We start from the raw sequence: 57,671 nt of genomic DNA on the forward strand, positions 1-57,671 counted from the left end.
TATATCATAGTATATTATTTTCGTCAACAAGTTTTTCAAGATAATTTGTATCTCTCATTTGCTGACTCTGCCTATTATATAGACTTTGCTATCACTATGCAAGTATTATTATAAAAAAATAAGAGGGGGGGAAAATCCACCCTCTTATTCTTCAGAAGAAACCTCTTCATTAGATTCTTCTTCTTCATCTTTCTGTGCTTTTGCTACTGTCGCTACCTCTTGCTCATCCTCTAAACGAATTAGACGAACACCTTGTGTATTACGTCCCATTTGAGAGATTTGATCAACCGGCATACGAATAATAACGCCTGCGGCTGTAATTAGCATGATGTCTTCTTCACCTGTTACAGACTTAACCGCTACTAACTTACCGTTTTTATCTGTAATGTTACAAGTTTTAAGACCTTTACCACCACGGCTTTGTAGTCGATACTCTTCAACTGGAGTACGCTTACCATACCCGTTTTTCGTTACAATTAAGACATTCGTATCTTCTTCAACAATTTCCATACCTACTACTTGGTCCTCTTCGCCTAATGTAATAGCTTTTACACCAGCTGCATTACGGCCCATAGAACGTACATCTTGTTCATTGAAGCGAATTAACATACCGTTGCTTGTCCCTACGATAATATCTTTATCGCCAGATGTTAAACGTACAGAAATCACTTCATCTTCTTCACGAAGCGAAATTGCAATTAAACCGTTCGTACGTATATTTGCAAATGATGAAAGTGGCGTTCTCTTAGAAATACCTTGTTTCGTTGTAAAGAATAAGAACTGGTCGTCACCAAATTCACGAATTGGAATAATGGCATTGATCCACTCACCCTTATCTACCCCTAATAGGTTAATAATTGGTAGCCCTTTTGCAGTACGACTATACTCTGGGATTTCATATCCTTTCGTACGGTATACTTTACCCTTGTTTGTAAAGAATAAAATATGATCATGAGTAGACGTTGTTAATAAGTGTTCAACAAAGTCATCATCATTCGTACCCATTCCTTGTACACCACGTCCCCCACGGTTCTGTGTTTTGTACGTAGAAGCTGGTAACCTCTTAATATAACCGTTATGAGTTAACGTAATTGCAATATTTTGCTCAGGAATTAAATCTTCATCTTCAATAAATTCCATACCGCCAATTGTAATTTCTGTTCGTCTCTTATCATTGAAACGCTCTTTTACTTCTGTTAATTCTTCACGAATAATCTCAAGAACTTTCTCTTCATCTGCTAAAATCGCTTTTAATTCAGCAATTAAATTCATTAAATCTTGATATTCTTGCTCGATTTTTTCACGTTCTAATCCAGTTAAACGTTGCAGACGCATATCTAAAATCGCTTGCGCTTGTTTCTCACTTAAACCGAAACGTTCCATTAAGCCTTGCTTTGCAATATCAGCCGTTTTTGAACTACGAATTAACGTAATAACTTCATCAAGATGATCTAAAGCAATTCGTAATCCTTCTAAAATATGAGCACGTGCCTCTGCTTTTTCTAATTCATACGCAGTACGTCTACGGATTACTACCTTCTGGTGCTCCAAATAATGATATAAGTTTTGTTTTAAATTTAGTACTTGAGGCTCTCCATTTACAAGAGACAACATATTAATACCGAAACTTGTTTGAAGTGCTGTATGTTTATATAGATTGTTTAATAGTACGTTTGCATTGGCGTCACGACGTACTTCCATGACAATACGCATACCATTTCGGTCTGATTCATCACGTAAATCTGTAATACCTTCAATTTTCTTATCGCGAACTAATTCTGCGATTTTTTCAATTAATCGTGCCTTATTAACTTGATAAGGTAGTTCCGTTACGATAATAGATTGTTTACCATTTGATTTCTCTTCAATTTCAACTTTGGCACGAAGCATAATAGAACCGCGCCCTGTTTCATAAGCTCTACGGATGCCACTTCGACCTAAGATTAAACCTGATGTCGGGAAGTCTGGTCCAGGAATATATTCCATTAACTCCGCTATAGTAATATCCGGGTTATGACTTAATGCCAACACACCATCAATTACTTCGCCAAGTTGATGCGGCGGAATATTTGTTGCCATACCAACTGCAATACCTGTCGTACCGTTTACTAATAAATTAGGAAAACGCGCTGGTAATACAATCGGCTCTCTTTCCGAACCATCGTAGTTATCTTGATAATCAATTGTATTTTTTGAAATATCACGTATTAATTCCATAGAAATCTTAGACATTCTTGCCTCTGTATAACGCATTGCCGCTGCTGAATCTCCATCTACAGAACCGAAGTTACCATGCCCATCTACAAGCATATAACGTTGACTGAAATCTTGCGCCATACGTACCATTGTTTCATAAACGGCTGAATCACCATGAGGGTGATACTTCCCGATTACTTCACCGACAATACGTGCTGATTTCTTATACGCTTTATCAGCTGTAATTCCTAAATCATTCATCGCATATAAAACCCTACGATGCACAGGTTTTAATCCATCACGAACATCTGGTAATGCACGAGATACGATAACACTCATTGCGTAATCTAAAAATGAGGTACGCATTTCATGACTAATATTAATTTCTCGAATTCGTGCTTGTTGTTGATTGTCTGACATCAACGAGCACCTCCTCTTACGTTTCCGTTATACATACATTGATTTATATGTAGAAGACAGGAATACTTAGATTCCTGTCATTACTCATTTAAATATCAAGGTTTTTCACGTATTTTGCATTCTCTTGGATAAAGTTACGACGTGGTTCCACTTTATCACCCATTAAAATTTCAAATGTTTCATCTGCTTCTATTGCGTCTTGAAGAGAAACTTGAAGTAACGAACGTACTTCTGGATCCATTGTCGTCTCCCATAGCTGAGTTGGATTCATCTCTCCAAGACCTTTATAACGTTGAATTCCTGGTTTCGGCTGGGCTGGTAACTCAGCTAATATTTTTTCAAGTTCTTTATCATTATAAGCATATTGAATTTTTTTACCTTGTTGCACCTTAAACAACGGTGGCTGTGCGATATATATATATCCACACTCAATTATTTGACGCATATAACGATAGAAGAACGTTAATAATAGGGTACGAATATGCGCACCATCAACATCGGCATCGGTCATAATAATAACTTTATGATAGCGTGCTTTTTCGATATCGAAGTCCCCACCAATATTTGTACCAATCGCCGTAATAATTGTACGAACTTCATCATTTGATAAAATCTTATCTAAGCGTGCCTTTTCAACATTAATAATTTTACCCTTCAGCGGTAAAATTGCTTGAAAATGACGATCGCGTCCTTGTTTTGCAGATCCACCCGCAGAGTCACCCTCTACGATATAAATTTCACTAATTGCTGGATCTTTAGAAGAACAATCTGCCAATTTCCCTGGTAAACTTGAAACTTCTAAAGCACTCTTTCGGCGAGTTAGCTCACGAGCTTTTTTAGCTGCTACACGCGCACGTGCTGCCATCGTTCCTTTATCTACAATCTTACGTGCAACATTGGGATTTTCCAGTAAGAATTTTTCAAAAGCCTCAGAGAATACTGACTCCGTAATCGTCCTCGCTTCACTATTTCCAAGTTTCGTCTTCGTTTGCCCTTCAAATTGTGGATTTGGATGTTTAATCGACACAATTGCTGTTAAACCTTCACGAACATCTTCACCAGTCAAATTACTATCCGCATCTTTTAAAATGTTATTTTTACGACCATAATCGTTAATCACACGTGTTAAGGCAGTTTTAAATCCTACCTCATGTGTACCACCTTCATACGTATGAATATTATTTGTAAATGAGTAAATATGATTTGTATATCCTTCGTTATATTGAAGCGCAACTTCAACTTGAATACCATCTTTTGAACCTTCTACATATACAGGCTCTTCATGAATTGGTTGTTTTGAACGATTTAAATGTTCAACATATGATTTAATTCCACCTTCATAGTGGAACTCTTTCTTTTGCTTATGTTCACGTTTATCTTCAATTGTTAATTTAATATTACGATTTAAAAACGCCAACTCACGCATACGAGTCGCTAGCGTATCGAATTCATATTCTGTCGTCTCTTTAAAAATTTCTGGATCCGGTTTAAAGCGAGTTATTGTTCCAGTCTTATCTGTATCACCGATGACTTTTAAATCTGCAACCGGAATACCTCTTTCGTATTTTTGGTAATGGATTTTACCATCACGATGTACAAATACTTCTAATTCTGTTGATAAGGCATTTACAACAGATGCACCAACACCGTGCAAACCACCAGAAACTTTGTAACCGCCACCGCCAAATTTACCACCAGCGTGGAGGACAGTCATAATAACCTCTACTGCAGGACGCCCCATTTTTTCTTGTATACCAACTGGAATACCACGTCCATTATCCGTTACAAGAATACTATTATCTTCTTCGATACTAACGTTAATTTCATCACAATATCCTGCTAACGCTTCATCGATACTATTATCGACAATCTCCCATACAAGGTGGTGAAGTCCCTTTCCACTCGTAGATCCAATATACATACCCGGACGTTTCCGAACTGCCTCTAGTCCTTCAAGTACCTGTATCTGACTTTCATCATATGCATTTTCTTGCATTTGTTTTTGTTCCATTGACACAAAGATCACCTACTTTTCCATTTAAACAGGGGTTTATGCCCTATCTATTTCACAATCTACCGTGCCGTTCGTTACATGAATTGTTTTCGCATCTTTTAATGTTTCGTGTTCAATTCCGTCGACACTCGTCGTTGTAACAAATGTTTGCACCTTTCCTTGAATTGTATTTAACAGATGTGATTGACGATAATCGTCTAATTCTGATAAAACATCATCCAGCAAAAGGATTGGATATTCTTTAACCTCTGAATAAATTAATTCAATTTCAGCTAATTTTAGGGATAGTGCGGTCGTTCGTTGTTGCCCTTGCGAACCAAAGACTTGAACATTTTTACTATTAACGAAGAATTGTAAATCATCACGATGAGGACCAATTAAAGTCGTACCACGGAAAATTTCACGTTGTTTCACAGATTGAAAACTTTCATAGTATACTTCTTTTATTTTCGACAAATCCATTGATTCTGATACATCTACACTTGGTTTATAGACAATTTCTAACTCTTCTAATCCACGGCTTATACCGCGATGAATTGGAGCTGCCCATTCCTGTAGCAAATGCAAAAATTCAAAACGTTTTTGCAGTATTTTCGCACCATGCTCAATTAGTTGAAGTGTAAATACATCCAACATCGTTTCCTCATTCTTACTATTCCCTTGCATTTTTTTCAACAAGTGATTTCGTTGCGTGAGCACCTTTTGATATTGACTTAATTCATACAAATATATAGGAGCTATTTGTCCTAATTCCATATCTAAAAAGCGTCTTCTTACTTGAGGGCTTCCTTTTACAAGATTTAAATCTTCTGGGGCAAACATGACAACGTTCATCACGCCAATATATTGACTTAACTTTTGTTGTTCAAGTTGATTTAATTTTGCCTTTTTACCTTTTTTCGAAATATTTAATTCCAAAGACAAAGAACTGTTTCTTTTTTGTAATTTCCCTTTTATTTGACCAAACTCTTCATCCCAGCGGATAAGTTCGCGATCATTAGAGGTTCTATGAGATTTCGCCATCGCTAAAACATAAATAGCTTCCATCAAGTTTGTTTTCCCTTGTGCATTTTCGCCGATAATTACATTTACCTTATCTTCAAAGGAAAGCTCTAATTTTTCATAATTGCGATAGTTTTTTAATTGTATTTCTGAAATAAACAAAGGGCTCCCCCTTTATGCCTGAACTTGGAAAGTTCCGCTTCCTGGAATTTCAATAACATCATTCGCATATAGTTTGCGACCTCTTCTATTTTCAAGTTCGTTGTTCACGTACACTTCATATTCTTGTAAAAACCATTTTACAGCGCCACCTGTATCAATTACATCAGCTAACTTTAAAAATTGTCCTAGTGTAATATACTCTGTTGAAATTTTAATATGTTTCATAAAATCGCTCACTTTCTGAAAGTGTTCATTCTTTCATTGTACTAAATAAACTAACATTAGGAAAGTAATACCCAAAAATCAAATAAGGGCCACTAGCATCTTTAAACTAGCAACCCTTATTCCTTACCTAGTAAGTACGAACCGGTAAAATTAATTGAATAATTGAATCATCATTTACTGTACGAATTAAGAACGGTCTCATCGCCCCAGTAAAGCTAACTTTAATCTCTGTACTATCTAGAGCTTTCAATGCATCCATCATATATTTTGCACTAAAAGATATTTTTAACTCTTCTCCATCTACTTTTTCACATTGTACTTCTTCGACAACTTTTCCAATTTCTGGTGAATTCGAGGAAATCTCTAGCATTTCTTGCTCTAAAGTTGATAATTTGACAACGTTATTGCGGCCATCTCTCGCTAATAGTGAAGCACGATCAATTGCTTGTAGGAATTCTTTTGTATTTACAAAAATATCCGTTTTACTCTCTGCTGGAATTAAACGTGTCGTATCTGGATAATTTCCTTCTAACAATCTTGAGAAGAATAATAAATGCTTTGTACGGAATAATACTTGATACTCAGTTATTACAATATCTACCATCTCTTCAGACTCATCCAGAATTTTACTTAATTCGTTTAAGCTCTTACCTGGAATAACAACATTAGCTTGAAATTCATCTGCAATATTATGTCCTTCGATTTTCGCTTTTCGAAGTGCCAGTCTATGACTATCTGTTGCAATACAAGTTAACTCGCTGTTATATACCTTCCAGTTTACACCTGTCAAGATTGGTCTTGTTTCAGAAGTAGAAACTGCAAATACAGTTTGTCTGATCATATGTTTAAGTAAATCTGTTGGTATCTTAAATACATGATGTTCTTCAATCTGTGGTAATAACGGATATTCTGCAGAATCTAAACCATTTAAGTTAAACTCTGATTTTCCAGATTTTATTTTTGTCATAAAATGATTTTCCACAGAAATTTCGACAGTATCCTTAGGTAGTTTTTTTACAATCTCACTAAAATATTTTGCTTGTAAAACAATGCTTCCTGATTGAGCTATTTCTACGATTTCTTTTCCATCTTCTTCGACTGGAATAAACGATTCAATAGAAATATCAGCATCGCTTCCTGTTAATGTAACCCCTTCTTCAGTAGCTACAACTTTAATTCCCGTAAGGATGGGGATTGTTGTACGAGAAGAAACTGCCTTCATTACATCTTGTACACCTCTTACAAGATAGTCTTTTTGTATTGTAAAACGCATAAAGAAAAACCTCCGGTAAGTATAAGATTTTATTTAATTAATAAAGATAAAAAATAGTAGTAATAGTAATAGGGCTTGTGGATATGTGGATAACCCCTTTGAAGGATGTAAAAACAGTCTATCTACATGTGGATAGACTGTGCGTAAAACAAGGTAAGTTATTCACACTATTCAGCTACTACTTTAAAATACCATTAATTTCTTCAACTTGCTTTTGTAATTGCGTATCGGTTTTTAGTAGTTTAGAAATTTTTTCATGGGCATGGATAACTGTTGTATGATCACGTCCACCAAATTCTTCACCTATTTTTGGTAAAGAGGAATCCGTAAGTTCGCGTGATAAATACATTGCAATTTGGCGAGGAAACGCAACTGATTTTGTACGTTTTTTCGCTTTAAAATCTTCTAATTTTACTTGATAAACGTCTCCGACAGCTTTTTGAATATCATAAATAGAGATAATTTTCGGCTTAGAATTTGGAATAATATCTTTAAGTGCTTCAGCTGCTAAATCAGCATTAATATCTTTATTAATTAAAGATGAATAAGCTACAACTCGGATAAGTGCACCTTCTAATTCGCGAATATTTGAATCAATTTGATTTGCGATATAAAGCATAACTTCATTTGGTATATCAAGCCCTTCAGCTTTTGCTTTTTTGCGTAAAATTGCAATTCGTGTCTCTAAATCTGGCGGCGTAATATCTGTAATAAGTCCCCATTCAAAGCGAGAACGAAGACGATCTTCTAAAGTTGGAATTTCTTTTGGTGGTCGATCACTAGAAATTACAATTTGTTTACTTTCTTCGTGTAATGCATTAAATGTATGGAAAAACTCTTCTTGAGTTTGTTCTTTTCCAGCAAGAAATTGAATATCATCTATCAATAAAACATCTACATTGCGATATTTATTACGAAAATCAACAGCTTTATTATCACGAATAGAGTTAATAAATTCATTCGTGAATTTTTCTGATGATAAATATACAACTTTTGCATTTGGATTATGTTCAATTACATAATGGCCAATCGCGTGCATTAAATGCGTCTTTCCAAGCCCAACTCCCCCGTAAATAAAGAGTGGATTATACGCTTTAGCTGGCGCCTCGGCTACAGCTAATGAAGCTGCATGGGCAAAACGGTTACCAGAGCCGATAACAAATGTATCAAATGTATATTTTGGATTTAACATGCTCTGTGGTAAATGAGCTGAATCATCTTGTGCTGGATTCCGCTTAACTGGAGGAAGATCAATGTCCTCTTCCGCTTGACTTTGGGGAATAATAAAGCGAATTGCTAATTTTGCCCCTGTTAAATCGTATAGTGTTTCTGAAATTAGTTCTGAGTAATGAGATTCTAGCCAGTCACGAGCAAATTCATTTGGAGCTGTAATCGTTAATACGTCTTTCTTCAAGTTATGAGCCGTTGTTGATTTTAACCATGTCTCATAACTAGGCTTGCTTACCTTTTTTTCTAATTCTTTTAAGGCACTATTCCATAAATCAGAGATATTTTCCAAAGGTGTCCCTCCTTTACTAAGATGGTAAAAGAATAAGGCTGCGCAACAAATGTACAACCTAATAAATATAAAATGTATATTTATACGAAACGTATTTTAAAACCTAAAAACGTCGTTTGTATATGAGATAGGGTTTTCGACAAAAAAACCAAATGTGGACAACTGTTTACCCACATGTGATTAAAACTGTCCACATGTTATACACAAATTGTGGATAAGATAAAGATGTGGAAAACTTATTCAAAGTGAAAACACAACTATAATATCAAAAAAAAGTGGCTATAGCAATGAATTTAAGAAAGTTATCCACAAAATCAATACCTTGTGGAATAAACTTGTCCACAACACGATATACTGTGTAAAAGTGGGAAAAAAGTTTGTGGATATAAAAAACGTGAAAAAACATTTATCCACAAGGAAATATAGATGCTGTGAAAAAGTATGTGAATAGGTTCAAAATGAATATTTGATGAAAATTTCTAGAACCATTGACATTTTCCTAGTTGATTAACTATAATTTATAGGACTGTCTTTAACAGATATTCCTCAGGGAGGTGTCATATAATGAAAAGAACTTACCAACCAAATAAACGTAAGCGCAGCAAAGTACATGGTTTCCGCAGCCGTATGAGCACAGCGAACGGACGTAAAGTGCTAGCAGCTCGTCGTCGTAAAGGAAGAAAAGTATTATCTGCGTAGACCACTGATCGTTCAGTGGTCTTTTTTTCTAATAATAGTGAATTTCCGCTGATGAAATACAGGAGTGTCAATTGATATGAAGAAAAAACATCGTATAAAGAAGAATGATGAATTCCAGGCGGTTTTTCAAAAAGGAAAATCAAATGCGAATCGTCAGTTTGTTGTATACCAATTAGATAAAGAAGAACAGCCAAACTTTCGCATCGGCCTTTCTGTTAGCAAGAAAATAGGAAATGCAGTAGTTCGTAATCGAATTAAGCGCATGGTCCGTCAAGCTATTACAGAGTTAAAAGATGAGATAGATTCTGGAAAAGATTTTGTTATAATAGCAAGGAAGCCTTGTGCAGAGATGACATATGAAGAAGTAAAGAAAAGCTTAATTCATGTCTTTAAACGCTCTGGTATGAAAAGAATAAAAAAGTAGCGTAAGGAAATGAATTACACTATATACATACCGATACAAGGAGGAGTAGGCTTTGAAAAAGAAATTAGGTTTACTAGCCATGGTCGTTGCATTAATGGCGATTGCCACCGGTTGTAGTGAAACGGGTCAGCCGATTACATCGAAAAGTACTGGGATTTGGAATGAATATTTCGTATATCCGCTTTCTCAGTTAATCACGTATTTTGCCGACTTATTTAACAGTAATTACGGTTTAGCAATTGTTATTACAACTCTTATCATTCGTTTTGCATTATTACCATTAATGATTAAACAAACAAAGAGTACAAAAGCAATGCAAGCGTTACAACCAGAAATGGTGAAGTTAAAAGAGAAATATAGTTCTAAAGATCAAGCAACACAGCAAAAACTACAACAAGAAATGATGCAGTTATATCAAAAGAATGGTGTAAATCCATTGGCAGGATGTTTACCGATATTTGTTCAGATGCCTATTTTATTCGCGTTTTATCATGCGATTATGAGAACAACAGCAATTAGTGAACATACATTTTTATGGTTTGATTTAGGACAGGCAGATCCGTTCTATATCTTACCGGTTGTTGCAGCAATTACGACATTTATTCAGCAAAAGCTTGCAATGGCAGGAACAGCTGGTCAAAATCCGCAAATGGCAATGATGCTTTGGCTTATGCCGATTATGATTTTAATCTTTGCAATTAACTTCCCAGCTGCATTATCACTTTACTGGGTTGTTGGTAATATCTTTGGTATTGCTCAAATGTACTTTATCAAAGGGCCAGAGATTAAGGCTAGCAAAGCTGGAGGCTCAAGCAAGTGAGTATAATTACTGCTAAAGGACAAACAGTCGAGCTGGCAGTAGAGGATGCTTTAAGGCAATTAAATACATCAAAAGATCGAGTAGATATAAATATTGTCGATGAGGGTAAAAGAGGATTCTTAGGTTTATTTGGGAATCGTCCTGCAGTAGTAGAAGTTGTATTGAAGAAAGATCCAATTCAGGAATGTGAAGAATATTTAAGAAATGTTATTCACAATATGGGTGTGGAAGTTGAAATTAGTAAAGTTGTAAAAGGACGCGAGATCGAATTTACAATTTCTGGTGATGATGTAGGAGTTTTAATTGGAAAAAGAGGTAATACACTAAACTCTTTACAGTATTTAACAAAACTTGTTGCGAATCGTAACACGAAGCAGTATATAGGTATTACACTAGATGCTGAAAATTATCGTAGTAAAAGAAAAAGTACGCTAGAATCACTTTCTTATCGATTAGCGAAACAAGTATCTAATACGAAAAAAAGAGTTATTTTAGAACCGATGCCATCTTTTGAACGAAAAATTATTCATCAGGCATTATCAAATCATCAAGGTATCAAAACAACTTCTGAAGGAAATGAACCACATCGGCATGTTGTAATATCTCCTAAATGACCGGTTGCTCAAATGAGTGCCGGTTTTTTTGAGCGAAAAATAGATGTGGATAACTAAAAAACACTAAACTTATCCACTGTGAATAAGTTTAGTGTTTTTTACATGGGGATATAATAAAATGAGTTATTCTTCTTTTGTAGATAGGTTCGTTATGGTATCCTAATAATTTAGTGAAAGAAATAATCATGTTGAAATAGAGATAAATAAGCAAGTGAGGTGAAAGGACATGGAATTTGATACAATTGCTGCGATTTCCACAGCGCTTGGAGAGGGTGCAATTGCCATTGTTCGAGTAAGTGGGGATGATGCGGTTGAGAAAGTTGACCGTATTTTTAAAGGGAAGGATTTAACAGAGGTTCCTTCTCACACTATTCATTATGGTCATATCGTTGATTTAGATACAAATCAAGTTATTGAAGAAGTTATGGTGTCTATTATGCGCGCACCAAGGACTTTTACACGTGAAAATATAGTGGAAATTAACTGTCATGGCGGACTTGTTTCAGTAAATAAAGTATTGCAACTTATTCTAGCGCAAGGAGTACGATTGGCAGAACCGGGCGAATTTACAAAACGTGCTTTTTTAAATGGACGTATCGATTTATCACAAGCAGAAGCTGTTATGGATTTGATTCGAGCAAAAACAGATCGTGCGATGAATGTAGCAATTAATCAAATGGAAGGGCGATTATCTAAATTAATTGGTCGCCTACGTCAAGAAATATTAGAAACATTAGCTCATGTTGAGGTAAATATAGATTATCCAGAATACGATGATGTAGAAGAGATGACACATAATATTTTAATTGAGAAAGCGACGCATGTTCGTTCGGAAATCGAAAAAATATTAGAAACATCAAAACAAGGGAAAATTTTACGTGAAGGTATTGCTACAGCAATTATCGGTAGACCTAATGTTGGGAAATCATCGTTATTAAATAGTCTTGTTCAGGAGAAAAAAGCAATTGTAACTGATATTGCAGGAACAACTCGTGATGTTATTGAAGAGTACGTTAATGTGCGTGGTGTACCTCTTAAACTTATAGATACAGCCGGTATTCGTGAGACAGAAGATGTTGTTGAACGAATTGGTGTGGAGCGATCAAAAGAAATGATGAGCCAAGCAGATTTAGTATTAGTTGTTGTCAACTATAGCGAGGCTTTAACAAATGAGGATGAAGATCTATTCCATGCGGTACAAGGAAAAGACTTTATTGTTATTGTGAATAAGACTGATTTACCGCAAGCGATTGATATGGAACGTGTTACAGAGTTAGCTGCGGGAAATCGTGTTATTACAACATCCTTAATTGAGGAACAAGGAATAGATGAACTCGAAAAGGCAATAGCTGATTTATTCTTTGAAGGAACAATCGATTCTGCAGATATGACATATGTTTCTAATGCGAGACATATTGGATTATTAACACAAGCGGGACAAACAATCGGTGATGCAATTGAGGCAATAGAAAATGGTGTACCAATTGATATGGTGCAAATTGATTTAACAAGAACGTGGGAAATACTTGGTGAAATTACTGGTGACACAGTCCATGAAAGCCTAATTGACCAGTTGTTCTCTCAATTTTGTTTAGGAAAATAATATAGTGATGTTTTAGAAAGATAGAGATTATTAGGAGGAATAAACAATGGGATACAATGCCGGTTCATATGATGTCATAGTAATCGGTGCAGGTCATGCAGGATGTGAAGCTGGTCTTGCGGCAGCACGAATGGGCTCAAAAACATTAATGTTAACAATTAACTTAGATATGGTAGCTTTCATGCCATGTAACCCTTCTGTTGGTGGACCAGCAAAAGGGATTGTTGTTCGTGAAATTGATGCATTAGGCGGAGAAATGGGACGTAATATTGATAAAACTCATATTCAAATGCGTATGCTAAATACAGGTAAGGGGCCAGCTGTACGTGCACTTCGAGCGCAAGCTGATAAATTCTCTTACCAACATGAATTGAAGAAAACAATTGAAGAAACACCAAACTTAACGTTATTCCAAGGAATGGTAGAGCGTTTAATCGTTGAAGATGGTATGTGTAAAGGGGTAGTTACACAAGCTGGTGCAGAATATACAGCAAAAACCGTTGTAATTACGACTGGAACATTTTTACGTGGCGAGATTATCATGGGCGACTTAAAATATTCAAGCGGTCCAAATAATCAGCAACCGTCTATTACATTATCTGAGCATTTAGAGGAACTTGGGTTTGATCTTGTTAGATTTAAAACAGGGACACCTCCGCGTGTAAACAGTAATACAATTGACTACAGTAAAACAGAAATTCAACCGGGTGATGATAAGCCACGTTCGTTCTCTTTTGAAACAACGAAATTTATTATGGATCAAATTCCATGTTGGTTGACATATACAAGTACAGAAACACACCGCTTAATAGATGAAAATTTACATCGTTCAGCTATGTATTCTGGTATGATTAAAGGAACAGGCCCTAGATACTGTCCTTCTATTGAAGACAAAGTAGTAAGATTTAATGATAAACCACGTCATCAAATTTTCTTAGAGCCAGAAGGGCGTAATACACAAGAAGTATATGTGCAAGGTTTATCCACAAGCCTACCAGAAGATGTACAACGTGACATGCTTAGAACAATTCCAGGCCTAGAAAATGTTGAAATGATGCGCACAGGTTATGCAATTGAATATGATGCAATTGTGCCAACACAACTATGGCCAACACTTGAAACGAAAAAGATTAAAAATTTATATACAGCAGGACAAATTAATGGAACTTCTGGTTACGAAGAGGCGGCAGGACAAGGGCTTATGGCTGGGATTAATGCAGCATGCCGTTCTTTAGGTAAAAAAGAAGTTGTTTTAGGTCGTGAGGATGCTTATATTGGTGTCTTAATTGATGATCTTGTTACGAAAGGTACAAATGAACCATATCGTTTATTAACATCTCGTGCAGAATACCGTCTATTATTACGCCATGATAATGCTGATCTTCGTTTAACTGAAGTTGGTCGTGAAATTGGATTAATTAAAGAAGAGCGCTATGAGCGATTTACAAATAAAAAACTACAAATTGAACAGGAAAAGGAACGTTTAAGCAGCATTATTATTAAACCACGTCCTGAGGTTCAAGAATTAATTCGCAATATTGGCGGAAGTGAATTGAAAGATGGAATACGTGCAAGTGACTTATTACGTCGTCCAGAGATGACATATGAGCATATTCATCTTTTAGTACCAAGTGAAGTAGAATTAAGTGATGAAGTTACAGAACAAGTTGAAATTCAGATTAAGTACGAAGGATACATTGAAAAATCTTTACAGCAAGTAGAGCGTATGAAGAAAATGGAGAGTAAAAAAATACCTGTAGATATTGATTATGATGCGATTTCTAGCCTTGCCTCAGAAGCTAGACAGAAATTGAAAGATGTTCGTCCACTTTCAATGGGGCAGGCTTCACGTATTTCTGGCGTAAATCCAGCGGATATTTCCATTTTACTTGTTTATATAGAACAAGGAAAAATTGCGCGCGTATCGAACCAATAAATAGTAAGGAGATATTGCTAGATGAACATAGAACAATTTCAATCTATGCTAGAAGAGAAGGGGATCACCCTCTCTTCTAGACAGTTAGAGCAGTTCAAAATCTACTTTGAAACATTAGTAGAGTGGAATGAGAAAATGAACTTAACGGCTATTACAGAAAAAGAAGAAGTATACTTAAAACACTTTTTTGATTCTATTACAGCTGCTTTTTATTATGATTTTTCAAAACCGTTCTCAATTTGTGATGTTGGTGCAGGGGCTGGATTCCCAAGTATTCCTTTAAAAATCTGTTTCCCGCACTTAAAAGTAACAATTGTAGATTCATTGCAAAAACGTATTAATTTCTTAAATCACTTAGCACAAAAGTTAGAATTAAGTGATGTTGCATTTTGTCATGATCGTGCTGAAACATTTGGGAAAAAAGAAGGTGTACGTGAATCATACGATATTGTAATGGCACGTGCAGTTGCACGTCTTTCTGTATTAAGTGAGCTATGTTTACCACTTGTAAAAGTTGGAGGAACATTCATTGCAATGAAAGGTGCAGCAGCAAATGAAGAAATCGAAAATGGTAAGTATGCTTTAGAGGTGCTAGGCGGAGAGTTAAAAGAGATGTCTACGTTCCAATTACCGTTTGAAGAGAGTGAACGTAATATTTTATTAATCGAGAAAAAGCGCAAGACACCAAAGAAATATCCACGCAAACCGGGAACGCCCAATAAATTACCTATTGAAAAATAAATCTTATTAGACGTAAGATTAAATTATATAAATGAAAACGTAAATGTTTCATAGGAAACATTTTATGGAGAATAGTCAATAGGCCTAAAAGGTGGTGGAATATGTATGAAAAATACGTTTTCTCGTTTATTTGGCTTTGGAGATAAAGAGAGCGAATTCGAATTACAAGACGAAAGCCATGAAGAAATAGATAAAAAGGTATATGAAGAAATACAAGAAATTCCGATAGTAAATATTACCCCTAACCGTTATCAACCAAGAACAGTTTTTGATGATGCACGTATTGATGAGCTAGCATTAACGATTCGTACACATGGACTTATTCAACCGATTGTTGTAAGGCAATATGAGGATGATAAGTACGAGATTATCGCTGGAGAAAGACGCTTTCGTGCGGCAACAAAGTTAGGTTGGGAAAAGGTTCCTGCAATTATAAAGAACTTAAATGATACAGAGACAGCTTCTGTAGCTTTAATTGAAAACTTGCAACGTGAGGAACTAACGGCAATCGAGGAAGCTGTGGCATATCAAAAGCTGATTGAGTTACATAATTTAACACAAGAAGCATTGGCACAACGACTTGGAAAAGGACAATCTACAATCGCAAATAAGTTGCGATTGTTAAAGTTGCCTGAAGAAATAAAAAGTGCATTATTAGAAAAAAGCATTACAGAACGTCACGCCCGCGCTCTCATTCCTTTAAAAAATGAGGAATTACAACTGAAGGTTTTACAGGAAATTGTGGAGAAACAACTGAATGTAAAGCAAACAGAAGAACGAATTGCGAAGTTACTAGGGGAAGCAAAACCGAAGCGTAAGGCAAAGCAAAAAGCAGTAAGTCGAGATACGAGGATTGCTATGAATACAATTAGACAATCTTTACAAATGGTTACTGAAAGTGGTTTGAATGTTAATTCTGAGGAAGAAGAATTTGATGAGTACTATCAAATTACAATTAAAATTCCAAAGAAAAAATAATAACGACGTGTTAGAGACCTTATCCTATTGGAGAGGTCTCTTTTACTATATTTTCTTGTTAAATGAAGAAGGAGTTTAGAAATAAATTTTGAAGTTTAATAAAGGACGTAAAAGAAAAAGTTTTATTTCATGTTACAATAAACGTAATTGTTATTAGAATAAGATAGAAAGGTTGAAAGTAGGTGACATCATGGGAAAAATCATTGCTATTGCTAATCAAAAAGGCGGTGTTGGAAAAACCACAACATCTGTTAATTTAGGGGCTGGATTGGCGCAAGTAGGTAAAAAAGTCCTTCTTGTAGATATTGATGCTCAAGGAAATGCAACGACTGGTGTGGGAATTGAAAAATCTGAATTAGATCAATGTATTTACAACGTTCTTGTGGAAGATGCAGATGTTCAAGGGGTTATACAGAAAACCGCAACGGAAAACTTAGATGTTCTACCCGCTACAATTCAATTGGCTGGTGCTGAAATTGAATTGGTACCGACTATTTCCCGGGAAGTACGTTTACAAAGAGCATTACAGCCAGTTCGTGATGAATATGATTATATTATTATCGACTGTCCCCCATCTTTAGGGTTATTAACAATTAATGCATTAACAGCAGCAGATTCTGTTATTATTCCTGTACAGTGTGAATATTACGCACTAGAAGGGTTAAGTCAGCTATTAAATACAGTTCGACTTGTACAAAAACATTTAAATAAAAATTTAGCAATTCAAGGTGTATTGTTAACGATGTTGGATGCCCGTACAAATTTAGGGATCCAAGTTATAGATGAAGTGAAAAAGTATTTTAGGGATAAAGTATATCGCTCGATTATTCCGCGTAATGTACGCTTGAGTGAGGCTCCAAGTCATGGGAAACCTATTATGCAGTATGACGCTAAATCAAGAGGAGCAGAAGTATATATAGATTTAGCAGAGGAAGTGATTGCAGGTGGCTAAGGGATTAGGAAGAGGAATTAATGTGTTTTTTCCTGATTTAGATGTGAAAGAAGAGGAAACAATTCAGGAGATTCTTGTAACTGAATTAAGGCCAAATCCATATCAACCGCGTAAACACTTTAATAAAGAGGCTATTCAGGAATTAGCAATTTCGATTAAGGAACACGGTATTCTACAACCATTAATTGCTAGGAAGAGTATTAAAGGATATGAAATCGTTGCAGGTGAAAGACGATTTCGTGCTGCAAAAGAGGCTGGTTTAGAAAAGGTACCTGCGGTTGTAAGACAATTAACTGAACAGCAAATGATGGAATTTGCTTTGTTAGAAAACTTACAACGAGAAGATTTAAATCCTATGGAAGAGGCAATGGCATACCAGATGTTAATGAATGAGCTAAATGTAACGCAAGAACAATTAGCGAAACGTCTTGGCAAAAGCAGACCTTACATTGCAAATTATACTCGGTTATTAAGCCTCCCTTCGTTCGTCCAAGATATGATTGCAAATGGTCAACTTTCAATGGCTCATGGGAGAACTTTACTTACGATAAAAGATGAAGAACAATTGAAGTCCTTATTGAAACGCATTGAAAAAGAAGGATTAAATGTTCGTCAATTAGAGAAAATCGTCCAAGAGATTAATCAACACGTTTCACGTGAAACAAAAAAAGTGAAAAAAGAGCGAAATATATTTTTCGTAGAACGTGAAACGTTCTTAAGAGAAAAGTTTGGCACAGATGTGAAAATTAAAGAGACGAAAAAAGAAAAAGGTAAAATCGAAATTGAATTTTTTAATAAAGAAGATTTGAATCGTATTTTAGAACTATTATCACAAAAAAAATAAAGAGCAAACCATCTTATTATTTATAGATGGTTTGCTTTTTTTAGTGCGGATAATTTTTGATCCGTCTCTTTTATACTTTGTGCGATTACATCGGCCATTTTCATAACTAAACTTAATCTTGTATTTTGAAGAACGAAAAACTCCATAAACCCATTTAGATTGACGATACCGTGTATATGCAGATCACCAACTGCAGGTAATTTCTTATTCATAGCAGCTCCAGGCTTACTAGGGCCCTTTCCAGTAGTGATTGACCCGATATTTTGAGACTTTCCTAAACATGCATCAACAGCAATTATAAATGCAGCAGGATATTCTTTCTGTATATTTTGAATTTTTTCTTCTAAATTTAGCGCATGTACTGGCTCATCTAGTGTACCGAATACTTGGAGGTTTTTGATGTCTATTTGTTCAAGTTTTGTACCAACTAACGGGCCGAGTGCGTCACCTGTAGAACGATCTGTTCCGATACAAACGAGAATGAGTGGTATATTAGTTTTAATAGGAATGTGGGTAAGTAAGAAATTACTGATTATCTCAGAGGCTTCTAGATCCTGGTGCATAACGTTTTGAGTTTCTTTCTCAAAAAATGGTAAGCGAAAACTTCCAATATTCATGAAGCACCCATCCTTTTAATAAATTTTCAATATATGTTATATGGTGAGAAAAATGGAAATCTATAAGTGCGTAATTTTTGCAAAATGTGAATGAAAACGGAAATAATAGTACTAGTATATATATATTCGTTCCATTTTATACCTGAATGGCGGGGGTAAAATAGGATTAAAATCATAAAATTTTTTCAGCAATTAGAGGACTTCTGATACAATAATAAGGATAACTAAAAAGAAATTTTAGCTAGAGAGGTAGAGGTACATGGATTTATTAACGAAGTGGTTTAATTCTACGAAACAGTATTTATTAGATGCTGATCGTTGGGCTCATATTGGAGTTGCGACATTAAAAATATGTATTATTTTAATAATCGGTGCAGTTGTTGTGCGAATTGCAAGAGCGGTTGTACGAAATGCGTTTCGTATGGGGAGTCGTTCTCCAATTCAAATTTCAGAACGTCGTACAGTTACAGTAGCGAAATTACTTGAAAATATTGTAGCGTACGTTGTTATGTTTATTATGCTGATTGCGATTTTAGGTGTGTTTGATATTAATGCATCAGGTTTATTAGCGGGTGCCGGGGTAATTGGTTTAGCAGTCGGATTTGGTGCTCAAAGTTTAGTGAAGGACGTTATTACAGGTTTATTTATTTTGCTAGAAGATCAGTTTTCAGTTGGCGATTATGTTAAAATCGGTCAATTTGAAGGAGTCGTTTTAGAAATTGGACTTCGTACAACGAAAGTAAAGAGTTGGACAGGTGAAATTCATACTTTACCAAACGGAAGTATTATTCAAGTTACTAACTACTCAGTTAGTAATAGTGTAGCATTTGTTGATGTATCTATTTCATATGAGGCTGATATTGCGAAAGCAGAGCAGGTTATTGAAGATTTATTAGTAGAGTTACCTTCAAAGTACGAAAAAATGGTAACAACACCTCAATTATTAGGTGTGCAAACGTTAGCTGCATCAGAAGTTATATTACGCGTTATTGCTGAAGTAGAGCCGATGCAACATGCAGTTATTGCAAGGGCACTTCGTAAAGAGATTAAAAATCGTCTTGATTTACATGGAATTGAAATTCCATATCCACGTATGGTTTTATATAATCGTGAAGAATTGGTTAGTGGAAAAGCAATTTAGTATGGAGAGGAGGAGTTTGAAGAGTGGAGCAAAAGGAATATAACTTGTACGATGTTGTGGAAATGAAGAAAGCACATCCATGTGGCGAGAATCGTTGGAAAATTATTCGTATGGGAATGGATATCCGCATTAAGTGCGAGGGATGTGACCATTCAGTAATGATTACTCGAAGAGAGTTTGATCGTAAGGTGAAAAAAATACTTGTGAAGCACGAAGAATAGAGAGAGAGTAACAGTTACAGTAGGTAACTGTTACTTTTTTTCGTTTGGCGGAAACTTGTCATTTTTTTCGTTACTATCTATAATGATGAAAGATTGAGACATAGGAGTGAAAAATATGGGATTAACGGCTGGGATTGTTGGATTACCTAACGTAGGGAAGTCCACTTTATTTAATGCAATTACACAAGCAGGAGCAGAATCTGCGAACTATCCATTCTGTACAATTGATCCAAACGTAGGGATTGTAGAAGTACCAGATGAGCGTTTAAATAAATTAACGGAATTAGTAGAACCGAAAAAGACTGTTCCGACTGTATTTGAGTTTACTGATATTGCAGGTATCGTAAAAGGTGCTAGTAAAGGTGAAGGTTTAGGAAATAAATTCTTATCTCACATTCGTCAAGTAGATGCAATTTGCCAAGTTGTTCGTTGTTTTGAAGACGAAAATATTACGCACGTTTCAGGGAAAGTAGATCCAATTGATGATATCGAAACAATCAACTTAGAGCTAATTTTAGCGGACTTAGAGTCTGTTGATAAGCGTATCGAGCGTGTTGCGAAATTAGCAAGACAAAAAGATAAAGAAGCTGTATATGAGCATGAAATTTTAGTTCGTTTAAAAGAGGCTTTTGAAGAGGGGAAACCGGCTCGTACTGTTGAATTTACAGAAGAGCAGATGAAGATTGTTAAAGGCCTTCATTTACTTACAACAAAAGAAATGTTATACGTAGCGAACGTAAGTGAAGACGATATTATCGATCCTTCGGAAAATAAATACGTACAAATGGTAAAAGAATTTGCAGAAAATGAAAATTCTCAAGTAATCGTTGTATGTGCAAAAATCGAATCAGAAATCGCTGAATTAGACGAGGAAGAGAAAAAAGTATTCCTTGAAGAACTAGGTATTGAAGAGTCTGGTTTAGATCAATTAATTCGTGCAGCATATGACCTATTAGGACTTGCTACTTACTTTACAGCTGGCGTTCAAGAAGTACGTGCTTGGACATTTAAACAAGGTATGAAGGCACCACAATGTGCTGGTGTTATTCATACAGACTTTGAGCGTGGATTTATTCGTGCAGAAACAGTTTCTTACGATGACTTAATGACAAACGGTTCTATGACAGCTGCAAAAGAAGCTGGAAAAGTACGTTTAGAAGGAAAAGAGTATATCGTAAAAGATGGAGATGTTATGCACTTCCGTTTTAACGTTTAATTTAATATTTCCTAGGAAAAATAAAGATATGAGCTTGGCAAATATATTATATGTTTGCCAAGTTTTTTATGTATTGGTGAGTTGATTCATATAACTTACTATGATATAATCTAAACTCGTGAGTAATTACTATAAATTAATTGCTCCTTGCCCATTATGGGCCGTTTAGACCAAAAGGAGGTGAAAGTGTAATGAGAAAGTACGAAATTATGTACATCATTCGTCCTGGCGTTGAAGAAGAAGCTCAAAAAGCTTTAGTTGAACGTTTTGCAGGTGTTTTAACAAACAATGGTGCAGAAATCATTAACACGAAAGAGTGGGGTAAGCGTCGTTTAGCTTACGAAATCAACGACTTACGTGAAGGTTTCTACATGATCTTAAACGTGAACTCTAACGCAGAAGCGATTAACGAATTCGACCGTTTAGCTAAGATCAACGAAGATATCCTTCGTCATATCGTTGTTAAAGAAGAAGAAAAATAATTGATATATAAGGGAGAGTGGTTCGATTGATGAATCGTGTTATCCTCGTTGGTCGTTTAACTAAGGACCCTGACTTACGTTACACGCCCAATGGTGTTGCAGTAGCTACTTTTACGTTAGCTGTGAATCGCGCATTTGCGAATCAACAAGGTGAGCGTGAAGCTGACTTTATTAATTGTGTAATATGGCGTAAACAAGCAGAAAACGTAGCAAATTATTTGAAAAAAGGAAGCTTAGCAGGCGTAGATGGACGTCTTCAAACTCGTAATTACGATGGACAAGACGGTAAACGTGTGTATGTAACAGAAGTTCTTGCGGAAAGCGTACAATTTTTAGAGCCGCGTAATGGCGGTGGGGAGCAACGTGGTTCATTCAATCAGCAACCATCAGGAGCTGGTTTCGGTAACCAAAGCTCTAACCCATTTGGTCAATCTAGTAATTCAGGTAACCAAGGTAATCAAGGGAACTCTGGATTTACGAAGAATGACGATCCATTTTCAAATGTAGGTCAACCGATCGACATTTCCGACGACGATTTACCGTTCTAATACAGTAAATTTGTTAGTTTTAACAAAGAATGGAGGGAAATAGACATGGCAGGACGCAAAGGTGGACGTGCGAAACGTCGTAAGGTGTGTTTCTTCACAGCTAACGGCATCACTCGCATTGACTATAAAGATGTTGATTTATTAAAACGTTTCGTTTCTGAGCGTGGTAAAATTTTACCTCGTCGTGTAACAGGGACAAGCGCAAAATACCAACGCAAACTTACAGTTGCAATTAAACGTGCTCGTCAAATGGCACTTTTACCATATGTTGGTGAATAATAGCGTATGAAATGCACAGTAGAGTCCGACTCTACTGTGCATTTTGCTATGCTTTTCTTTTTTGAAAGAGAGGTTAAAATGTGAAACAAACAAAGTTTATTACAGAAGGTGCAGCGTTATTAGCTATATATGCAATTTTATTGCTTATATCTATGTATGTTCCGATTTTGGGTACTGTTGTAACTTTTGCGTTGCCGTTACCATTTATACTATTAACGATAAGACATAAACTATCTAATGTGCTCATGATTTTTGTAGCATCACTTTTTGTTACTATTATTGTGAGTCAACCCATGAATTTAGTGAAGACAATTATGTTTGGATTGATAGGGATTGTTTTAGGATATATGTATAAAACAAGAAAAAAGTCAGTAGAAATCTTAATAGCGGGGACGCTTGCATACTTAATTGGTTTTGTACTTATTTATGTTGCGAGTATAAAGTTTTTCAACATAGATATAATGAAGCAAATGCAAAGTATGTTTAGTGAAAGTATGGTGCAAAGTGAAAAGATAGTAAGTGCTACAGGTATGCCGATTAGTAAGGAACAAAAAGAGTTACTTACACAAATGAATGATATATTACAATCGTTATTTCCAAGTATACTTGTTCTAGTTTCAGTATGTTTTTCTTGGATTACAGTGATAATATCAGGTAGTGTTTTGAAAAAGTTAAAACATGACATTATACCTTGGCCTAAATTTAAAGATATACAATTACCAAAGAGTATTGTTTGGTATTACGTTATATTTATTTTGTTAGCAACTTTTATAAAAGTAGAACCAACATCATATTTACATATGGTATTTTCTAACCTAAATGTCATATTTACACTATTGCTTGTACTGCAAGGTCTGACATTTATTGCCTTTTTAGCGTATAGAAAAGGTTTTACTAAAGGGATTCCTATTATTAGTTTTATTGCATGCATGTTTATTCCGATGCTGTTTCCTCTTGTGACAATCTTAGGTATAATTGACTTAGGGATTTCATTGCGTTCTAAAATAGGGGGATAAAACAATATTCCTTATACTATTTTAATCTGTTTAACTAACTGGAAGGTGAGTTAGTTTTACTTTATAGGAGTTGTATACATGCCTGAATTTGATAAGAAACAGTGGTTTTTATATCCTGTTTATGTATTGGCATTTTTTGTGTTTGTGCTCATTTCAATTCTCTGTTATTTTCATTTAATTATGGGAATAGCTGCTTTTGTCATTTTTTGTATCGTATTTTTTATCGTTATACGATTTGAACTTAATTTTCAAAGGAATTTCGAAAAGCATACTACAGATATGATTACAAGAGTAAAGAAAGTAAGTAATGAAGCATTTAACCAAATGCCGATTGGTATTTTGTTATACAATAAGGATTATGGGATTGATTGGGCAAATCCTTATTTATCTTCATGTCTGGGACAGCATGCATTAGCTGGATGGCACCTTTACGATGTATCAGAAACATTACTTCTTTTCATTAAAGGAGAAACTTCTGATGATATAGTCTCTTTAAATAATCGAAAGTTTCGCGTTTTTGTAAGGAAAGAAGAAAAGTTAATTTATTTCTTTGATGTAACGGAACAAACAGAAATCGAAAAGATGTATGAGGATCAACGTACTGTTTTAGCTGTAATTTATTTGGATAATTATGATGAAGTTACACAAGGATTAGATGATCAATTACGTACGAATATAACAAGTCTTGTGACATCGCGACTAAATGAATGGGCACTTAAGTATGGTGCGTATTTAAAACGTGCATCTTCAGAAAGATTCTTCGTTGTGCTAAATGAAAGTATTCTGACGCAAATGGAGAAAGGGAAATTTAGTATTTTAGATCAGGTGCGTGAAGAAACATCTAAAAGGAATATACCACTTACATTAAGTGTAGGTGTCGGATCAGGTGATTTACCTTTGTCAGAGCTTGGGGCAATGGCTCAATCTGGTTTAGACCTTGCGCTTGGACGCGGGGGAGATCAAGTAGCTATTAAACAAGCGACAGGTAAAGTTAAGTTCTATGGAGGCAAGACAAATCCGGTTGAAAAGCGTACCCGTGTACGTGCTAGGGTCATTTCGCATGCGTTAAAGGATTTAGTATTAGAAAGTAGTAATGTCATTATCATGGGGCATAGGGCTCCTGATATGGACGCAATTGGTGCTGCGATTGGTATTTTAAAAGTGGCTCAATTAAACGAGCGTAAAGGATATATTGTATTAGATGAAAATGATTCTGATAAGGGAATTAAACGCTTGATGGACAAAGTGAAACAAAATGAGGAATTATGGTCTCACTTTATTACTCCAGAGCAAGCGATGGAATTTGCGAATGATGAGTCATTACTTGTTGTTGTTGATACACATAAACCTTCTATGGTGATGGAACAAAAATTGTTACATAAAATTGAAAATGTAGTAGTTATCGATCATCATCGCCGTGGAGAAGATTTTATTGAAGATCCATTGCTAGTTTATATGGAACCATATGCTTCTTCAACGGCAGAACTGGTTACAGAATTGCTTGAGTATCAACCGAAAAATTTAAAGATGACAATGTTAGAAGCAACGGCATTGTTAGCGGGGATTATTGTCGACACGAAAAGTTTCACATTCCGGACGGGGGCTCGTACGTTTGATGCTGCTTCCTATTTACGCTCACATGGTGCAGATACTGTACTTGTACAAGAACTTTTAAAGGAAGATATGGATCAGTATTTACGGGTTGCAAAAGCTATAAAAAATGCGTACATTTATAAAAATGGAATTGCGATTGCTAAAGTTGATAGTGATGATTACTACGATCAAGTGCTTATTGCGCAATCAGCTGACACGTTATTAACAATGACAGGAATTATTGCATCATTTGTTGTTGCGAAACGTGGCGAGAATCTCATTGGAATTAGCAGCAGGTCTTTAGGTGAAGTGAATGTGCAGCTAATTATGGAAAACTTAGGTGGTGGCGGGCATTTGACGAATGCAGCCACACAAATGAAAAATGTTACAGTAGATGAAGCCGAGGAGAAGCTTCGATTTGTTATTGATGACTATTTACAGGGAGGCACACAATCATGAAAGTAATTTTTCTAAAAGACGTAAAAGGTAAAGGTAAAAAAGGAGAAGTAAAAAACGTACCAGATGGCTATGCAAATAACTTCTTACTAAAACAGGGATTGGCTGCTGAAGCAACAAATAGCAGTATGAAAACTTTAGAAGCTCAAAAGCGTAAAGAAGAAAAAGATGCAGCAGCAGAAGTTGAGAATGCAAAAGAGCTGAAAGAAACATTAGAGAAATTAACTGTAGAAGTAAAAGCGAAATCTGGAGAAGGTGGCCGTTTATTCGGTTCTATTACGAGCAAACAAATCGTAGATGCGATGCAAAAATCACATAAAATTAAACTTGATAAACGTAAATTTGAAATGGATGATGCAATCCGTGCATTAGGCTACACAAATGTAACAGTGAAATTGCATCCGCAAGTAACAGCGACAGTAAAAGTTCATGTTAGTGAACAATAAAAATAAATTAAGCAAGGAGGATTGCGTATGAGTGATGTACTTGCTGATCGTACCCCTCCGCATAATATAGAAGCCGAGCAGGCGGTTTTAGGGGCCATATTAATTGATCAAGATGCGTTAACATCAGCATCAGAGTTATTGGTACCTGACTCATTCTATCGAACGAAACATCAAAAGATTTTTGAGGTAATGCTTGGGTTATCTGACAAAGGAGAACCGATCGATTTAGTAATAATGACATCAGCGATGGCTGATCAAGGATTACTAGAAGAAGTTGGTGGAGTGTCTTATCTAGCAGAGTTAGCAGAAGTTGTTCCAACAGCTGCTAACGTTGAATATTATGCACGTATCATCGCTGAAAAGGCACTTTTACGTCGTTTAATTCGAACAGCGACTCATATTGTGTCGGATGGATACGAGAGAGAAGATGACGTAGACGGCCTTTTAAATGAGGCCGAGAAAAAAATATTAGAAGTATCCCATCAAACGAATGCAAAAGCATTTCAAAATATTAAAGATGTTCTTGTAGATGCTTATGATAAAATTGAACTTTTGCATAATCAAAAAGGTGAAGTTACTGGGATACCAACTGGATTTACTGAATTAGATAAGATGACGGCAGGTTTCCAGCGAAATGATTTAATCATCGTAGCAGCACGTCCGTCAGTAGGGAAAACTGCATTTTCATTAAATATCGCACAAAACGTAGCGACGAAAACGGATGAAAATGTAGCGATTTTTAGTTTGGAGATGGGCTCCGATCAGCTTGTTATGCGTATGCTTTGTGCAGAAGGAAATATCGATGCGCAAAGACTTCGTACCGGGTCATTAACTTCTGATGATTGGGCGAAATTAACAATGGCGATGGGTAGTCTTTCAAATGCCGGTATATATATTGATGATACACCAGGAATTAAGGTAAATGAGATTCGAGCGAAATGTCGTAGACTAAAGCAAGAACAAGGTCTTGGTATGGTTTTAATTGACTACTTACAGCTTATTCAAGGAAGTGGGAAATCAGGTGAGAACCGTCAGCAGGAGGTATCTGAGATTTCTCGTACTTTAAAAGGGATTGCGCGTGAATTGCAAGTGCCTGTTATTGCCTTATCACAGTTATCTCGTGGTGTAGAATCTCGTCAGGATAAACGCCCGATGATGTCTGATATTCGTGAATCTGGTAGTATTGAGCAGGATGCTGATATTGTAGCTTTCCTATATCGTGAAGATTACTATGACCGTGAAACGGAAAATAAAAATACGATTGAAATTATCATTGCAAAACAACGTAATGGTCCGGTAGGTTCAGTAGAGCTTGCGTTTGTTAAAGAATTTAATAAATTCGTTAATTTAGAACGACGCTTTGAGGATGGGGCATAAAGGCAGTATAAAAAAGAAACACATTTCTTATAATAAGATGTGTTTCTTTTTTTATGGGATAAAGATAAGGCTTTCATAAGGTGAAAATATAATTCTTACGAACGAAAATGATTTTTAATAAAAAAATGTTCGCTTTTTGGTTGACTTCTTTTTCGGTTTTGGTACAATTATATTGTTTGAATAGATCGTTTGAAAATTGCGGAGGTGCTTTAATAATGTCTTCAGTAGTAGTTGTAGGAACACAATGGGGCGACGAAGGAAAAGGTAAAATCACTGATTTTCTTTCTGAGCATGCGGAAGTAGTTGCAAGATATCAAGGTGGAAATAACGCGGGACATACAATTGTTTTCGGCGGAGTTAAATATAAGTTACACTTAATTCCATCTGGTATTTTCTATAAAGAGAAAATTTGTGTAATCGGAAATGGCTTAGTAGTAGATCCGAAAGCATTACTTGAAGAGTTAAAATACTTACACGACCGTGGTGTAAGTACTGATAATTTACGTGTAAGTAACCGTGCACACGTTATTTTACCTTATCACTTAAAACAAGATGAGTTAGAAGAGGCTAGTAAAGGTGATAACAAAATCGGTACAACGAAAAAAGGTATCGGTCCTGCATATATGGATAAAGCTGCTCGTATTGGTATCCGTATGGCTGATCTTTTAGACCGTGAAGCATTTAAAGAGAAGCTTGAGCGCAATTTAGTAGAGAAAAATCGTTTGTTTGAAAAAATGTACGATACAGAAGGTTTCAGCGTAGAGGAAATCTTTGAAGAGTACTTCGAATATGGACAACAAATCGCACAATATGTATGCGACACATCTGTTGTATTAAATGATGCACTAGATAACAATCACCGTGTATTATTTGAAGGTGCACAAGGTGTTATGCTTGATATTGACCACGGTACGTACCCGTTCGTTACATCTTCTAACCCGATTGCGGGTGGTGTAACAGTTGGAACTGGAGTTGGCCCTGCGAAAGTTACTCGCGTTGTAGGTGTATGTAAAGCATATACAAGCCGTGTTGGTGACGGTCCATTCCCTACTGAACTTAATGATGAAATTGGTCATCAAATTCGTGAAGTTGGTCGTGAGTACGGAACAACAACTGGTCGTCCGCGCCGCGTAGGTTGGTTCGATAGCGTTGTTGTAAGACATGCGCGTCGTGTTAGTGGTTTAACGGATCTATCATTAAATTCTATCGACGTTCTAACAGATATTCCAACTCTTAAAATTTGTGTTGCTTACAAATACAATGGCGAAGTTATCGATGAAGTTCCAGCAAACTTAAACATTTTAGCGAAATGTGAGCCTGTATATGAAGAGCTTCCAGGTTGGACAGAAGATATTACTGGTGTAAAATCATTAGACGAGCTTCCTGAAAATGCAAGAAAATACGTAGAACGTGTTTCTGAGTTAACAGGAATTCAATTATCTATGTTCTCAGTTGGACCAGATCGTAACCAAACGAATATTGTTCGTAATGTATACGAAGCTTAATTGATATTTTTAGAAAAAACTCATGTCCGCATGAGTTTTTTCTTATCTTTTATAAAAAAATGAAAAAAAGTATTGCGAAGAATACAGAATACATGTTATGATACATCTTGTCGTCACGAAAATATGACGTTGGTGAGTATGAGCCATTAGCTCAGTTGGTAGAGCATCTGACTTTTAATCAGAGGGTCGAAGGTTCGAATCCTTCATGGCTCACCATTTTATTTTTCGTGGCCCGTTGGTCAAGTGGTTAAGACACCGCCCTTTCACGGCGGTAACACGGGTTCGAATCCCGTACGGGTCATGTTTTTTTTATGCTTATTTTTGGTCCCGTGGTGTAGTGGTTAACATGCCTGCCTGTCACGCAGGAGATCGCCGGTTCGACCCCGGTCGGGACCGCCACTTTTGTTTATACCACCATTAGTGGTTTTATATATAGTTTTGGCTCGGTAGCTCAGTCGGTAGAGCAGAGGACTGAAAATCCTCGTGTCGGCGGTTCGATTCCGTCCCGAGCCACTCTCAGGATATTAAGTGGGCCCACTTAATATCCTTTTTATTTATGTAATTTTACAAAACTGAGTAGTTATTTTAAAATAGAACGAGGAGCCTCTAGCAGTTGAAGCTAGAGGTTTTTCTATAGATCGTATAGGATGCCGTGTAAAAGTGGATCATACATGAGTCTATGAGAATAGAGGAGAAAATACTTAAACAAAGGATGCGGTCATATAGGACATACTATGTAAACATCGATATGTTTAGGGATTATTGACCATATTTTTATAAGGAGGAAATAGACGATGATGGGAAAGAAAATTTTAGTAGTTGATGATGAAAAGCCGATTGCAGATATTTTGAAGTTTAATCTAGAAAAAGAAGGTTTTGAAATAGTAATGGCGCATGATGGTGATGAAGCAATTGAAAAAGCTAATGAAGAACAACCAGATATGGTTTTATTAGATATTATGCTACCGGGTAAAGATGGATTAGAGGTTTGCCGTGAAATACGTAAAAGTTCAGAAATGCCGATTATTATGCTTACAGCAAAGGACTCTGAGATTGATAAAGTATTAGGGCTTGAGCTTGGGGCAGATGATTATGTAACGAAGCCATTTAGTACGAGGGAATTACTTGCTCGTGTGAAGGCGAATTTACGCCGTCATCAACAAGGTGGTTCTGCAGAAAAAGAAGAAAATACAGAAATGGTTATTGGACCAATTGTTATTAATCCAAATGCATATAGTGTAACGAAGCGCGAGGAAAATATCGAGCTTACACATCGTGAATTTGAGTTGCTACATTATTTAGCGAAACATTTAGGACAAGTTATGACACGCGAACATTTATTACAAACAGTTTGGGGTTATGACTATTTTGGAGATGTGCGCACAGTAGACGTAACAGTACGTCGTTTGCGTGAAAAAATTGAAGATAATCCAAGCCATCCTACTTTAATTGTAACTAGACGTGGAGTAGGGTATTACTTGCGTGACCCAGAGCAGGAATAGTATATGAAGAAAGTTGGTTTTTTTCAATCTATTCATTTAAAATTTGTGCTTATATATATGCTATTAATATTAATAGCGATGCAAGTTATTGGGGTTTATTTCGTAAGGGAATTAGAGAAGAGCCTAGTACAAGGTTTTAGGGATTCTTTAACGCAGCAAACAAACTTATTATCATATAACTTGAAACAAGAGTTTAAAAAAAGTTATACAAAAGCAGAAACAGAGTCAACAGATGAAACCATTAAAACTTCTATTCGAAAATTTGCCTCTGATCAAAAGAAAGTTATACAAGAGGTAAGTGTATTTGATTCGCATAGAAAGTTATTGGCTATTTCAGATGAATCAAAGCAGAATAAGGTGAATAGAACATCAACTGATATAGCTGTTCAGCGAGTGTTAGTACAAAAAAAGCCAGAAGTGAAAATTGAGAAGGATGGTAGTACAGGCCATCGTGTTCAAGTTATGCTTACTCCGATTCTAGATGATAATGGCAAGGATGCGCTTGGTGTTATATACATCGTTGCATCTATGGAAGATGTATATAAACAAATGAAGGATATAAATCAAATTTTTGCTACGGGAACAGTAATTGCCTTATTAGTAACGGCCGTACTTGGGATTTTATTGGCTCAAACAATTACAAGACCAATTTCAGATATGCGGAGACAAGCAATCGAAATGGCAAAAGGAAATTATTCGAGAAAAGTAAAAGTGCATAGCCATGATGAAATTGGACAACTGGCATTATCCTTCAATAATTTATCAAAAAAATTACAACAAGCTCGTTCTTCTACAGAAAGTGAAAGGCGCAAATTATCATCCGTTTTATCACATATGACAGATGGAGTAATTGCTACTGACCGAAAAGGGGATATTATTTTACTAAATGACCCTGCGGAAAAGATGTTAAATGTTTCTCGTGAAACAGCGCTCGATCAATCTGTTTTAGAGGTATTAGGGATACAGGAAGAATTTACGCTCGATCATTTATATGAAGAGCCAGATTCTGTGTTATTAGATTTTAGTACGAGAAACGAACCATATATTTTACGTGCTAGTTTCTCTGTTATTCAAAAAGAAACAGGGAAGGCCAATGGCTTAATTGCTGTACTATATGATGTAACAGAGCAGGAGCGTATAGAAGGGGAACGCCGTGAGTTTGTGGCGAATGTCTCTCATGAATTAAGGACGCCATTAACGACGATGCGCAGTTATTTAGAGGCACTTACAGATGGAGCGTGGCAGGATCCGAATATTGCACCACAATTTTTAACGGTTACACAAGAAGAAACAGAAAGAATGATTAGACTTGTAAATGCGTTGTTACAGCTATCTAAACTTGATAGTACAGAGCACCGTTTAATGAAAGAATGGGTCGACTTTACTGATTTCTTTAATAATGTTATTGATCGCTTTGAAATGTCTAAAGAGCAAAATGTAAGTTTCAAACGATCTTTCTCTAAAAAATCTAGGTTTATTGATATGGATACTGACAAAATTACTCAAGTGCTGTATAACATTATTTCTAACGCATTAAAGTATTCACCAGAAGGTGGAACAGTAACATATCGCTTACGTGATCGCGGTGATTTATTAGAAATTAGCGTAAGTGACCAAGGAATGGGTATTCCAAAAGAAAACGTTGATAAAATCTTTGAACGTTTTTATCGCGTAGATAAAGCTCGTTCAAGACAAATGGGTGGTACGGGACTTGGATTAGCAATTGCAAAAGAAATGATTGAGGCACATGGTGGCTCTATTTGGGCGAAGAGTGAAGAAGGAAAAGGGACAACTATTTATTTCACGTTACCAATGGCAGCAGATGAAGAGGACGATTGGGAATGAGTATGGAAAACTTTAAAACAATAGTTTTAATTAACCTAGTCGTAATTAGCCTATTTCTTACTTTTAACCTATGGACGTATGTGCCAGATTCTACATCCATGCAAAACGCGAAATTTGTACAGGGCAATGAAGGAACGAATCAAACTAAAATTGCCGATGTTGTCCGTCCTACTTCTATCATCGTGCATAAAGATAAAAATCATTATGGGAGCAGAAGAGAGGCAGATATAGAATCAATCTATAAGCCTCTGGAAGTAGGGGAACTACATGAGTTTAGAGAGATATCAATCACTAAGGGTGATTTCCTGTCCTATGTGCATGGTGAAGGGAAAATTGAACTTGTTTTCCCTACCGATATCCCATTTGATGCAGTTAAATCCATGTTTAACATGAAAGAGAAAGGTACAGATAAGCCTAAACATTTTAATCGTATTCTTCTTGATCCTTCTAGAAGTAAGGATCAAGAAATTAAAATTAACTTTGTTTCTGATGGTGATAACTTTAAAATATATGAGGCAAAATTAAGTGGCGTGTATTTAAAAGATATTGTAAATGCCCAAAATCAATTTATAGTATCAGCAAAGCCTTATTTTGATTATCAAATCAATGATATGAAAAAGTTATTTTTACCAGATGGAACGACAGAGTTAAACAATATAACATATATCTCATCTAATTTAGCAGTGGATACGTTTAAGAATGCTCTGTTTAGTGATCCTCGTTATTTAAGTCCAATTACTGAGATATCGAAAGAAACATTTACAGATGGTATTAGATCTATGGAAATTGAAGACGATCGTCACATGCTAAAGTATAAAAACTCTTCTGTCTTAACTGAGAAAACGATAGATAATTTAATGCTGTTACAAAAAAGCTTTGAATTCGTAAGTGGTCACAGTGGAAGTTTGGATTCATATCGTTTGGACTATATGAATAAAGGAGAGACAGTGTTTCGCTTACATGAAGATGGATATTCCGTATTCAATACAGATGGATTAGCTGAATTGAGACAAAAATGGGGATCAGAAGAAGTAATGGAATATGAAAGACCGTTGCTGTCTTTAAATACTAAAGGCATAGAACAGAAGGTTACTCTTCCGTCAGGGCATGTTGTAATAGCATCTCTAGAAAATAATCCAGAGATAAAGAAACAAGTAATTAAGGATATTGGTATTGGATACAAGTTATCACTAGATGGACAAGTAGTTCGACTACAACCAATTTGGTATGTAAAGCTTGTTGAAGGTGAAACAGGTAAACAGAAAATCTATGAGTGGAGTGAGGGAGGACTAAATGGATTGGGATCGGATTAAAACCATATTTATTGTGACCTTTTTTGTTTTGGACCTCTTTCTCATTTTTCAATTCATTCAAAAGCAAGATAGTAATCAATTGGAGCTTATTGCAGAAACAAAGATAGATCAAGAATTAAAGGCAAACAAAATTACTATAGGGAATATCCCTAAGGAACCGAAAAAAGAGTCGTTTATTAGAGCGGAAAATAAAGCCTTTAAAGAAGATGATATACAGTCTTTGAAAAATCAAACGGCGCATATACAAAATATGTACAAGATAGAAAGTAAGCTAAAAGAGCCTTTTTTAAATACGAAATCATTATCAAAAGATAAGTATAATGAATTTTTGAAGAACTATGTATTGGATGGACAAAAGTATGAATTTGGAGCGGTGAAAGACTCTAAAATTTATTTCTTCCAAAAATATAAAGATAAGCCTATTTTCTATAATAATCAGGCGATGATTGTTGTGGAATTAAATGAAAAAAATGAACTTGTTTCATATACGCAGACAATGCTAACTGATTTAAAAGAAATGGGCGAAGGTGAAAAAACGAAAGAGCAAGAAATTATTACGGCTCAAACAGCTTTAGAAAATTTGTATTTAAAAAATAAAATTCATGGAAATACGCATGTTAAAGAAGCACAAATTGGCTATGCCACTCTTACCGCATCTACTTCTAATAACCAAGTACTTGCTCCAACGTGGAATTTAAAAACGGAGCAGAAACAGGACTTCTTTGTGAATGCAATTGAAGGACAAGTTATGGAATTAGGGGAAAAGGAAAATCAAGTGGTTGATGAACATACTGGAGTGAGAAAGAATGGGGTTGCATTTTAGCGTACTTGCAAGTGGAAGTACAGGAAATATGCTATACGTAGGAACCGATGAAAAAAAATTACTAGTCGATGCAGGTTTAAGTGGTAAAGCGACAGAGGCTTTATTTAAACAAGCAGAACTGAATATAAATGATGTATCAGGTATTCTTGTAACACATGAGCATAGTGATCATATTAAAGGGTTAGGTGTATTGGCGCGTAAATATGATTTACCCGTTTATGCGAATGAGAAAACATGGAATGCAATGGAACATTTAATAGGAAATATCCCAACTGAGCAAAAATTCATTTTCTCAGTTGGGGATGTGAAAACATTTGGTGATATTGAAGTCGAATCATTTGGAGTTTCTCATGATGCGGCAGAACCGATGTTTTATGCTTTCCATAACAATAATAGGAAATTAGCACTTATTACAGATACGGGATACGTAAGCGACCGTATGAAGGGCGTTATTAAGGGAGCTAATGCTTTCGTATTTGAAAGTAATCATGATGTGGAAATGCTTCGTATGGGACGTTACCCATGGAGCATTAAACGACGTATTTTAAGCGACGTTGGGCATGTTTGTAATGAAGATGCTGCATTAGCAATGGCAGATGTAATTACAGATGAGACAAAGCATATTTATTTAGCCCATTTAAGCTTAGATAATAACATGAAAGAACTAGCTCGTATGTCAGTATCACAAGTACTAGAGGAAAAAGGATTTGGAGTGGGTGAATCCTTTGAAATTCACGATACAGATCCAAAAATGCCTACAAAAATTCAATACGTATAATTCTTCATTTTAGTAAACAATAAAGGTGAATATAGTTGTTTTCAGGAAGATGGGTGAACAAATATGTCCTTTATTGATGAAGAAAATTATCGTATGAAACGTGCAGGGAAAAAGAAGCATAAAGGTATAGTTCTTTCTAGTATAGCGGGAACAATTGTAGGAGCTTCTTTATTTGCGTTTGGAGCTCCTTTATTTTCAAATTCTGCTGATACGCTTCCGCAAGCTGAAGCAAGCGGAAGTAATATGGCCGAAGCTCAAGGAATTAAACAGATTAGCTTTGTAGATGCTGTTGACCGTGCATCTGAAGCTGTTGTGGGCGTTATTAACATTCAACGAGATAACTTTTCAGAGGCAGATTCAGAGGCTGGTACAGGATCAGGAGTAATTTATAAAAAGACAAATGGTCAAGCTTATATTGTAACGAATAATCATGTTGTAGCTGGAGCGAATCGTATTGAAGTAAGTTTAAGTGACGGTAAGAAGGTTCCTGGAAAAGTATTAGGAACCGATGTAGTCACAGATTTAGCTGTATTAGAAATAGATGCAAAGCATGTGAAAAAAATAATTGAAATCGGCGATTCTAATACTGTTCGCAGAGGAGAGCCAGTCATTGCGATTGGAAATCCACTCGGACTGCAATTCTCTGGAACTGTTACACAAGGTATTATTTCAGCTAATGAACGTATTGTCCCTGTAGATTTAGATCAAGATGGACACTATGATTGGCAAGTAGAAGTGTTACAAACGGATGCGGCGATTAATCCGGGGAATAGTGGCGGTGCGCTTGTAAATGCAGCAGGACAATTAATTGGTATTAATTCAATGAAAATTGCTGCAAAAGAAGTAGAAGGAATCGGACTTGCTATTCCGGTGACTAGGGCTGTTCCGATTATGAATGAACTTGAGAAGTATGGAAAAGTAAGAAGGCCGTATGTTGGGATTGAACTTAGGTCATTAAATGAAATTCCAAACTATTATTGGTCAAAAACATTACATTTACCAGGTACTGTAACAGAAGGAGTTTGTATTTTGGATGTGAAAAGTCCTTCGCCAGGCGCAGATGCTGGTTTAAGAGAACATGATGTTATTGTGGCAGTAGATGGAAAACCGATTCGCGATATTATTGGATTCCGCACGGCCTTATATGATAAGGAAATTAATGATAAAATGACTCTTACGTTTTATCGTGGTACAAAAAGAGTAACAACAACAGTGAAATTAGGCATTCAAAAGTATTAAAAACAGGAGGGCCTACCTCCTGTTTTCTATTGTAGAAAAGTGAGGTGAAGAAAATGAATTTACCTTGTTGTTTAGAACATGTTGAATTAGCGTTAGATATTATTGTGGATGAGTGTGAAGTTGCGCCGGTTATCAACAATGTGGATAACTCAGAAAAAGAGAAAAAAACATGTGAATTTTGTCAAAATGAGGCGACATATGTTGTATCGAACACAGATTCTCACACAATATGTGGGTAGTGTTTGTGGATATGTGGATAAGTTTTGTGGATAACATGTTTGTAAGGTGGATGATACGTGTGAATATCTCGATTATTTCAATTGGGAAATTAAAAGAAAAATATTTGAAACAAGGTATAGCAGAATACTTAAAACGATTATCAGCATACGCAAAAGTAGAAGTAATTGAATTGCCCGATGAAAAGGCGCCAGAAAATTTAAGTGAAGCAGAAATGTTAATTGTAAAGGAAAAAGAAGGTATACGTATACTGGATAAAATTTCTGATGACACGCATGTGATTGCATTAGCTATAGAAGGAAAGCAAAAGTCATCAGAAGAATTTGCGGTAAGTCTAGATCGCCTTGCTACATACGGAAAGAGTAAAGTCGCATTTGTAATTGGTGGATCACTCGGACTAAGTTCAGAAGTGATGAAGCGTTCAAACGAATCACTTTCTTTTTCAAAGATGACATTACCACACCAATTAATGCGATTAGTATTGCTTGAACAAGTGTATAGAGCGTTTCGGATTAATCGTGGGGAACCGTATCATAAGTAAGATATTCTATGTAAAATAAAAGTAAGACACTGATATTATCATATTTATTTTATTATGCCTATAACTGGAGGCTATGTGAATGGTAAGTGATCAGACGAGATATTCTAGGCTCGCGAATATAACAAAAATAATAAATACGAAATTAGAACTACGTGAAGTATTGCAGCGTGTGACAATGGCGATATCAGAGGAGATTGTTAGGTGCGATGCTGTTGGAATTTATTTACCACAGGAAGATGGAACATTTAGAGGGTTTGCAGGAAAACCAGAGACCATAAATGGCGTAACGCTCGATACTCAGGTAATTGATCCTGAAATAGACTTACTGGCAAAAGAAGTTATTGAAACGAAAAAAACCATCTATATTCCTGATACCTCAAAGGATCATCGACCAGATCCGAGACCAGTTGATGCGTTTAAAATTAAGTCCTTATTAGCTCTGCCTATCTCATTTAGGCAAGAGTTATTTGGTCTGGTTTTTTTATTTGATTATGGGATTCCGATGAACTTAACAGATTCAGAAATTCAAAGTGTTGAAGCTTATGTAAATATGGCCGCGGTCGCAATTCAAAACGCAAATAATTTAACACAAAAGGAAAACCTTATTGCTGAGAAGCAGCTGTTACTAAATGTTACCCGTGATTTATCAATGTGTTCTTCGATACAGGAGAGTTTTGATAAATGCTTTTTTTACTTAGAACAGATTTTAGAGAGTAAAAATATGACTGCCCATCTTCTAGATCCGCTAGATAAAACAACGATTAAAACAACGAAATTAAGTAAGGGCTGTGATTGGACAGAAGCGGATCGGACAGAGAAAAGCTATGAAGCCAAGATCCAAGAGGTTATTCAAACAAAAAATATAGATAGTAAGGATCTATTGATGATTCCATTGGTTTCAGTGGGAGAAGTATTAGGGGTAATCGTCGTTGGCAAAGAAGGAAAAGCTCACAATTACGATAATTCTCAAATTCAACTAGCAAAATCTATCGTTGATGCCACAGCCCCTACGTTTTCAAATTTGTTATATATGGATCAACTAGAAAGCATAGTGAAAGAGCGAACGGGAGAGCTAGCTGCTGCTAATGAAAAAGTTATAAGTGTGATTGAATGTATTACGGATGGATTCTTTACTTTAAATAATAAATGGGAATTTACGTACGTAAATAAGCACCAATATTTTCCGCAAAGAAAAACAGCAAAAGATGTATTAGGAAAGAATATATGGGATGTTTTCCCGAGTGACATCGACACAGTTATGTATAAGGAATTTCATCGTGTGATGTCAGAGCGAACTACAGTTCATTTCGAATTTCTTTCTACTGCAGATGAATATTGGCACGAAGTTATTGCATACCCGTATGATGATGGTATTTGCTGTATTTTTAAAAACATAACGGAAAAAAAGAAATATGAACAGGAATTGAAAAGATTATCTAACATTGATTTAATAGGGCAAATGGCAGCAGGTATCAGCCATGAAATTAGAAATCCAATGACAACGGTACTAGGATTTTTGCAGTTATTAAAAGAAGAGAATACCTATGAGAAACATAATAAGTACTTTCATTTAATGATTGAAGAACTTAACCGTGCCAATTCTATTATTACTGAATTTCTCTCAATGGGTAATACAAGGAAATTAGATTTGCAGATGTTAGATTTAAATTCAATTATCCGCGATATTATCCCTTTAATAAAGATTGATACGTATAATCAAAATAAATATATTCAAGTCGATACAAATGACATTCCGGAATTACTTTTAAATCGTAATGAGATACGGCAATTATTAATGAATCTATATCGTAATGGCTTAGAAGCGATGAATACAGGGAAAGTTCTAACCATTAGCACCTACAAGGAAGGTCAAAATTGTGTGGTGCTTGCAGTGCACGATCAAGGAAAAGGTATCAGGCCTGAAGTCTTAGAGAAACTGGGTACGCCATTTTACACGACCAAAGATAATGGAACTGGATTGGGGTTAGGTGTATGTTATGCCATTGCTGCCCGCCATAATGCAAAAATAGAAATTCAAACAGGATCGGAAGGCACTACCTTTTTTGTTAAATTTAATTATAAAGATAATAAAAATTAAACTTATTTAGATTAGTTACGGTGAACTGTATCATAAATATTGATCCGAAATTAATCATGCCTTGTGTACCAACATGAAGTATTATTGACTGTATATTGAATAAAAAATATAATCAAGAAAAAAGCACTTATCTTTACAAGATAGAGTGCTTTTTTATACGCATTTTATTATTTTAGATTTAACCGATATGTAATGAAGATGTACAGTAAATATGGGGGTATGCAAGTGCCTGGTGAAATCAAGTATACTCAATATAGGAAAAAAGAAGTATTAGATGTACTTAGGGGGGATTAACATATTTAAGGAAGATATGAAAAAAATATTGGCATCATTACTAAAAAATCCATTAGTAATAATCGTATACTGGATTTTTTGTTATGAGTTAGCTTTATTATGTATGTATGGGAGAATGAATAATAATATTTATATTTGGTTATTATCTATAGCATTTCTAATACTTATCATTATATTTACTACAATTAAAATTGTGAAAAATAGGGAACGCGAATCATCCAAATTATTAAATGTAAAGGGATGGAAATACATTTCTGTTCTAATACTTATCCTTATAACGTCTTTTTATGGGATAAAAATTTATAAAAGTGCAACGAATTATGGCGGTAAACTAGCATGGTTTATAGAAAGCGTAAAAAACGAAAGATCAGTTAAACTTGAGCGTGATAATATATATAAGTATGGTGTAGAGGGCATTTTTGAAGATATAAATAAGAAATATACTTTGCCAAAGAAGTTATATATGTCGGATGATTTTACTTTGGAATTTAAATCAGATGGAACAATTACATCATTTGATACTTTTCTTTATGGGAAAAATGCTGCTGGAAAAGAGGAAAGCTACTTAATATCTTATAATAAAAATAAATCAAAAGATATTTTTGTAGGATTAAATGGGTATGTTAACGCTGATTATAATGAAGATAAATTAGTAAAACCTTTAATTAAAACAGTTCAAGCCATTCCAGTTAAACAAACTGTAAGTAAGTGGAATGAAGATAAGTATGGGCTGGTCTATTATGGGAAAAGGAACTGGGGTTACAACAGAGAAGGAATTATTAATATTAATAAAGATGGGAAATTAGAGAAGCTTGAAGAAGCAAAGTCCGAAATAATTGGATATACGGTATCTATATTTATCCCTGGAAAAGAGAAAGAGGTAGTACCTGCTAGATATAATTTACTAGGTGACCCAAATTGGAGTAAGGAAAGTAGTTCTAAAAAGAAAAAGAAGAATTTAACTAATAATAATGAGCAATTTTACTTTTCAAAAGAAGTTGGTTATAAACTAGATGTCACAGATAAAGCATTAGGGAGCACCTTTTATTCACTAAGCAAGACAATTGATGGAGGGGAAACATGGGGAGTTATAAATGAAGACCCGTTCAATGAAGCGGTAGGTAGTGCATCAGGAATCATCTTTTTTAATGAAAAGCTCGGATTTTTAAGGGCAGCCAGACCCTCTGGAAATGAAGGGAGGTTATACCGTACAGATGATGGGGGTATAACTTTTAAAAAGTTGAGCTATACAAATTATGAAGTGAAACTAGAAAGTGGACAGGCAATAAATCCGTTTGATTTTCCTAATATGCCTTATGAGAAGGATGGAGTTTTTAACATGCTAGTAGGGCAAGGAGCAGATGGAGACTACAATGGTAATAGTAGTATACTTTATCAATCAAAAGATCAAGGTGAAACATGGGAGTATGTAAAAGAGGTTAAAGATAATTAATAGTGGGAAAGACCATTGGACAAAAATTACCGATGGTCTTTTAAACATTATTAGATGGTATGTACATTTCCTAAAATAAGTATGTTTCTATTTCTATAAAAATATGCTGTAATATGAAGAGGAAAAAGTATAAGTAGTTAGAGAAGTGAGGAATTAAAGGTGAAGAAGTTTAAGAAGTTTTACTTGGAGATTACGAGTGTGTGTAATCTTGCGTGTAGCTTTTGTCCGCCGACGGAAAGGCAGAAGCAATTCATTTCTGTAGAGGATTTTGCTAAAAGATTAGACCAAATTAAACCTCACACAGACTACATTTATTTGCACGTGAAGGGTGAGCCGTTGCTCCATCCGAAAATAGATCAGCTATTAGACTTAAGTCATGAAAAAGGGTTTAAAGTTAATATTACAACGAACGGAACGTTAATTAATAAGAGAAGGCATAGGCTGTTAAATAAGCCCGCGTTAAGACAAATGAATTTTTCACTGCATAGTTTTGATGGACACCCAGGTTCGCAAGATAAAGAGGGCTATGTAAGGAGTATACTTTCCTTCATTAGGGAAGCGACAAGTCAATCAGATTTAATTGTATCGTTAAGGTTATGGAATTTAACTCAGGATAATAAAACAAATGCTGAAATCCAGAAAAATAGAGAGTTATTATCCATAATTGAAAATGAATTTGATCTATCTTATCAGATTGAAGAGAAGCTTACACCAGGAAAAGGTATAAAAATTGCAGAACGTGTCTTTATTAATCAAGACTATGAATTCCAGTGGCCAGCATTACATGAAGAAGAGGATGACGGGAAAGGATTCTGTCATGGACTTCGTAATCAGGCAGGGATTTTAGCGAATGGGACGGTTATTCCTTGTTGTTTAGATGGTGAAGGGATTATTAACCTTGGAAATATTAATAATGATTCATTTTCTAACATTATAGAAGGTGAAAGAGCAACAAACATTGTCGATGGATTTTCAAAAAGAGTTGCGGTTGAAGAGCTTTGTAGGAAATGTGGATATCGTAAAAGGTTTGGGAAGTAAATATGAAATAAGCCCTCATAAAGCGAGGGCTTATTTTTTATTCTTGATAAGAATGCTCTAATTCATCAATTAATGAACCAACGTAAGAAACAGCTTTACGGATTGCATCTGATTTTGACATATCTACTCCGGCATGTTTCATTAGTTCAAGTGGTTTCATTGTACCACCAGCGCGAAGCACATCTAACCAGCGATCAATAGCAGGTTGTCCTTCCTCTTTAATCATTTGAGCTATTGCAGTAGCTGTAGTGAGGCCTGCGGAATATGTGTAAGAATATAGACCCATATAATAATGAGGCTGACGCATCCAAGTTAAGCCCGCACCTTCATCGATTTCTACAGAATCTCCCCAGAATGTCGAAAGGACATTTGTTTTAATTTCAGTTAAAGTTGTAGCTGTAAGGGCCTGTCCTTCTTCTGCTAGAGCATATACCCTACGTTGATATTCACCCTCAAGTAAATGAGTAACAAAGTTGTGATAATATGTGCCGAGTAGTTGTAGAATGACCCATCTGCGCATTCTCTTATCGTCAGTAGTCGCTAGTAAATGCTGAGCTAATAGTAATTCATTCATAGTTGATGGTGCTTCAACAAAGTACATAGATGGGCGTACGTTCATGATACGTTGGTTTTTATTTGCTAAATAGAAATGACCAGCATGTCCAAATTCATGTGCTAATGTGAAGCATCCACGCATCGTATTTTGCCATGTAATTAAAATATAGGGATGAGAGCCGTATGGACTTGAGCAAAATGCCCCGGTTGATTTGCCTACGTTATCTGCAAGATCTACCCATCTTTCTTTGAATCCTTTTTGGATTATTGAACTATATTCATCGCCTAATACTTTTAAAGAATCTTGAATGAGCGTGCCTGCTTCTTCATAAGTAATAGCTGGATTAAATTCGGGATCTAAAGGTGCATGTAAGTCGCAGAAAAGCATTTGATCGAGTCCTAATACTTTCTTTTTTAAATCTGCAAAACGGCGCATATGAGGTGCTAATTCTTTATAAATAATATCAAGTTGGTTGTTATACATTTCAAGTGGAACTCTTTGTGGTTCTAATAGCATATGGGTAACGGATTCATATTTACGTAAACGAGAAAGTGTTACTTGTTTTTTAACTTCAGTAGCATATGTTGTGGCAATTGTATTTTTATATTGTTTTAGTGTGGAAACAAATGATGAATATGCTTTTCGACGTATATATGTGCTTGGAGAAAATTCATATTTGCTTTCAAATAATGAGAATGAAACAGGGAGTTCGTTTCCTTGTTCGTCTTGTATAGAAGTGAAATCCATATCGGCCAATTTAGTCATGCCGTAAATTTTGTATGGAGAACTATGAACTTCGCCAAGTGCAGCAAGTGCTTCTTCTGTTTCAGGAGAGAGTGTGTGCTGCCTTTTTTTGAGTATCTCTAGTAACGACTTACGGAAAGGTTCAAGTTTTGTTTCGTCAGTTAAATATTTTTCAATTGTTCCTTCTTCAAGTGAGAGAATTTCATTATGGATAAAGGATAGTGCAGTATGTACTTTCGTCCATAAAGCAGAAATTTTGGAAGAGTTCGCTTGAATAACTGGATTTGTACGATCAGTAGATTCTTTTAAATTTGCATATGAATACAGTTTTGTTAACTTCATTAAAAGCTCTTCTTCTAAAAGTAGGCAATTTAATAAAGTTGTGGAGTTGGTATGTAAACGTCCTTTAAATGTATCAAGTTTCTGTATATCATTTTCTAATACGTTTAATGCGGTATGCCATTCGGCATCAGAATTATACAAATCGGATAAATCCCATGTTAGTTCAGCAGGCACCTCTGCGCGATTAAGGCGATTTTCCATTACATTTTTCAAGTCTATCTCCTCCTCATTAAGACTATTTAAAAACATGATACTAGAAAATTCAATAAAATAAAAATATTTTATGTTTTTATATATTAAAAAGAAGGACAAGCACTTTTATGCTTGTCCTTCTTTTTAAATTTAAGAATTAATATACTTTATCGCCGTTGAAAATCGAGTTTTTCACGACAACATAATCTACAGTACGAATAGCATCTAATTTTGTTCCGCCAGCGTAAGAGATAGAAGATTGAAGATCTTGTTCCATTTCGATTAACGTATCTTCTAAAGAACCTTTATGCTCAACGAACATTTTCTTACCTTCAACGTTTTTCTTCTCACCCTTTTGGAATTCAGAAGCAGAACCGAAGTATTCTTTATAAAGTTTGCCATCTCTTTCGATTGTTTCCCCTGGAGACTCTTCGTGACCAGCGAATAGAGAACCGATCATGACCATAGTTGCCCCAAATCGAATAGATTTAGCTACGTCGCCGTGTGTACGAATACCACCATCAGCGATAATTGGCTTACTTGCAGCTTTTGCACACCAGCGAAGTGCAGCTAGCTGCCAACCACCAGTTCCGAAGCCTGTTTTAATTTTAGTAATACAAACTTTACCAGGTCCAATACCAACTTTTGTTGCATCAGCACCAGCATTTTCTAATTCTCTTACCGCTTCTGGAGTTCCAACGTTTCCAGCGATAACGAAGCTCTCTGGTAAATGCTTTTTTATATGTTGAATCATGTTGATCACAGCATTAGAATGACCGTGTGCGATATCAATCGTGATATATTCAGGTGTAATTTGCTCAGCAGCTAATTGTTGTACGAATTCATATTCGTCCTCTTTTACACCAACGCTGATAGAAGCGATTAATCCACGTGATTGCATATCTCTAATGAATGAGATTCGTTTCTCTGGTTGGAAACGATGCATGATATAGAAGTAATTGTTTTCAGCTAAATAAGTTGCGATTCTTTCATCAATAATCGTTTGCATATTTGCAGGCACGACAGGTAATTTAAATTTATGTTTTCCTAAAGTGACAGTTGTATCACATTCAGAGCGGCTATTTACAATACATTTTGCAGGAATTAATTGAATATCTTCATAGTCGAATACGTTTTCCATCATTTACACCCCTAAAATACGAATATTTTATTTTTATTAATCAAAAATGTTCGTCCATAGGATAATTTACATTATTTTTATTAAGAAGTCAAAGGATTTCTTAACATTTTTTGAAAAACTAGATGTTACATCTGAAAAATAACGTTAAAAACGAATTTAAAATGTATTTTTATTTATATTGTTCGTTTATGGTAAAGATTGAAAAGTTGAGATAATTATATAAGGTTGTATGTATTCTTTTTATTTTTTTGGAGTGGGATGGAGGATACCATGAAAGAGTCAATGCTAACAATACGAGAAAAAGATGTTATCAATTAGTTGAACAATATATGAAATGATAAGGTTTATTTCTATATAAAAAGAGGAATCTGGTATGAACCACCTTTTTATGTAAGGTTTCAAGTATAATAAGTAGGGTAATAGTAACGTATACAAAAGATAAAAAAGAAAATAATACATAATAAAATGAGGTTAATATATGAGTAAAAAAAGTTTTTCTGATTATAAATTAAGTAAGGAAATTGTAAGGGCACTTACTGGGTTAGGATATGATCATCCAACAGAAGTACAAGGTGAGGTTATTCCAGTCGCATTACAAAAGAAGGATCTTGTTGTGAAGTCTCAGACTGGAAGTGGAAAAACAGCTTCATTTGGTATTCCACTTTGTGAAATGGTGGAGTGGGAAGAGAATAAACCACAAGCATTAGTTTTAACACCAACGAGAGAGCTTGCGGTGCAGGTAAAAGAAGATATTACAAATATAGGTCGATTCAAAAGGATTAAGGCTGCGGCAGTTTATGGGAAATCTCCATTTGCACGTCAAAAATTAGAATTAAAGCAAAAGACACACATTGTAGTTGGGACTCCTGGTCGTGTATTGGATCATATTGAGAAGGGTACCCTTTCTTTAGAGTGTTTGAAGTATTTAGTTATTGATGAAGCAGATGAGATGTTAAATATGGGCTTTATCGATCAAGTAGAGGCAATTATTGATGAATTACCTACAAAAAGAATGACAATGTTATTTTCAGCAACACTTCCAGAAGATGTTGAAAAATTGTCTCGTACATATATGAATTCACCAACTCATATTGAAATTAAAGCAGCTGGGATTACAACGGATAAAATTGAACATACTCTTTTTGAGGCGATAGAAGACGAGAAGTTTTCACTACTTAAAGATGTAACAATGATTGAGAATCCTGATAGTTGTATTATTTTCTGCCGTACACAAGAAAATGTAGATCATGTATATAGACAGCTAAAACGAGCTAATTATCCTTGTGACAAAATACATGGTGGTATGGTACAAGAAGATCGTTTTGAAGTCATGGATGATTTTAGAAAAGGAAAATTCCGTTATTTGGTAGCAACAGACGTAGCTGCGAGAGGAATTGATATTGATAATATTACACATGTTATTAATTATGATATTCCACTTGAAAAAGAAAGCTATGTACATCGTACTGGAAGAACGGGACGAGCTGGAAATAGTGGAAAAGCTATTACATTTATAACACCATATGAAAATAGATTTTTAGAAGAGATTGAGGATTATATTGGTTTTGAAATTCCAAAGGCAATTGGACCTTCAAAAGAAGAAGTTATGAAAGAGAAAGCTGCATTTGAAGAAAAGATACATGCTAAACCAATTATTAAGAAAGATAAAAATGCGGACATAAACAAAGGCATTATGAAGCTGTACTTTAATGGCGGGAAGAAAAAGAAAATTAGAGCGGTAGATTTCGTCGGTACAATTGCTAAAATTAAAGGTGTTACAGCAGAAGATATAGGCATTATTACGATACAAGATAACGTTTCTTACGTTGAAATATTAAATGGAAAAGGACCACTTGTCTTGAAAGTCATGAAGACTACAACGATTAAAGGGAAACAATTAAAAGTTCATGAGGCAATTAAGTAAATAAAAAACTATCCACTTTAATAGGTGGATAGTTTTTTATTTATGATTTTTTCAAATCATCAACTAGTTGCTCTGCTAAACGTCTATACATATTACTCATAGTCACGAAGGATGTTAATAGTAGAAATTTTTCTAGCTTTGTACCTTCTAAGGAAGAAATCTTATTTACTTCTGTAACACGTTTATTTACGTCTTGTTTAAAGTTTTCGACATTGCTTGCAGTAAGAGCAAGATAATTTTTATATAACGCATTTAATTCAAATGAATCATCGTTTAATAAGGAGTCATTTATATTTTCTAATGAACTTTTTATGTCGTTAATGGAGAGAGCTCCCTTTAATTGGTAAATCAGGCTAATTAAAATCATATGCTCTTTTGAATACTTTTTATTTTTGATAGGGATGAATAGTTTCCCTTTTGCGTAATTATTAATCATCGTTTTTGTTAATACTTTTTCATCATCAGTTCTCGTTGTATCTGCATAAGTATTCTCAAATAGTTGGACAACTTGGTCTACATATAAGTCAACATTTGGAATATCCTCAAGTTTAATATTTTTTTCTAAATGTAATGTCTCAAGTAATTCATTTATATTTTCCACGTAGAATCCCTCACTTTTATAACTTAGTGGAACTTAATGTTTAATATATCTTTAAATATGGTATTACGAAACAAATGAATTGTAAATGTTGACCTTAAAAAGAAATGTGTATATAATTACATGTAGTTATCAAAACTACATGTAATTATATGAGGGGTGTTATTATGAATACTTATGTAAGGGAACCAGTTAACGCATTTACTCACTTAGGTGGAGCGATCTTATCATTTATTGCCTTATTAGCTATGCTTGTGAAAGTTTCTATTAAGATGCCATCATTTGCTGCAATTACAGCTGTTATTTTGTTTGGTATTGGAATGATGGTCCTTTATGCGGCGTCAGCTGTGTATCATAGTGTTGTGGCCAATGAACGTGTTATTTACTTCTTTAGGAAGCTAGATCATTCTATGATTTTTATATTAATTGCAGGTACATATGCACCCTTTTGCTTAATTACATTAAATTCAGCAAGTGGTTTGCTATTATTTTGTTTAGTCTATGCAACTGCGATTTGTGGTATTGTGTTTAAAATGTTTTGGTTTAATTGTCCAAGATGGTTATCGACAGCAATTTATATTACGATGGGTTGGTTAATTGTTTTGTTCTTTGCACCGTTAGCTGAGAATTTAAGTACAGGAGGTATTGTTTTCTTAGTACTTGGGGGCATTTTTTATACAATTGGTGGATTTATTTATGGCACAAAGCCAAAATGGCTAGAGTTTAAATATATGGGACATCATGAAATTTTTCATGTTTTTGTATTATTAGGTAGTCTTGCGCATTTTCTAAGTGTATATTGTTACGTAATTTAATAAAAAAAACGCCACATAATTTTTATTATGTGGCGTTTTTTTTATTACCTGATTAGAATCGTATATGTTATAAAATTATTATGGGATAAAATGTAAGTTTCTGTGTTCGCATGTTAAACATAGGATAAGAAATATGTGATATACTTTGAGAAGTTTATAATGAATGAAATATGGAGGACTATAATTATGGCAATACTTGTAACAGGTGGAGCAGGATATATTGGTAGTCATACATGTGTAGAATTACTAAATAGCGGTTACGAAGTTATAGTAGTGGATAATCTTTCGAATAGCTCGGTAGAATCCATAAATCGAGTGAAAGAAATAACAGGAAAACAATTTAAGTTTTATAAAGAAGATGTTTTAAATCGCGAAGCGCTTGACGCAATTTTTGAAGAAAATGTAATTGAAGCAGTTATTCACTTTGCAGGATTTAAAGCTGTAGGGGAGTCAGTAGCGATTCCATTAACATATTATCATAACAACATTACAAGCACGTTAGTGCTATGTGAAGTAATGCAGAAACATAATGTAAAGAAGATGATCTTTAGTTCATCTGCAACTGTATATGGTATCCCGGAAACGTCACCGATTACGGAGGAGTTTCCATTAAGTGCAACAAATCCATATGGTCAAACGAAATTAATGATTGAGCAAATTATGCGTGATGTAGCATTTGCAGATGCAGAATGGGGTATCGCATTACTTCGCTATTTCAATCCATTTGGTGCACACGAAAGTGGGCGTATCGGAGAAGATCCAAATGGAATCCCAAATAACTTAATGCCATATGTAACGCAAGTAGCAGTAGGTAAGTTAAAAGAATTAAGTGTATTCGGAAATGACTATCCAACGAAAGATGGAACAGGAGTCCGTGATTACATCCATGTTGTGGACTTAGCAAATGGTCACGTAAAGGCGCTTGAGAAAGTAATGAGTACAACAGGAGTAGATGCTTATAACCTGGGCACAGGCATGGGCTATAGTGTACTAGAGATGGTTGAAGCATTTGAAAAAGTTTCGGACAAGAAAGTTCCTTATAAAATCACAGAGCGTCGCCCAGGTGATGTGGCAGTATGTTTTGCTGATGCATCGAAAGCAAAGCGTGAATTAGGCTGGGAGGCAACACGCGGATTAGAAGAGATGTGTGCAGATTCTTGGAAATGGCAATCAAATAATAAAAATGGCTATTTAGAAGTTTAATGATGAATAAAAAAATGACCTTTGCTTAAAAGCAAGAGGTCATTTTTTATATTCATTTTTTATTAAGTTTATTACCTAACCTAGAAAAGAACGTTCCCTGTTTTATAGGAATATTTGACTGGCAACACGTGTAGGAATCGATACTTTCAATATTAGTAAAGGTATTGTTATAAATAAGGAAAATTATCGGAAAGGATATAGATGAGGGATCAACTGCCTGTAAAACCCCAACTGATTAAAGTTTTATTTTATGATCAGCCAGCAACACAAGAGCAATTTCAGCGAGCATATGTAAATTTATTAAAAGAAATTAAAGGTTTTGATTCAAGCCTATTCCTTATACAAAATTGAGGATTTGAAACAATCAAAAACTGTTAAGGGTTACTATCGCGTTTTAGGTCCGTAATACAATTTTCTCATAAGAAAGAATGTATTACGGACCACCACCTATTACATAATAGGAGGAATTAATGAATTCGAACAAGTTGTTTGTGATATACTGTGTTTCCCTCTTGACTTGTATATGGTGGGAGACTTCGTCCGAAACAATTTGCAATAATATTGGAGTGAGCGGGATAAGAAATACGTATTTCATACAAATCAATAGTCTCATCTAAATTAGCATAAAAGACTGCGAGATGATTGCCTTGTAAAACATATGGGAATTCTACTTCTGCATTTTCACCAATTAATACAGGTAACTTTACAGGATTAGAATAATTAGACCAATCCCACACTTCTATATTTACATAGTGAGCGTAATATGCATCTAAATTTACAATGTTTATGACCGCTGAAATAGTTGCAGGTTCTCTTGTTAATACACCTGTAGAGTGAAAAACAGAATGATTTGGATAATGAAGAGGCATAAATATCAAACCTTTCTTAAAATGATAGGATTTTACAATATCTTATGCTAGAAGGTAGTAGAATGAGATAGAGGAATGTATTATTTTATTCATTTTTTATGGAAATTGAAAGCGTATTATTGAAATGTATTCCAACACTTGTATCATCGCTAGAGTCCGTTTATAATCAAGGAATCCTAGTTCATGTTTTGATAGGATTATTTATTATTGAAAGCGTTTTAAGTTCGCTCCTTTTTAAGGTAGGAGGTCTGACTTATATAGATGAAAAATTATGTATGTAGTTTTAAATGGGAAGAAAAATAATATAAGTATCACTTTATAGTGTGGGGAGGTTAAAAGTGTGAAAGGTAAAGATTTTCACACGAGTATATATGGGTTATGTAGGATTATTACTTTCAGGGGCAGCTTTATTTTTAAATAGTCTTGTTATATTAGGGAAAGCAGAGATGAAAAGTGCGGGTGTTTTTAATTTATTTGTGGGTGCACTACAAATTATTATTCCGTTTTATTTGATCATGATTTCTGACCAAAGCAATTGGACAGTGTATTCATATGCGGCTACTTTCTTATTTGGATTAACCTATTTATATGTAGGTGTTACTTTTATAAAGGGAATGGATAGTAGTGGTCTAGGATGGTTTTGTATTTGGGTAGCAATTATAGCCTTATTCTATATGGTTGTTTCATTTGTTCAATTTCATGATGTTGTTAATGCGTTAACATGGTTTATGTGGGCATTACTTTGGTACTTATTCTTTGTGCTAAATACACAAAAAAAGAATATTAATCAATATCTCGGAAGAATCGCCTTCGTACAATCATGGGTAACATTGACTTTACCTTCACTATTTTATTTTATGGGAGTGTGGGGAGAGGGATTTGTATATGAACTATGGGTTTATGTATCAGTAATTTCTATTTTGTACTTTTGTTATTGTATTTTTAAATATAGAGTCCGTTAATATATTATCTGCATAAAAGCATGGAATCGTTAAACTGATTTCATGCTTTTTTTTATAGTAGCCTTTTATAATAAAAGAAGTAGTATTTTATAAATTGCAAAAATGGGGATGATGAAATTGAAGAAAGTGTTGGTGCTAGGAGGAACAAGATTTTTTGGTAAACATTTAGTAGAGTACCTTTTGCAAGCTGGACACGATGTAACAATTGCCACGAGGGGAGTTACTGAAGATTCTTTTGGTAACGCAGTAAAAAGAATAATTGTCGATAGAGAAGATGGAAAACTACTAGAAGAGCGTCTAGAAGGAAAAAGTTATGATATTGTATACGATAATTTATGCTATAGTTCAAATGCAGCGAAAATGGTATGTGAAGTTTTGAAAGGAAAAACGAAGAAGTATATTATGACATCTTCAATGGCTGTCTATGAACCTGCATTAAGCTTGTTAGAAGAGGACTTTAATCCATACGAATATGCAATTACATATGGAGATAGGAATGATTTTAATTATAGTGAAGGAAAGCGATTAGCCGAAGCGGTTTTATTTCAATATGCAACATTCCCAGTCGTTGCAGTGCGTTTTCCAGTTGTTATTGGAGAAAATGATTATACGAAAAGGTTACAATTTTACGTTGAATGTGTTGTGAACCAAAACCCTATCGTTGTGGATCATGTAGATGGAAATTTGTCATTTATACATGAAAAAGAGGCAGGAGAGTTTCTAGCTTGGTGCGGAATGGAAAATGTGAAAGGACCAATTAACGCCTGTAGTAACGGGGTAGTTTCTACGGAAGAAATTATTCATTTCATAGAAGAGAAGACGGCAATAAAAGCACTTATCCAGGAAGCTGGGGAAAATATAGCTCCTTATAATGAGGTAACTAACTGTACGTTACATAATGGAAAGGCTCGTGAATTTGGATTTTTGTTCCGAGAGCTGAAAATAGAAATAAAAAATGTTTTAAAACATTATATAAATACAATGAAGTAATCATAAATCCCCCGGTGGCAATCCGGGGGATTCTGGAGGATTTCGACAATACTGATTTTACATTACCAAATTTACCTTATACGTACGACTAATGTTTTTGCGATTGAATTGCTTGTAAATACTTCTCGTTTACTTGGTCCCAGTTTACTGTATGCCACCAGTTGGTAACAAACTCGGGGCGCCGATTTTGATACTTTAAATAATAAGCATGTTCCCATACATCAATTACGAGTAAGGGGATTTTTCCTTCTTGCAAAGGCGTATCTTGATTTGGTGTACTCATAACAGAGAGTTCCTCACCGTCAAGAACAAGCCATCCATAGCCACTTCCAAAACGACTAATAGCTGCTTTGGAAAGTTGATCTTTTAAGTTGTCAAAGGTATTGAAATAATAATCAATTACTTTTGCAACGTCTCCATTAGGCTCACCGCCACCTCGTGGGCTCATCACTTCCCAAAAAAGACTATGACAATAGTGACCACCACCGTTATTTCGTACAGCTGTAACAATTTCCTTCGGTAAAGCATCTAAATTACATAGCAATTCTTCTAAAGATTTATTATGTAATTCAGTATAATTTTCTAAAGTAGCATTTAAATTGTTTACGTATGTCGCATGGTGCTTTCCATGATGAATGGAAAGTGTATTGCTATCGATATGTGGCTCTAGTTCATCATAGTCATATGAAAGCTTTGGCAATTGAAATGAAGACATAACATTCCCTCCTTTCTATTCAAAAGTTGGTCTAGGTAAAAATACTTTACCTGAGTCAAAAATACACTCATTTTCTATGGAAGTCAATAGTAAGTTCGTTAATTTTCTGAAAAATATTACAATAAAAGTAACACTCTCGCTTTCATTTGTGACTCCTATCCTTTTTGCTTATACTGTAAAGTATCAGGGTTTTGTTGAAATAGAAGGAGATTGTTTATGAGTGAAACGAAACAATTAATAGAGGAAGCAAGTAATTTTATTACGATTTGTTATAAAGAGCTTCATAAAGAACAATTGATAGAAGAACGTATAAAAGAAATTCAAATTGAGGTAGAGAAGACAGGGACATATGAGCATACATTTGAAGAACTTGTTCATGGTTCACGAATGGCATGGCGTAACAGTAATAGATGTATTGGAAGACTATTTTGGAGTAAGATGCACATATTAGATGCGCGCGAAGTAAATGATGAAGAGGGTGTATATAATGCATTAATTCATCATATTAAATATGCAACGAACGACGGGAAAGTTAAACCAACCATTACGATTTTTAAGCAATATCAAGGTGAGGAAAATAATATACGAATTTATAATCACCAATTGATTCGATATGCAGGATATAAAACAGAAATGGGAGTGATCGGTGACTCTCATTCCGCTACATTTACGGACTTTTGTCAGGAGCTTGGCTGGCAAGGAGAAGGTACGAATTTCGATGTATTGCCACTTGTGTTTTCTATAAACGGGAAGGCGCCTACATATAAAGAAATTCCGAGGAAAGAAGTAAAAGAAGTGCCAATTGAACACCCAGAATACCCTATTTCATCACTTGGAGCAAAATGGTATGGGGTTCCAATGATCTCGGATATGTGCTTAGAAATTGGCGGTATTTCTTATACAGCTGCTCCGTTCAATGGATGGTATATGGGAACAGAAATCGGGGCGCGCAACTTAGCGGATCATGATCGTTATAATTTACTTCCGGCTGTTGCGGAGATGATGGATTTAGATACATCGAGAAACGGTACGTTATGGAAGGATAAGGCGCTAATTGAGTTGAATATTGCCGTACTACACTCTTTTAAAAAACAAGGAGTTAGTATTGTTGATCATCATACTGCTGCACAACAATTTCAGCAATTTGAGAAGCAAGAAGCTGCTTGTGGTCGTGTTGTAACAGGTAATTGGGTGTGGCTTATTCCACCATTATCTCCAGCTACCACTCATATTTATCACAAACCGTATCCGAATGAAATTTTGAAGCCAAATTTCTTTCATAAATAATATTTAGTGCAGTTTTTTTCTGCAAAATATAATTTTTTTAATTACTGTTATGTAGCAAATGGAAGCCTTTACTCTCGGTTATTTTTGGAAGAGGATTTTTGAACCAAGGAGTTCCTTATGTTATAATCAAATTTCTGTTTCGAAGACCTTATAGAAATATAAGGTCTTTTGTTTTGCTTTTTTATGTAAGAGAAAGAGATTTTTTCTTTTTAATAAGGGATTTGGCATATTTTTAGGGACAACATAAGTATGTGGGAAGTCGATAAAATGTTATGCATATATAATTATTTTGTTTTGGGTTTAAACAATAAAACATAATAAAGTTGTTTTTTTAGATTGCTGAGGAAGGAGGAAGTGTAAATGAGGATGAAGAGTCGAAAAACTGATTGGCCTGTATTTATTATTAGCGGTGGTTCACTTTTATTATTTGTAATTGCAGTTTTTTTGAACAAGGATTATGTAGAGAGTGCGATTAATAACAGTTTCGCTTTTTCAATTAAATATTTTGGTGCCTTCTGGCAAGTTTTATTATTAGGTACATTTATTGTTGCGATGTGTATGGCGTTCTCCAAATATGGGAGAGTTAAACTTGGGGGATTAGAAAAACCTGAGATTAGTACGGCAAAATGGCTTGCTATTATTATGTCTACATTACTTGCCGGAGGTGGCGTTTTTTGGGCAGCAGCAGAGCCAATGTACCATTTGATGACGGTGCCACCAATACATGATGGTATATCTGCTGGAACGAAAGAAGCAGTCATGCCTGCTTTAGCACAAAGTTATATGCATTGGGGATTTTTAGCATGGACGATTTTAGGTACAATTAGTGCGGTAGTTATGATGTATGGACATTATCATAAAGGTATGCCGCTAAAACCTCGAACGCTTTTATATCCTATTTTTGGGGAAAAATTAAGAAAGAGCCTGCTTGGAACGATAATTGATGCAGCTGCAATTATTGCAGTAGCTGCAGGTACAATTGGCCCCATTGGATTTTTAGGTTTACAAGCAAGTTATGGGTTACAAGAATTATTTGGAATTTCTGATGTGTTTACTACTCAATTGGCAATTATTGTTTGTGTAGTGGCCGTGTCTACCATATCGGCAGTAACAGGTATTGATAAAGGGATTCAAATTATAAGTAATTTAAATGTTAGATTAGCAATTTTGTTAATGGCATTCATATTACTATTTGGGCCAGGTGGATTTATTATTGATTCGTTTGTTTCTTCGTTTGGATTTTATGTAAGTGAGTTTATACCGATGAGCACATACCGTGGTGATACAAGTTGGTTAGGATCTTGGACAATCTTTTTCTGGGGATGGTTTATTGGATACGGACCAATGATGGCAATTTTAGTGAGTCGAATTTCAAGAGGGAGAACGATTCGAGAAATCATCGTTGCAATTGGAATTATCGCACCTATTATTACAACGTTTTGGTTTACTATATTAGGTGGATCAGGTGTGTTTTATGAGTTAATGAATCCTGGTTCTATCTCGGACGCATTAAGTGAATCTGGTATGCCGGCAGCTATGATTGCAATTACAGGGCAATTGCCACTTTCTAATATTATTGGACCAGCATTTCTTTTATTAACAATTTTATTTGTAGTGACAACAGGAGATTCAATGGCGTATTCCATTTCAATGGCAGTGACTGGAGACGGAGATCCTAGAATTAGTTTGCGAATATTTTGGTCGCTTATTATGGGAGCAGTTGCAGCAATTCTTTTATATATGGGTGAAGGAAGTATTAATGCGCTACAATCGTTTATCGTAGTGACGGCAGTTCCGGTATCAATTTTATTATTCCCAATGCTATGGTTAGCGCCTAAAGTTGCGGGAGAATTAGCATTAAAACAAGGTATTGTAAAAGAAGAAGATAAAACTGCATTCTTATTTCAGAAGGCTAGTAAATCAAAATAAATAAAAACGTAAAAGAGGAAGCATCTTAAATAAGATGCTTCCTCTTTTACGTTTAATCTAATACTTTTCCCTTTGTTTCTGGTACACATATTAGCATTGTAATTAACCCGATTGGGTAGATGATAAAAATCAAGGACAATGCTCCAAGCAGGTTGCCGCCTGTAGCGAGTAAGCCGATAATAACAGGCCCAAATCCAGCTAACCCACGTCCTGTACCGAAAATAAAGTTTTCTGCGGTAGAGCGAGCTTCAGCAGGGTAGTTTTCAGCTAAAATTGCCCCAAACCCTCCCATCATTCCATTTGCAAAGAATCCAAGCAATGCACTTCCCCATAATAATAATGTGGAATCTGTGAATAAGAAGAAGTAAATGAGACAGTATACTGTACCACCAATATAATAAATTGCAAAAGTTTTACGACGACCAATTTTATCAGCCAGAATACCAAAGATTGCAATTCCAATTAGCATACCGATGGTAGAAATGAACATCCAGCCACTCGCTTTTGCTAATGTATAGTTATATTTATTTGCTAAAATAGTTGGCATCCATGTGAAGATGCCGTAATATCCGAAGTTCTGGATAAACGACATAATAATAAGACCGATTGTTGTGATTGTTACTTTTTTATTGGCAAATAATTTTCGAAGTGGGAATTTTTTTATATGTTTTAGTTGTTCTGCTTCAGTAGTTGTTAATTTACCTGTAGCTTCTTTTTGCAATAGTTCGTTTTTGTAGCGTTGTTTTTGCTCCCATATTTTCGGTTCACTTAAACTTTTACGGACATAGACAGCTAGTAAAGCTGGAATTAATCCAAATAAGAAAACGGCTCTCCATCCAAAGTGTGGGACAATAAATGCTGGAAGGAGTGAAGCAATCAGTACACCAAATTGCCACCCAAGTGCAACAACAGATGTCGCTTTAG

At 35.2% G+C, this 57,671-nt stretch carries 52 protein-coding genes and 4 tRNA genes (1 of these 56 only partly in view); 43 read left to right on the forward strand and 13 right to left on the reverse strand.

The genetic code is table 11. From position 1 onward, the window contains the following. Window positions 1-144 precede the first annotated feature (144 nt). The 6 genes from gyrA to dnaA all read right to left on the reverse strand — a co-directional run bounded on the left by gyrA (window position 145) and on the right by dnaA (window position 8,811). Window positions 145-2,616, reverse strand: a complete 2,472-nt coding sequence (gene gyrA / locus N2V92_RS07485; protein ID WP_001282868.1) for a DNA gyrase subunit A — start codon at window positions 2,614-2,616, stop codon at window positions 145-147. A gap of 88 nt (window positions 2,617-2,704) precedes the next feature. Next, on the reverse strand, window positions 2,705-4,627 hold the full coding sequence (gene gyrB, locus N2V92_RS07490) for a DNA topoisomerase (ATP-hydrolyzing) subunit B (RefSeq protein ID WP_000435979.1): 1,923 nt from the start codon (window positions 4,625-4,627) through the stop codon (window positions 2,705-2,707). A 39-nt stretch (window positions 4,628-4,666) separates the two neighbouring features. Then, entirely contained in the window at window positions 4,667-5,794 is a 1,128-nt protein-coding gene (recF, locus tag N2V92_RS07495; RefSeq protein WP_000470754.1) for a DNA replication/repair protein RecF, read from the reverse strand. 12 nt (window positions 5,795-5,806) lie between these two features. Then, window positions 5,807-6,019 (reverse strand): S4 domain-containing protein YaaA, encoded by a 213-nt coding sequence (gene yaaA / locus N2V92_RS07500; RefSeq protein WP_000680510.1) that lies wholly within the window; start codon window positions 6,017-6,019, stop codon window positions 5,807-5,809. 127 nt (window positions 6,020-6,146) lie between these two features. Then, a complete protein-coding gene (gene dnaN / locus N2V92_RS07505; RefSeq protein WP_001212884.1) occupies window positions 6,147-7,292 on the reverse strand; it encodes a DNA polymerase III subunit beta in 1,146 nt (381 codons plus the stop codon). Between the two features lie 178 nt (window positions 7,293-7,470). Beyond that, the gene (gene dnaA, locus N2V92_RS07510; RefSeq protein WP_000428018.1) at window positions 7,471-8,811 is read right to left on the reverse strand and encodes a chromosomal replication initiator protein DnaA; all 1,341 of its coding nucleotides are present in this window, start codon (window positions 8,809-8,811) and stop codon (window positions 7,471-7,473) included. Window positions 8,812-9,375: 564 nt separating this feature from the next. Here dnaA and rpmH point away from each other — a divergent pair. The 10 genes from rpmH to spo0J all read left to right on the forward strand — a co-directional run bounded on the left by rpmH (window position 9,376) and on the right by spo0J (window position 18,422). Further along, window positions 9,376-9,510, forward strand: coding sequence for a 50S ribosomal protein L34 (gene rpmH, locus N2V92_RS07515; RefSeq protein ID WP_000831901.1), 135 nt, complete (start codon window positions 9,376-9,378; stop codon window positions 9,508-9,510). A 76-nt stretch (window positions 9,511-9,586) separates the two neighbouring features. Continuing rightward, window positions 9,587-9,934, forward strand: coding sequence for a ribonuclease P protein component (rnpA, locus tag N2V92_RS07520; RefSeq protein WP_000726621.1), 348 nt, complete (start codon window positions 9,587-9,589; stop codon window positions 9,932-9,934). Window positions 9,935-9,986: 52 nt separating this feature from the next. Continuing rightward, on the forward strand, window positions 9,987-10,754 hold the full coding sequence (gene spoIIIJ, locus N2V92_RS07525; protein WP_000727741.1) for a YidC family membrane integrase SpoIIIJ: 768 nt from the start codon (window positions 9,987-9,989) through the stop codon (window positions 10,752-10,754). Beyond that, a complete protein-coding gene (gene jag, locus N2V92_RS07530) occupies window positions 10,751-11,368 on the forward strand; it encodes an RNA-binding cell elongation regulator Jag/EloR (protein WP_000022797.1) in 618 nt (205 codons plus the stop codon). Before spoIIIJ ends, jag begins: the two co-directional genes overlap by 4 nt. A gap of 226 nt (window positions 11,369-11,594) precedes the next feature. Beyond that, on the forward strand, window positions 11,595-12,971 hold the full coding sequence (mnmE, locus tag N2V92_RS07535; protein ID WP_000393760.1) for a tRNA uridine-5-carboxymethylaminomethyl(34) synthesis GTPase MnmE: 1,377 nt from the start codon (window positions 11,595-11,597) through the stop codon (window positions 12,969-12,971). 46 nt (window positions 12,972-13,017) lie between these two features. Continuing rightward, window positions 13,018-14,907: a tRNA uridine-5-carboxymethylaminomethyl(34) synthesis enzyme MnmG gene (gene mnmG, locus N2V92_RS07540; RefSeq protein WP_000541045.1), complete on the forward strand. Its 1,890-nt coding sequence runs from the start codon at window positions 13,018-13,020 to the stop codon at window positions 14,905-14,907. A gap of 21 nt (window positions 14,908-14,928) precedes the next feature. Beyond that, window positions 14,929-15,648 (forward strand): 16S rRNA (guanine(527)-N(7))-methyltransferase RsmG, encoded by a 720-nt coding sequence (gene rsmG, locus N2V92_RS07545; protein ID WP_001019628.1) that lies wholly within the window; start codon window positions 14,929-14,931, stop codon window positions 15,646-15,648. A gap of 105 nt (window positions 15,649-15,753) precedes the next feature. After that, on the forward strand, window positions 15,754-16,626 hold the full coding sequence (noc, locus tag N2V92_RS07550; RefSeq protein WP_016078235.1) for a nucleoid occlusion protein: 873 nt from the start codon (window positions 15,754-15,756) through the stop codon (window positions 16,624-16,626). Between the two features lie 190 nt (window positions 16,627-16,816). Next, window positions 16,817-17,578 (forward strand): sporulation initiation inhibitor protein Soj, encoded by a 762-nt coding sequence (gene soj, locus N2V92_RS07555; RefSeq protein ID WP_000516114.1) that lies wholly within the window; start codon window positions 16,817-16,819, stop codon window positions 17,576-17,578. Next, a complete protein-coding gene (gene spo0J / locus N2V92_RS07560; RefSeq protein WP_001051833.1) occupies window positions 17,571-18,422 on the forward strand; it encodes a stage 0 sporulation protein Spo0J in 852 nt (283 codons plus the stop codon). Before soj ends, spo0J begins: the two co-directional genes overlap by 8 nt. 20 nt (window positions 18,423-18,442) lie before the next feature. On the opposite strand, the gene yyaC is transcribed toward spo0J, so the two are convergent. Further along, window positions 18,443-19,039 (reverse strand): spore protease YyaC, encoded by a 597-nt coding sequence (gene yyaC, locus N2V92_RS07565; RefSeq protein WP_001020711.1) that lies wholly within the window; start codon window positions 19,037-19,039, stop codon window positions 18,443-18,445. 259 nt (window positions 19,040-19,298) lie between these two features. Here yyaC and N2V92_RS07570 point away from each other — a divergent pair, with 259 nt between their 5' ends. From N2V92_RS07570 to N2V92_RS07695, 26 genes are all read left to right on the forward strand, one after another. Further along, entirely contained in the window at window positions 19,299-20,180 is an 882-nt protein-coding gene (locus N2V92_RS07570) for a mechanosensitive ion channel family protein (protein ID WP_000365111.1), read from the forward strand. Between the two features lie 23 nt (window positions 20,181-20,203). Further along, window positions 20,204-20,401, forward strand: a complete 198-nt coding sequence (locus N2V92_RS07575; RefSeq protein ID WP_000435486.1) for a DUF951 domain-containing protein — start codon at window positions 20,204-20,206, stop codon at window positions 20,399-20,401. A 115-nt stretch (window positions 20,402-20,516) separates the two neighbouring features. Further along, window positions 20,517-21,617 (forward strand): redox-regulated ATPase YchF, encoded by a 1,101-nt coding sequence (gene ychF / locus N2V92_RS07580; protein WP_000524658.1) that lies wholly within the window; start codon window positions 20,517-20,519, stop codon window positions 21,615-21,617. A gap of 191 nt (window positions 21,618-21,808) precedes the next feature. Beyond that, window positions 21,809-22,099, forward strand: coding sequence for a 30S ribosomal protein S6 (gene rpsF, locus N2V92_RS07585; protein ID WP_001233781.1), 291 nt, complete (start codon window positions 21,809-21,811; stop codon window positions 22,097-22,099). 26 nt (window positions 22,100-22,125) lie between these two features. Next, complete coding sequence (gene ssb / locus N2V92_RS07590) at window positions 22,126-22,647, forward strand: single-stranded DNA-binding protein (protein ID WP_000981963.1); 522 nt, start codon at window positions 22,126-22,128, stop codon at window positions 22,645-22,647. A gap of 45 nt (window positions 22,648-22,692) precedes the next feature. Continuing rightward, window positions 22,693-22,926 carry a 30S ribosomal protein S18 gene (gene rpsR / locus N2V92_RS07595; protein WP_000918873.1) on the forward strand — a complete coding sequence of 78 codons (234 nt, stop codon included), beginning with the start codon at window positions 22,693-22,695 and terminating at the stop codon, window positions 22,924-22,926. A gap of 80 nt (window positions 22,927-23,006) precedes the next feature. After that, window positions 23,007-23,942 carry a YybS family protein gene (locus N2V92_RS07600; protein WP_000814842.1) on the forward strand — a complete coding sequence of 312 codons (936 nt, stop codon included), beginning with the start codon at window positions 23,007-23,009 and terminating at the stop codon, window positions 23,940-23,942. Window positions 23,943-24,020: 78 nt separating this feature from the next. Next, window positions 24,021-25,994 carry a DHH family phosphoesterase gene (locus tag N2V92_RS07605; RefSeq protein ID WP_001113785.1) on the forward strand — a complete coding sequence of 658 codons (1,974 nt, stop codon included), beginning with the start codon at window positions 24,021-24,023 and terminating at the stop codon, window positions 25,992-25,994. Next, a complete protein-coding gene (gene rplI / locus N2V92_RS07610; protein ID WP_000864237.1) occupies window positions 25,991-26,437 on the forward strand; it encodes a 50S ribosomal protein L9 in 447 nt (148 codons plus the stop codon). The genes N2V92_RS07605 and rplI overlap by 4 nt, the downstream gene beginning before the upstream one ends. A gap of 27 nt (window positions 26,438-26,464) precedes the next feature. Further along, entirely contained in the window at window positions 26,465-27,814 is a 1,350-nt protein-coding gene (dnaB, locus tag N2V92_RS07615) for a replicative DNA helicase (protein ID WP_001286147.1), read from the forward strand. Window positions 27,815-28,029: 215 nt separating this feature from the next. Then, entirely contained in the window at window positions 28,030-29,319 is a 1,290-nt protein-coding gene (locus tag N2V92_RS07620; RefSeq protein ID WP_000100230.1) for an adenylosuccinate synthase, read from the forward strand. A gap of 140 nt (window positions 29,320-29,459) precedes the next feature. Beyond that, a tRNA-Lys gene (locus N2V92_RS07625) sits at window positions 29,460-29,535 on the forward strand. A gap of 13 nt (window positions 29,536-29,548) precedes the next feature. Further along, window positions 29,549-29,620, forward strand: a tRNA-Glu gene (locus N2V92_RS07630). Between the two features lie 22 nt (window positions 29,621-29,642). Further along, window positions 29,643-29,718 (forward strand) — tRNA-Asp (locus N2V92_RS07635). Window positions 29,719-29,759: 41 nt separating this feature from the next. Next, window positions 29,760-29,832 (forward strand) — tRNA-Phe (locus N2V92_RS07640). A 281-nt stretch (window positions 29,833-30,113) separates the two neighbouring features. Continuing rightward, entirely contained in the window at window positions 30,114-30,821 is a 708-nt protein-coding gene (walR, locus tag N2V92_RS07645) for a cell wall metabolism DNA-binding response regulator WalR (protein ID WP_000971869.1), read from the forward strand. A gap of 3 nt (window positions 30,822-30,824) precedes the next feature. Then, entirely contained in the window at window positions 30,825-32,666 is a 1,842-nt protein-coding gene (gene walK / locus N2V92_RS07650; protein ID WP_000755366.1) for a cell wall metabolism sensor histidine kinase WalK, read from the forward strand. Continuing rightward, entirely contained in the window at window positions 32,663-33,979 is a 1,317-nt protein-coding gene (locus N2V92_RS07655) for a YycH family regulatory protein (RefSeq protein WP_000061567.1), read from the forward strand. The genes walK and N2V92_RS07655 overlap by 4 nt, the downstream gene beginning before the upstream one ends. After that, window positions 33,960-34,802 carry a two-component system regulatory protein YycI gene (locus N2V92_RS07660; protein WP_000383719.1) on the forward strand — a complete coding sequence of 281 codons (843 nt, stop codon included), beginning with the start codon at window positions 33,960-33,962 and terminating at the stop codon, window positions 34,800-34,802. Before N2V92_RS07655 ends, N2V92_RS07660 begins: the two co-directional genes overlap by 20 nt. Then, on the forward strand, window positions 34,786-35,580 hold the full coding sequence (locus N2V92_RS07665; RefSeq protein WP_000522837.1) for an MBL fold metallo-hydrolase: 795 nt from the start codon (window positions 34,786-34,788) through the stop codon (window positions 35,578-35,580). Before N2V92_RS07660 ends, N2V92_RS07665 begins: the two co-directional genes overlap by 17 nt. A 63-nt stretch (window positions 35,581-35,643) precedes the next feature. After that, window positions 35,644-36,819: a S1C family serine protease gene (locus N2V92_RS07670; RefSeq protein ID WP_000008032.1), complete on the forward strand. Its 1,176-nt coding sequence runs from the start codon at window positions 35,644-35,646 to the stop codon at window positions 36,817-36,819. Window positions 36,820-36,872: 53 nt separating this feature from the next. Then, complete coding sequence (locus tag N2V92_RS07675; RefSeq protein ID WP_001052827.1) at window positions 36,873-37,058, forward strand: CxxH/CxxC protein; 186 nt, start codon at window positions 36,873-36,875, stop codon at window positions 37,056-37,058. A 59-nt stretch (window positions 37,059-37,117) separates the two neighbouring features. Then, a complete protein-coding gene (gene rlmH, locus N2V92_RS07680) occupies window positions 37,118-37,597 on the forward strand; it encodes a 23S rRNA (pseudouridine(1915)-N(3))-methyltransferase RlmH (RefSeq protein WP_001027003.1) in 480 nt (159 codons plus the stop codon). 79 nt (window positions 37,598-37,676) lie between these two features. After that, window positions 37,677-39,695 carry a GAF domain-containing sensor histidine kinase gene (locus N2V92_RS07685; protein WP_016078232.1) on the forward strand — a complete coding sequence of 673 codons (2,019 nt, stop codon included), beginning with the start codon at window positions 37,677-37,679 and terminating at the stop codon, window positions 39,693-39,695. A 274-nt stretch (window positions 39,696-39,969) separates the two neighbouring features. Next, window positions 39,970-41,442 (forward strand): WD40/YVTN/BNR-like repeat-containing protein, encoded by a 1,473-nt coding sequence (locus N2V92_RS07690; protein WP_000280571.1) that lies wholly within the window; start codon window positions 39,970-39,972, stop codon window positions 41,440-41,442. A gap of 159 nt (window positions 41,443-41,601) precedes the next feature. Beyond that, window positions 41,602-42,480, forward strand: coding sequence for a radical SAM/SPASM domain-containing protein (locus N2V92_RS07695; protein ID WP_000713633.1), 879 nt, complete (start codon window positions 41,602-41,604; stop codon window positions 42,478-42,480). A gap of 37 nt (window positions 42,481-42,517) precedes the next feature. Here the strand turns inward: N2V92_RS07695 and pepF are convergent, their stop codons facing one another. Beyond that, the gene (gene pepF, locus N2V92_RS07700) at window positions 42,518-44,335 is read right to left on the reverse strand and encodes an oligoendopeptidase F (RefSeq protein ID WP_000800233.1); all 1,818 of its coding nucleotides are present in this window, start codon (window positions 44,333-44,335) and stop codon (window positions 42,518-42,520) included. A 136-nt stretch (window positions 44,336-44,471) separates the two neighbouring features. Beyond that, window positions 44,472-45,455, reverse strand: coding sequence for a GMP reductase (gene guaC / locus N2V92_RS07705; RefSeq protein ID WP_000432438.1), 984 nt, complete (start codon window positions 45,453-45,455; stop codon window positions 44,472-44,474). Window positions 45,456-45,933: 478 nt separating this feature from the next. On the opposite strand from guaC, the gene N2V92_RS07710 reads away from it, so the two are divergent. Further along, entirely contained in the window at window positions 45,934-47,379 is a 1,446-nt protein-coding gene (locus tag N2V92_RS07710; RefSeq protein WP_000039346.1) for a DEAD/DEAH box helicase, read from the forward strand. A 40-nt stretch (window positions 47,380-47,419) separates the two neighbouring features. Here N2V92_RS07710 and N2V92_RS07715 read toward each other — a convergent pair whose 3' ends face one another. Then, complete coding sequence (locus N2V92_RS07715; protein ID WP_000427875.1) at window positions 47,420-47,980, reverse strand: DUF1836 domain-containing protein; 561 nt, start codon at window positions 47,978-47,980, stop codon at window positions 47,420-47,422. A gap of 164 nt (window positions 47,981-48,144) precedes the next feature. Here N2V92_RS07715 and trhA point away from each other — a divergent pair, with 164 nt between their 5' ends. Both trhA and galE read left to right on the forward strand, forming a co-directional pair. Beyond that, on the forward strand, window positions 48,145-48,792 hold the full coding sequence (gene trhA / locus N2V92_RS07720; RefSeq protein ID WP_001099726.1) for a PAQR family membrane homeostasis protein TrhA: 648 nt from the start codon (window positions 48,145-48,147) through the stop codon (window positions 48,790-48,792). 186 nt (window positions 48,793-48,978) lie between these two features. Next, complete coding sequence (gene galE, locus N2V92_RS07725) at window positions 48,979-49,995, forward strand: UDP-glucose 4-epimerase GalE (protein WP_016078231.1); 1,017 nt, start codon at window positions 48,979-48,981, stop codon at window positions 49,993-49,995. A 467-nt stretch (window positions 49,996-50,462) separates the two neighbouring features. Here the strand turns inward: galE and N2V92_RS07730 are convergent, their stop codons facing one another. After that, window positions 50,463-50,864: a hypothetical protein gene (locus tag N2V92_RS07730; RefSeq protein WP_001128270.1), complete on the reverse strand. Its 402-nt coding sequence runs from the start codon at window positions 50,862-50,864 to the stop codon at window positions 50,463-50,465. A gap of 371 nt (window positions 50,865-51,235) precedes the next feature. Here N2V92_RS07730 and N2V92_RS07735 point away from each other — a divergent pair, with 371 nt between their 5' ends. Continuing rightward, window positions 51,236-51,826 carry an AmiS/UreI family transporter gene (locus N2V92_RS07735; RefSeq protein WP_000542567.1) on the forward strand — a complete coding sequence of 197 codons (591 nt, stop codon included), beginning with the start codon at window positions 51,236-51,238 and terminating at the stop codon, window positions 51,824-51,826. Window positions 51,827-51,928: 102 nt separating this feature from the next. Next, window positions 51,929-52,816 (forward strand): NAD-dependent epimerase/dehydratase family protein, encoded by an 888-nt coding sequence (locus tag N2V92_RS07740; protein WP_042596800.1) that lies wholly within the window; start codon window positions 51,929-51,931, stop codon window positions 52,814-52,816. An 88-nt stretch (window positions 52,817-52,904) separates the two neighbouring features. Here the strand turns inward: N2V92_RS07740 and sodA are convergent, their stop codons facing one another. Then, complete coding sequence (gene sodA / locus N2V92_RS07745; RefSeq protein WP_000094037.1) at window positions 52,905-53,531, reverse strand: superoxide dismutase [Mn]; 627 nt, start codon at window positions 53,529-53,531, stop codon at window positions 52,905-52,907. Between the two features lie 216 nt (window positions 53,532-53,747). On the opposite strand from sodA, the gene N2V92_RS07750 reads away from it, so the two are divergent. Both N2V92_RS07750 and N2V92_RS07755 read left to right on the forward strand, forming a co-directional pair. Continuing rightward, a complete protein-coding gene (locus N2V92_RS07750) occupies window positions 53,748-54,818 on the forward strand; it encodes a nitric oxide synthase oxygenase (RefSeq protein ID WP_000005086.1) in 1,071 nt (356 codons plus the stop codon). Window positions 54,819-55,178: 360 nt separating this feature from the next. Continuing rightward, window positions 55,179-56,747: a BCCT family transporter gene (locus tag N2V92_RS07755; RefSeq protein ID WP_001242450.1), complete on the forward strand. Its 1,569-nt coding sequence runs from the start codon at window positions 55,179-55,181 to the stop codon at window positions 56,745-56,747. A gap of 52 nt (window positions 56,748-56,799) precedes the next feature. Here the strand turns inward: N2V92_RS07755 and N2V92_RS07760 are convergent, their stop codons facing one another. After that, window positions 56,800-57,671 carry the 3' portion of an MFS transporter gene (locus N2V92_RS07760; protein ID WP_016078229.1) on the reverse strand. Its footprint extends 427 nt past the window's final position, so only the last 872 of its 1,299 coding nucleotides appear in the window; its start codon lies beyond the right edge, outside the window — the gene reads right to left on this strand; the stop codon is at window positions 56,800-56,802.

It is taken from the genome of Bacillus sp. CH_48, from assembly GCF_038008465.1.
GTDB classification, from domain to species: domain Bacteria; phylum Bacillota; class Bacilli; order Bacillales; family Bacillaceae_G; genus Bacillus_A; species Bacillus_A thuringiensis_S.

What these genes read in the sequence shown, in the direction of transcription:
- rpsR (WP_000918873.1), top strand. Translation starts at nt 22,693, where the DNA reads ATGGCAGGACGCAAAGGTGGACGTGCGAAACGTCGTAAGGTGTGTTTC.
- rplI (WP_000864237.1), top strand. Translation starts at nt 25,991, where the DNA reads ATGAAAGTAATTTTTCTAAAAGACGTAAAAGGTAAAGGTAAAAAAGGA.
- ychF (WP_000524658.1), top strand. Translation starts at nt 20,517, where the DNA reads ATGGGATTAACGGCTGGGATTGTTGGATTACCTAACGTAGGGAAGTCC.
- rsmG (WP_001019628.1), top strand. Translation starts at nt 14,929, where the DNA reads ATGAACATAGAACAATTTCAATCTATGCTAGAAGAGAAGGGGATCACC.
- mnmG (WP_000541045.1), top strand. Translation starts at nt 13,018, where the DNA reads ATGGGATACAATGCCGGTTCATATGATGTCATAGTAATCGGTGCAGGT.
- noc (WP_016078235.1), top strand. Translation starts at nt 15,754, where the DNA reads ATGAAAAATACGTTTTCTCGTTTATTTGGCTTTGGAGATAAAGAGAGC.
- yyaC (WP_001020711.1), bottom strand. Translation starts at nt 19,039, where the DNA reads ATGAATATTGGAAGTTTTCGCTTACCATTTTTTGAGAAAGAAACTCAA.
- N2V92_RS07735 (WP_000542567.1), top strand. Translation starts at nt 51,236, where the DNA reads ATGGGTTATGTAGGATTATTACTTTCAGGGGCAGCTTTATTTTTAAAT.
- N2V92_RS07570 (WP_000365111.1), top strand. Translation starts at nt 19,299, where the DNA reads ATGGATTTATTAACGAAGTGGTTTAATTCTACGAAACAGTATTTATTA.
- N2V92_RS07675 (WP_001052827.1), top strand. Translation starts at nt 36,873, where the DNA reads ATGAATTTACCTTGTTGTTTAGAACATGTTGAATTAGCGTTAGATATT.
- dnaB (WP_001286147.1), top strand. Translation starts at nt 26,465, where the DNA reads ATGAGTGATGTACTTGCTGATCGTACCCCTCCGCATAATATAGAAGCC.
- N2V92_RS07710 (WP_000039346.1), top strand. Translation starts at nt 45,934, where the DNA reads ATGAGTAAAAAAAGTTTTTCTGATTATAAATTAAGTAAGGAAATTGTA.
- sodA (WP_000094037.1), bottom strand. Translation starts at nt 53,531, where the DNA reads ATGTCTTCATTTCAATTGCCAAAGCTTTCATATGACTATGATGAACTA.
- N2V92_RS07665 (WP_000522837.1), top strand. Translation starts at nt 34,786, where the DNA reads ATGGGGTTGCATTTTAGCGTACTTGCAAGTGGAAGTACAGGAAATATG.
- dnaN (WP_001212884.1), bottom strand. Translation starts at nt 7,292, where the DNA reads ATGCGTTTTACAATACAAAAAGACTATCTTGTAAGAGGTGTACAAGAT.
- N2V92_RS07750 (WP_000005086.1), top strand. Translation starts at nt 53,748, where the DNA reads ATGAGTGAAACGAAACAATTAATAGAGGAAGCAAGTAATTTTATTACG.
- gyrB (WP_000435979.1), bottom strand. Translation starts at nt 4,627, where the DNA reads ATGGAACAAAAACAAATGCAAGAAAATGCATATGATGAAAGTCAGATA.
- trhA (WP_001099726.1), top strand. Translation starts at nt 48,145, where the DNA reads ATGAATACTTATGTAAGGGAACCAGTTAACGCATTTACTCACTTAGGT.
- mnmE (WP_000393760.1), top strand. Translation starts at nt 11,595, where the DNA reads ATGGAATTTGATACAATTGCTGCGATTTCCACAGCGCTTGGAGAGGGT.
- N2V92_RS07730 (WP_001128270.1), bottom strand. Translation starts at nt 50,864, where the DNA reads ATGCCTCTTCATTATCCAAATCATTCTGTTTTTCACTCTACAGGTGTA.
- walR (WP_000971869.1), top strand. Translation starts at nt 30,114, where the DNA reads ATGATGGGAAAGAAAATTTTAGTAGTTGATGATGAAAAGCCGATTGCA.
- N2V92_RS07755 (WP_001242450.1), top strand. Translation starts at nt 55,179, where the DNA reads ATGAGGATGAAGAGTCGAAAAACTGATTGGCCTGTATTTATTATTAGC.
- galE (WP_016078231.1), top strand. Translation starts at nt 48,979, where the DNA reads ATGGCAATACTTGTAACAGGTGGAGCAGGATATATTGGTAGTCATACA.
- rpmH (WP_000831901.1), top strand. Translation starts at nt 9,376, where the DNA reads ATGAAAAGAACTTACCAACCAAATAAACGTAAGCGCAGCAAAGTACAT.
- N2V92_RS07660 (WP_000383719.1), top strand. Translation starts at nt 33,960, where the DNA reads ATGGATTGGGATCGGATTAAAACCATATTTATTGTGACCTTTTTTGTT.
- walK (WP_000755366.1), top strand. Translation starts at nt 30,825, where the DNA reads ATGAAGAAAGTTGGTTTTTTTCAATCTATTCATTTAAAATTTGTGCTT.
- rpsF (WP_001233781.1), top strand. Translation starts at nt 21,809, where the DNA reads ATGAGAAAGTACGAAATTATGTACATCATTCGTCCTGGCGTTGAAGAA.
- N2V92_RS07690 (WP_000280571.1), top strand. Translation starts at nt 39,970, where the DNA reads ATGTACTTAGGGGGGATTAACATATTTAAGGAAGATATGAAAAAAATA.
- N2V92_RS07620 (WP_000100230.1), top strand. Translation starts at nt 28,030, where the DNA reads ATGTCTTCAGTAGTAGTTGTAGGAACACAATGGGGCGACGAAGGAAAA.
- N2V92_RS07655 (WP_000061567.1), top strand. Translation starts at nt 32,663, where the DNA reads ATGAGTATGGAAAACTTTAAAACAATAGTTTTAATTAACCTAGTCGTA.
- N2V92_RS07670 (WP_000008032.1), top strand. Translation starts at nt 35,644, where the DNA reads ATGTCCTTTATTGATGAAGAAAATTATCGTATGAAACGTGCAGGGAAA.
- N2V92_RS07605 (WP_001113785.1), top strand. Translation starts at nt 24,021, where the DNA reads ATGCCTGAATTTGATAAGAAACAGTGGTTTTTATATCCTGTTTATGTA.
- rnpA (WP_000726621.1), top strand. Translation starts at nt 9,587, where the DNA reads ATGAAGAAAAAACATCGTATAAAGAAGAATGATGAATTCCAGGCGGTT.
- gyrA (WP_001282868.1), bottom strand. Translation starts at nt 2,616, where the DNA reads ATGTCAGACAATCAACAACAAGCACGAATTCGAGAAATTAATATTAGT.
- N2V92_RS07685 (WP_016078232.1), top strand. Translation starts at nt 37,677, where the DNA reads ATGGTAAGTGATCAGACGAGATATTCTAGGCTCGCGAATATAACAAAA.
- soj (WP_000516114.1), top strand. Translation starts at nt 16,817, where the DNA reads ATGGGAAAAATCATTGCTATTGCTAATCAAAAAGGCGGTGTTGGAAAA.
- N2V92_RS07740 (WP_042596800.1), top strand. Translation starts at nt 51,929, where the DNA reads ATGGGGATGATGAAATTGAAGAAAGTGTTGGTGCTAGGAGGAACAAGA.
- guaC (WP_000432438.1), bottom strand. Translation starts at nt 45,455, where the DNA reads ATGGAAAACGTATTCGACTATGAAGATATTCAATTAATTCCTGCAAAA.
- yaaA (WP_000680510.1), bottom strand. Translation starts at nt 6,019, where the DNA reads ATGAAACATATTAAAATTTCAACAGAGTATATTACACTAGGACAATTT.